This window comes from Comamonas testosteroni TK102 (assembly GCF_000739375.1).
Lineage (GTDB): Bacteria > Pseudomonadota > Gammaproteobacteria > Burkholderiales > Burkholderiaceae_C > Comamonas > Comamonas brasiliensis.
In genome coordinates, this window is record NZ_CP006704.1 from 1 (window position 1) to 57,298 (window position 57,298).

Genomic DNA, 57,298 nt, shown 5'->3' on the forward strand with positions numbered 1-57,298 from the left:
ATGACAGAGGAACCAACCAATGATGCAGGCCAGGCCCTGTGGCAGGTCTGCGTTGAGCAACTGGGTCAGGAGCTGCCGGAGCAGCAATTCAACACCTGGATCAAGCCGCTGACGGCACTCGTTGCAGAAGATTTTTCCAAGGTCACCGTCTATGTGGCCAACCGCTTCAAGCTGGACTGGATCCGTGCCCAGTATGCAGGCCGCATCTCGGCCATGCTGGAGTCGCTCTACGGCCAGCCGGTCACCCTTGAGTTAGCACTTGCTCAGCGCGAAAGCGTTGTGCGCACTTATGTGCGCCCGCCATCTGCAACGCAGCAGACAGCGGCGCAGACGCTCAATGTCGCCGTGCCCACCGTCACCAGCGAAGAGGCCAGTGCGCCGGTTTTCCGCACCCGCCTGAACCCGGCTCTCACCTTCGAGACCCTGGTCGAAGGTACGGCCAACCGCATGGCGCGCTCGGCCGCCATGCATGTGGCAGGCTCGCCCGGTCATCTCTACAACCCCCTGTTCATCTACGGCGGTGTCGGCCTCGGTAAGACCCACCTGGTGCATGCTGTGGGTAACCAGCTGCTCAAGGACAAGCCCGACGCCAAAATTCTCTACATCCACGCCGAGCAGTTCGTGTCGGATGTGGTCAAGGCCTACCAGCGCCGCACCTTTGACGAGTTCAAGGAGCGCTACCACTCGCTCGATCTGCTGCTGATCGACGATGTGCAGTTCTTCGCCAACAAGGACCGCACGCAGGAAGAGTTCTTCAACGCCTTCGAGGCCCTGCTGGCCAAGAAGAGCCATATCGTGATGACGTCCGACACCTATCCCAAGGGTCTGGCCAATATTCACGAGCGTCTGGTCTCGCGCTTCGACTCGGGCCTGACGGCGGCCATCGAGCCGCCCGAGCTGGAAATGCGCGTGGCGATTCTGATCAACAAGGCCCGCGCCGAGAACGCCGACATGCCCGAGGAAGTCGCCTTCTTCGTGGCCAAGAACGTGCGCTCCAACGTGCGTGAGCTCGAAGGCGCGCTGCGCAAGATCCTGGCCTATTCGCGCTTCAACCAGAAGGAAGTGTCGATCCAGCTGGCGCGCGAGGCGCTGCGCGACCTGCTCAGCATTCAGAACCGCCAGATCTCTGTGGAAAACATCCAGAAGACGGTGGCTGACTACTACAAGATCAAGGTGGCCGACATGTACAGCAAGAAGCGCCCGGCCAGCATTGCGCGGCCGCGCCAGATTGCCATGTACCTGGCCAAGGAGCTGACGCAGAAAAGCCTGCCCGAGATCGGCGAACTGTTCGGCGGCCGCGACCACACCACCGTGCTGCACGCGGTACGCAAGATCGCGGGCGAGCGCCAGACCAACACCGAGTTGAACCAGCAGCTGCATGTGCTGGAACAAACGCTCAAGGGTTAAGAGCGTGTTCACGATCTGCTCGCGCCGACGTAGAGATCATGACCACGCTCTAAAAAACTACCCCATGAATGTCACTCACACAGGGCAAAATGGGGAATTCACGCGGCATGAGGGAGCGTCCGCATCGCCCTGCGGGCGCCGCCGCGTCAAAACATATGCGCACTTAAATCACTGAGGTTGACATGATCGTCCTGAAAGCCACACAAGACAAAGTTCTCGCGGTCCTGCAATCGGTGGCCGGCATTGTCGAGCGCCGCCACACGCTGCCCATTCTGGCCAATGTGCTGATCAAGAAGACGGGCAATGCGCTGCAGCTGACAACCAGCGACCTGGAAATCCAGATCCGCACCACGGCCGAGCTCGGCGGCGACGCCGGCGACTTCACCACGACCATCGGTGCCCGCAAGCTGATCGACATCCTGAAGACCATGCCCGGCGACCAGACCGTGAGCCTGGAGACGCAGCAGTCCAAGATGATTCTCAAGGGCGGCAAGAGCCGCTTCACGCTGCAGACCCTGCCCGCAGAAGACTTCCCGCTGGTGCAGGAATCGGCAGCCTTCGGCCCCGCCTTCAGCGTGCCGCAGAAGGTGCTCAAGGATCTGCTGGGCCAGGTCTCCTTTGCCATGGCCGTGCAGGACATCCGCTACTACCTCAACGGCATTCTGTTCGTCGCCGAAGGCAACACCCTGAGCCTGGTGGCCACCGACGGCCACCGCCTGGCCTGGGCCAGCGCCACGCTGGATGTGGAAGTGCCCATCAAGCAGGAAGTGATTCTGCCGCGCAAGACCGTGCTGGAGCTGCAGCGCCTGCTGTCGGACGCCAGCGGCGAGAACCAGCCCGTCATCGAGATGCAGTTCGCCAACAACCAGGCCAAGTTCACCTTTGGCGGCATGGAGTTCGTGACCAAGCTGGTCGAGGGCAAGTTCCCCGACTACAACCGCGTCATCCCGCGCAACCACACCAACAGCGTGACCCTGGGCCGCGCCCCGCTGCTGGCATCGCTGCAGCGCACGGCCATCATGACCAGCGACAAGTTCAAGGGCGTGCGCCTGTCGGTCGAGCCCGGCACGCTGCGCGTGGCGTCCAACAACGCCGAGCAGGAAGAGGCCATGGACGAGCTCGACATCGACTACGGTGGCGACACCATCGAGATCGGCTTCAACGTGACCTACCTGATCGATGTGCTCACCAACATGAGCCAGGACATGGTCAAGATCGATCTGCAGGACGGCAACAGCTCGGCGCTGGTCACCATCCCCGAGAACGAAAGCTTCAAGTACGTCGTGATGCCCATGCGCATTTGAGTGGACCGAACGCAGCCAGCCATTTCATTGCCTGAAATAACAGGAGCAGCTACCGCTCGTCCTGTAATGATTTCAGGCAAGTATTCATTTGAAAGTTATGCAGGTCAGGCGCCAACAGCTCCTGACCTTGTAGCAGCAAGGTAATTTCATGACCGAAGAGAACAAGCCAGACACCCAGAGCGCCGCAGATGCAGGCGGCTATGGCGAAGGCGCAATCCAGATCCTGGAAGGCCTGGAAGCCGTGCGCAAGCGCCCGGGCATGTACATCGGTGACACCTCGGACGGCACCGGTCTGCACCACCTGGTCTTCGAGGTCGTGGACAACTCCATCGACGAAGCGCTGGCCGGCTACTGCGACGACATTCTGGTCACCATCCACGCCGATGGCTCGCTGTCCGTGATCGACAACGGCCGCGGCATTCCCACGCGCGTGAAGATGGACGACAAGCACGAGCCCAAGCGCTCGGCTGCCGAAATCGCCCTGACCGAGCTGCACGCTGGCGGCAAGTTCAACCAGAACAGCTACAAGGTCTCGGGCGGCCTGCACGGCGTGGGCGTGTCCTGCGTGAACGCGCTGTCCATCTGGCTCAAGCTCACCGTCAGCCGCGACGGCGTGCGCCATGAAATCGACTTCTCGCGCGGCTTTGTGCAAAACCGCCTGATCGAAGTCGTGGACGGCACCGAAGTCTCGCCCATGCGCGTGCTCGGCCCCAGCGACAAGCGCGGCACCAAGGTGCATTTTCTGCCCGACCAGGAAATCTTCAAGGAGAACTTCGAGTTCCGCTACGAGATTCTGGCCAAGCGCCTGCGCGAGCTGTCCTTCCTGAACAACGGCGTGCGCATCCGCCTGAAGGACGAGCGCGACGGCAAGGAAGACGACTTCTCGGGCGCCGGCGGCGTCAAGGGCTTTGTGGAATTCATCAACGGCACCAAGAAAGTCCTGCACCCCACCACCTTCTACGCCGAAGGCACACGCCCGGCAGAGACCTATGGTGGCATTCCCGGCACCGAAATCGGCGTCGAAGTCGCCATGCAGTGGAACGACAGCTATGCCGAGCAGGTGCTGTGCTTCACCAACAACATTCCCCAGCGTGACGGCGGCACCCACCTGACCGGCCTGCGCGCCGCCATGACCCGCGTCATCGGCAAGTACATCGCCGACAACGAACTGGCCAAGAAGGCCAAGGTCGAAGTCACCGGCGACGACATGCGCGAAGGCCTGTGCTGCGTGCTCAGCGTGAAGGTGCCCGAGCCCAAATTCTCCAGCCAGACCAAGGACAAGCTGGTCAGCTCCGAAGTCCGTGCGCCCGTGGAAGACATTGTCGGCAAGCTGCTCGCCGAATTCCTCGAAGAAAAGCCCAACGACGCCAAGATTCTCTGCAACAAGATTGTCGAAGCCGCCCGCGCCCGCGAAGCCGCGCGCAAGGCCCGCGAAATGACGCGCCGCAAGGGCGTGCTCGACGGCATGGGCCTGCCCGGCAAGCTGGCCGACTGCCAGGAAAAAGATCCTGCGCTGTGCGAAATCTACATCGTCGAGGGTGACTCCGCCGGCGGCTCCGCCAAGCAGGGTCGCGATCGCAAGTTCCAGGCCATCCTGCCGCTGCGCGGCAAGATCCTGAACGTGGAAAAGGCCCGCTACGAAAAGCTGCTGTCCAGCCAGGAAATCATCACCCTGATCACCGCCCTGGGCACCGGCATCGGCAAGGTCAGCGAAGACTCGGGCAAGAGCAGCAGCGACGACTACAACCCCGACAAGCTGCGCTACCACCGCATCATCATCATGACCGACGCGGACGTGGACGGCGCCCACATCCGTACCCTGCTGCTGACCTTCTTCTACCGCCAGATGCCCGACCTGGTCGAGCGCGGCCATATCTACATCGCCCAGCCGCCGCTGTACAAGGTCAAGAACGGCAAGGAAGAGCTCTACCTCAAGGACGGCCCGGCCCTCAACAAATACCTGCTCAAGATCGCGCTGAACCATGCCAGCGTGAACACCGGCGGCGACAATCCGCGCACCGTGGAAGGCGAGGAGCTGGCCAAGCTGGCCAACATGCACCTGGCCGCCGAAACCGTCATCGAGCGCCTGTCCAACTTCATGGATGCCGAAGCCCTGCGCGCCATTGCCGATGGCGTGCAGATCAAGCTCGACACCATCGAGCAAGCCCAGGAGTGCGCCCCGATTCTCGAAGCCAAGCTGCGCGAGCTGACCACCACCGGCGTGCCGGCCGATGTGACGGCCGAGATCGACCCCAACAGCGAGCACCCCATCCTGCGCATCAGCCGCCATCACCACGGCAACATCAAGAGCTCCATCCTGACCCAGGAGTTCGTGCGCAGCCATGACTACGCCGCCCTGTCCGACGAAGCGCAGAACTTCGTCGGCCTGCTGGGCGAAGGCGCCAAGGTCACGCGCGGCGAAGGCGAAAAGGCCAAGACCGAGAAGGTCGGCGACTTCCGTCAGGCCATGGCCTGGCTGATCTCCGAAGCCGAGCGCACCACGGGCCGCCAGCGCTACAAGGGTCTGGGCGAAATGAACCCCGAGCAGCTCTGGGAAACCACCATGGACCCCAATGTCCGCAGCCTGCTGCAGGTCAAGATCGGCGACGCCATCGAGGCCGACCGCGTCTTCACCATGCTCATGGGCGACGAGGTCGAGCCGCGCCGCAACTTCATCGAAGACAACGCGCTGCGGGCGGGGAATATCGACGTTTGATCCTGTAGGTTCTCAATAATCCTGCAAATTTTCTCAAATATTGCAAATGAGAAAAGCCCGGCATGGCCGGGCTTTTTATTTAACGATTAATTAACTGCCGATAATTATTAAGACGTGGCAGGGGCTGCTTCAGGCTGAAAGCGGCAGTTCACCAACGACTGCTTCTCGCAGGATCAGTGCCGGGCAGCAAATCTCCCGGGTATCCAGGAAGCAAGCACCCGGCCGATGGTGAGCATCCATGTTGCCCCTCATGCCTGAGCAGAGGCTGCCGGGATTTCTCGCTGGCCTCACTCCGTGCAATCAACGCAGCGCAGGCACTCAGTCAGACGTCTGGCTGATCAGCCCATCTTGGGAAGGCGATTTTGAGTCGTTCAACCGTGTGACGCCACTTTGGCGTCGTTGGCTGGCAAACCGTGTTCTGATTGCCGAAGAGGCCCACTTCGTTCACTGCGCTGCTCTCGGGAACTGTGTCCAGCCACCGCACCCGTACAAAATACTCCGCACGCTCTGGATCATTGGCAGAGAGGCGGTATCTTTCGGAATGCTTGAGCGCAAGCAGAGCAGATTGTTCACCGCTTTCCGTCTGCACCTTGAAATCCTTAGCTGGCTGTACTGACTCCAGTACGACTCCAACGCCGACATAGCCCTTTTTGGGGATCTTCACCCAGACTCGGTCCCCTGGCGACAGGAGTTTCAATGTCTGGCTGTACCAACTGCCCCCGCCCCCGCTGACGTAACCGAAGCGTCGGGCATCCTCCCAACTGCGAGAGGAGACGTCGCCGAAGGACACATAGAACTCACCGTTCCATGGTTCCTTGTCGCTCTTAGTCGTGTTTGTGGAAGCCACGTTGGCCTGGGTCTCGCCGGGATCAATGAGCCAGGCCCGACTCAACAGCTTGTCTGCGCCATGCTCGAAGACCTGGAAGAACACGACGTTAATCGCGATGTCCCGAGCGTTGAGATAGCCGATGATGCGCTCGGTGGAAGGGTCCAGCTCCGCCGCCACGATGATGATCTGGTGCGACTGGTTGAGAGTCTCCTCGTCCAATTCGACATCGAAGCGCTCCTGAAACGCGACGTCGAGGCTTTTGCCACCGGAAAACCGCTGAAAGATCTGCACCACGCGGTCTGGCGTCAACTGCTCGACCCACGAGGCGTAGTCCAAAGCCTGAGCAATGATCTCGCGCGGTGTACGGTCGCGCTTTAGCTCGATTAATACCAGCGACGCATCAGGCGCAATCGCCAACAGGTCGACGCGCCCACCATGCGACGTCACCTCCTGGCGACCAATGAGCATCCACTCGCTGGACAGGATACGCGGATCTCGCACGATCATGTCTTCGAGCTGCTGCTCGCTGGCCAGTCGACTGGAGACGAGTGGCGTCGGCCGTTCGCCTACGCGCCAGATGGCATGGTGGATGGGCATAGCTGGAGAATTCAGGTTCCAGAAGGGATTAGTAGATCGAAGGCCTTATCCGAAGACCTGTGCGCAGACCAGCTCCGATCCGACCTTCCGGATACAAGCCTCGGCAACCGACGAAAGCTCACTTTCGTAGGCTACACGCTTCTTCAAATCAACGACGATGAGAGCGCGTTGCAGCAGCTTCAGCGCCGGAGGTTCGCCTGAGGCGGCCGCGTAGCTTGCCAGTTTCTCTCGGCACTCTTCCCAAACATCGGCGCGCTTCCCATTGAGCCTGTCCAGGCGATTGAGTCCGATGACCTCGATCGTGGTCATGACTCGAGCACAGTCCTCCTCGTCGGCACCACCACTCGGCACGGCTCGGCAGCCGTCCTCGTCCATCTCGAAACTGATCAGCCGAGCATCATCAGTGGTCGGATCCAGAAGAGCAGGGGCTTCGAGCTTTAAGCTGCCCGGCGTTTCCGGCGTGGCGCGATGACCACAAATAAGCGGGAACACGTCGTTCTTCTTGACGTTAATAAGCTGCCCGCAGATCCGGTAATTCTGCCAATTAAAGGTAAGCCACCAATAGCCCGGCTCTGGGCTGGTGCGACCCACATCAGTTACCCGACCTTTAGGGCGATAGTGGTCAACATGGTACGCAGACACAGCCTCTTGGGCCTCGCTATACCAGCACTTGCTATGAAACAAAGCGAGGAGCCAGTTGCGGATGCGGTCGTCGCGCCAAATCTTCTGCTTGGCCTCGATGATGGCCTCGCGGTCGGCATCGGTCTTCGCTTCTGCGAGCGCAGTACTTGCTGCCTCAGCCTCGGCCAGCCAATCCTCTGGTGGCAACTGATCTTTGGGAACCCGGATCTTGCGCATACCTCACGCCCTCCCATGCTTTAACTGGCGAGCAAGCTCAGCCAATTCGTCTTTGCGCTCCGATGCGACAAGCTCTTTGATGATCGCCTCAGCCAAAGCCTCTTGTTCTGCAAGCTCTGCCTGTGTCAACAGTTTGTTGATGGGCTGCGACTTGGCCTTGTACATCTTCTCGACGAAGAGCTGATACATCGGGTCCCGGTACTCACGAGAGAACCCCAACTCCTCAAGATAGCGCCGTAATCGTTCCAGCGTGGCTTCTTCTTCAGCATTCAGCCCTTCGTTAGCCTTCTTGGCTACCAGCTCGTTGCGCCGCTGCAAATCGTCCAGGGTCTGAGGATCCAAGGTAGACGGCAAACCAAATAGCTCGCTCTTCAGCAAGCCCGCGACGCCCATGCCTTGGGGATGCTCGTATGGCGTCTGAACCACGGTGCTATCGCTTTCGCGGCGCAGGATATGGACCTGCTCACGCCTTAGGCTACCTACCATCATTGGATCGTGGGTGGTGATGAGAATCTGCGACTGTCCTTGTGCAACGTCGCCAGCCTCCGCACCCAACACCCCCTCGATGTCGTCGAAGTAGCGAAGCTTCCAGACCGGGTTCAGATGCGTATCCGGCTCGTCGAGCAGGAACAGACAGTGATCTTCACGCGTGATGCGCATCAGCCCCAACACGGTCAGCATCTGCAGCTCGCCCTCGGATAACTGCGTAAAGCTTACTGCGCCGCCGTGCTCGTCACGCTTCTTCACCGTGATGCGCACCTCCTCAATCAGATCACCGATGTAGGCGCCCTCGGCATAGCGGAAGAAGCTGTCGGTGCCGCCCACCAGCTCTCCCAGCTGCTTGAGCTTGGCATGGCTGGGGACATAAAGGTAGAGCTGCTTCTGCTTCTCCGTCCGGCCCCGGAAGTCGATCTGCTGCGTAGCCTCTTGCTCAATGGGTGCCCAGGCCACCTGCCACAGCTTGTCGAGGAATTCGCTGACCACATTGCCTCGCGCATACCAAAAGCGCGGATCGCCTTCGTTCAGTTCGTTCTCGTCAAAGCGGCCACCCCGGCGCTTCTCGCGCAACCGATGCGGCTCTTTCAGCACGAACAGGGCCGACTCCAGCGCCTCGATGTGCAGGTTCTTCAGCACCTTCTGGAAGACCGGGTCATCAGACAGCAGGCAGGCCAGCAGCACCAGTTGGCTGTGACCACCACGGCAATAGAACAGTCGGCGCAGCCGGTCGTCCCCCGCCTGCTTCAGCCGTGCCTCGCGGCGCCGCCGAACTTCTTCCATCGCGCGGATGTCGGCATCACTGGCAGAGAACTGGTTCAGCAACTGCTCTGGCAGCACCTCGTCGGTGGTGATCTCCTGGCGCTGGTTGAAGCGGCGCTGGTGCTCTTGGAACAGCGCCTCGATGCGCTCGTTGCGGCCCGAGTAGTAGGCGAAGACGTGCGAGGGCAACAGCTCCCGGTTTTTCAGCAAGTGGCCTTGCGATTCGGCCTTGCCGTCCACCCACACGAAAGGCCGCCTCTGCTTGGCGGTGTCGGCCTGCAGCTTGACGGTATGGCCGCGGATCTCATACTCCAGTGTGTAGTCTAGCGCTGCGTCGCGGTCCAGGTCTACATCTCGGAAGATGGTGATCAGCGTCTCGATGAGGTTGGACTTGCCCATGCCGTTCTGGCCAATCAGGGCATGGCTACGGATGGCCCTAGCCGCCATGGCCGGCGCCGAGCCCGGCACCACCTCCAGTTGGGTGGAGAAGTCAATCGCCACACCACGCAGGTTGCGAAACTGTGGGATGGCCAGATGCCGCAACTGCATGGTCAAGCCTTTGCCGCTTCGGTGGCGGCTTTCTCGCGCACCTGCGCCACATCCGGCTCGGCGATCCAACCGTGAGCCACCTCGGTCTTGAGCTGGGCGTAGAAGGCGTCAATCTCGCCGCCGAAGCGTTGCCACAGGTCGCGCGCAGCCATCTCGCCTTGGTGGCGGGCCAATAGCGTGGCGAGCGGCGCTTGGGCCTTTACGCCAGGCGGCGTGGCCAAGCGCAACAGAGCGATCAGTTCGGTTTGTGGGGCTTTCAAGGCAGTTTCCTCTTCTTGTTCGATGCTGATGCCGGTGAGGGAAGCAACAGACGCCGCAGCAAACAGCGACGCCAGATCTCCCTTGTGCTTCAACTGCTGCCGCCATTCCTCGCATAGGTCAGTGAGCGTCGCCAGTGCATCAAGAATGCGTCGCTGCTCATCCACCGGAGGGATCGGCAGGGGGAAGCTGCGAAGCTGTGTCATGTTGATGGACGCGAGGTTGGTCGTTTGCTTCGACGCCCCGGCAAAATAGTCCCTGCCGATGCTGGAGTTGAAGACCAACTCCACCCACGCCTTCAGAAGCTTCTCGCTGGGAACGCGAGCCTTGAAGATGTGGTTCTGATGGAGACAGTTCTCTACGCCGCCTTGCCAGATGGCAGTTCGGCCAACCTTGTCCCAATCCCCCCCTCGGTGATCAAGAGGTCGCCCTTGTGGACCAGGTACTTCGGCAGCTCGTCCTCTGCAATCTCAATCGACTTCAGGCCTTCCAGCTTGAAGTACCCACGCTGAACGTTGGCGACTGCCAGGTAGGGGCACACCACCACCCTCTTGCTGCTCAGGTCTCGCCCTTTGGTGACTCCGCCGGTGACCACGGCGGCCTCATCGAAAGCGACAGTGGCCCAGTGCTCCGGGTATGTCATGTCGCTTTCAGCCATGCCTACCAGCTTTTGCCGTCGCATCAAGCCGGTCGCAATGTACTCGGAACGAAGTGCCGAACAGTCTGCTATGACCCGCGCCAGATCAGCGGCGGATCTGCTGGCTTCGACCAGCACGCCGCGCACGGCCAGGTTCTTCAGCTCGGTGATTACGTCATCCACATCCTCCGGCTCGCTGAACAAACGCCCAAAGTTGGCTTGGAGGTTTTTCCAACTCGTCTGCAGCTCATGCGGACTTTGGGCGCTGGCGAGGGCCTGCAGGGTGGCCCGGCGAAGGGCGTTCTGCAGTTTGCGGCGATCTTGCTGCTGCTGCTCCAACTGATCGCATAAGGCCATCAGCTCTTCGACTTTTGCGACGATGCGGGACTGCTCTTCAGCGGGGGGCAGCGGTATCGGAATAGAGATTAACCGCTGCTGATTCAGCTTTGGAACAGTCATGCCGCTGATGAAGCCGACCAAGTCCATCTCTCTGAGAACCACGATTAGATAGTCATCTGTTAATAGCTTTCGATTGGGCCTGAGTACGTGCGCATGGTTGTTCACCCAAGCCTTGCCTGAGATCTTGAATGCAGTCGACTCGCCCCTACCCCAACGGGCACCATCCTCGCCAACCAAAACAAGGTCCTCATCGAAAATGTGTTCAGCAACATAGTCGACGACACCGGACGCCCCGTAATAAGGAACTTGGCCAGGCTTTCGATGGCTCTTCGTGATCGGCTTTCGAAGGCCATCAAGAACTTCAACCAGCTCACCAAGCCGCGCCCACATCCATCCATCGGGTACACGATATGGCGCGTCAGCGGCAGTTACGGGTTCTAGGACCCTAAACCGTGTTCGTCTGTCAGAGGTCTTCTGATGCTCAAGGCCTAAGCGAACCCTCTCCATACGTGCGTAATCGGCCTGATTGCAGTCAACAAGCTCGCCACGGACAGCAAAGAAGAGCACTAGTTCACGAAGCCGCGTCACACCTCCCGGTGCATTGGCAATGTGCCCAAACTCCGCCAAAAACTGCTGCGCATCCATCAGGAGTCCTCGCCAACGAAGTGGTGCGCCAGCGCCGCAGCGAGTTCGCTCTTTAGGCGGTTCTCGGTCTCCTCGATCTGGCCCAGCAACGCCTTGTACTTGTCCAGCAGCACGTCGGGGTCGTGGCTCTCATCCTCGGGCGCGTTGGGGTTCTTCAGGTCCAGGTTAAAGATCGGCCAGTAGAGCCGGTCCCCGGCAACTTGGGCGTCACGGGCCTGCAGGCGCAGGTTGTCAGCCTGGACGCGTAGCGCGTCGATCTCTGTCTCTACAGGCTGGCGTTGCTTGGCATCGCTCACACCCTTAATGGATTCGCGCAGGTCGCGGATGCTGTTGTCCAGCGCGCTAGCCTCGTTGCTCAACTTTTGGGCACGGTCCCAATGCGGCTTCGCTAGACTTTCAGCCTGCTCTCGCTTGGTCTTGAAGTCCACCTTCCAGGCGAGTTCATTCTCCGCCCGGTCGGCAAAGTCGTTGGCCTCGCTGCCCCACCAATCCTGCTCAGGCTTGAACTCCTCAAAACGGATCGGCTTGGTCTTGCTGTAGCTCTTGTAACCGGGCGGGTACGGGTGCTCGTAGTACCAGATGGTGTCGGTGTGAAAGTGCTCGGTGCCATCGTCCACCACCGCGCCCTTGGTGAAGAACAGCAAATTCGTCTTGATGGTGGTGTACGGGGCGAATACGCCCCTGGGCAGGCGCACGATGGTGTGGAGCTTGCAGTCCCTCAGCAGCAACTTCTTTAGAGTGGCCTTGATGCCTTCGCCGAACAAAAAACCGTCGGGCAGCACCACGGCGGCACGGCCGTTCTCCTTCAGTAGCTTCTTGACAATCAGCGCCATGAACATGTCGGCGGTCTCGCGCGTGCGCAGGTCGGCCGGGTAGTCGCCGCCTACGCCGTCGTCTTCGTAGCCGCCGAAAGGCGGGTTGGTGATGATGCAGTCCACCTTGTCGTTAGCGCTCCACTCGTTCCAGCCCACGCCCAGGGTGTTGCGGTGCTCGATCTGGCTGGGCACATCGATGCCGTGCAGTAGCATGTTGGTGGTGCACAGCAGGTGCGGTAGCTGCTTCTTCTCGATGCCACGGATCAGGCCCTCAATGGCGGCCTTGTCGGCCGGGCTGGACTTGGCCGTCAGCTGGTTACGCAGGTGATCGATGGCGGCCGTTAGAAACCCCCCGGTACCGCAGGCCGGGTCCATTACCGTCTCGCGCTTGGCCAGGCTAGGGTTCAACCGGTCGGCCATGAACTGGGTGATGGCACGCGGGGTGTAGAACTCGCCCGCGTTACCAGCTCCGCGCAGATCGTTTAGCATTTGTTCGTACACATCTCCCAGATTTGCGCGGGTCTTGAAGTCATGAAAATTGATGGCTTCTTCCAGCTTCTCTATTACCGCCAACATCTGGGTACCAGACTTCATGAAATTGTTAGCATCCTCAAAGATACTGCGCAATACCTTGTGCTGAAGGCTGGCGTTAGCATCCAAGTCTTTTAGGGTTGGAAACAACTCATTGTTGACGAAGCTGATGATCGCGCTACCAGCAATCTGAGGCTTCTTCTTACCATCAGGACCTGCCACATAGGCGGCCCAGTTGCGCCAACGCATGGCCTCGGGCAACGGAGACTTGTATTTTTTGTTGTCGTCTTCCCACTCTTCCTCTCGCTGGTCGAAAACCTTGAGGAAAAGCATCCAGGTGAGCTGTCCAAGGCGCTGGGCATCGCCATCGACACCGTCGTCTTTACGCATGATGTCCTGGATGGACTTGATCGTACTGCTGAGATTCATCTCGTTGTTCTTGAATCGTGCCGCCCGACGCTAGGTCAGGCTTGCTTCTTGTCGCTCTCTGCGTAGAGGGCTTGTTCCAGAGCCTCAACGGCTTGGGTGAATTGTTGGACGCCGCCAAAGATATCGCGCCGAATATGAGTTTTGCTGCCAAACTGGTCGAAAGGCGGCAACTCCAGCACTTTGGCGTCCTCTATATTGTGCACTCCGTGGTCAGCAAATTTTTCCAGCAAGGCCTCTAGCACGGCCCGCGCTTGGTCACCATATTTTCCGAACACATCGCGCTTCTTGACATTGTTGGCTCGCTCGCGACGGGTGAGCGGCTTCTGATCAAAGGCAACATGCGCCACCAAGTCAAAGACGTCTAACTCAGCGCCATTTGATACTGCTTGCTGCAAAACTTCCAGTGATACGCCGTGTCCGGCCAGTTCATCCAGGACCACTTGTTTGCGCTCAGCGCCTTTCCACCTACGTAGGAATTCGTTCAAGCTGCCAAACTCGGACATCAGCACCTTTTTGATGTCATCTCTGAGCAGGACACGGTAGTCCTCAGTGATCAGCTTGCCGTTGGCATCGAGGTACTGTGAACGTTCAACTGCGACGCGAACGTTCACGTCGTCGACGACGTACTTGACGCGGCCCTCTACACTGATACCGGTTGTAGTTTTAAGCGGGAAGACTTCCTCGTCAACCTCAGCAGAAAGAAGGACGGGAGGGTCGGTATCGCCCGATAGAACATCGGGCGGTACCACCGATTCATCGTCCTCAGGCTCGTAGATCACGACAGGCTCTCCGTCGAAGTCTGGATCGGAAAACAGACGTGTGGCGCCCTTGAAGTCCATAATTGTGAAATACAGCTTCTGGTAGTCCTCGCGCAGGCGCGTACCGCGGCCGATGATCTGCTTGAACTCGCTCATTGAATTGATGTTCTGGTCCAGAACAATCAGCTTGCAGGTCTTTGCATCCACTCCAGTGGTCAACAACTTTGAGGTGGTCGCGATGACTGGGTATGGCTCGTCGTTGTCGATAAAGTACGACAGCTGGGCCTTGCCCTCATTGTCATCACCGGTGATACGCATAACGTAACGGCGATTACTAGCCGCAGCTGGAATGAGTCTGACCAGCTCTTGCCTCATCCGTTCAGCATGGTCTTGGTCATCGCAGAACACGATAGTCTTCGCCATCGGATCCGTGGCCTTGAGATATTCCCACACCTTATTTGCCACCAAGCGGGTGCGCCTCTCCAGCACCAAACTGCGGTCAAAGTCCTTGGTGCTGTACAGCCGCTGCTCCACACTCTGGCCGAGCTTGTCGACCTTACCTTGTTCCGGTGTATAGCCAATGGCATCCATATCCGTCGCGATGCGAATCACTTTGTAGGGCGCGAGGAATCCATCCTCAATGCCTTGCTTGAGCGAGTAGGTGTAGATAGGTTCCCCAAAGTACTTGTAGTTGTACTCGGGGTCCTCAATTACGCGCATCCCCTTCTTCTTGTCGAGGCGACTCTTCTCTCTCGGAGTCGCTGTCAGGCCGATGTGCGTCGCAGACGCGAAGTAATTGAGCACCTCTCGCCAAGCTGAATCGTCAGTTGCGCTACCTCGATGGCACTCGTCTATCACAACTAAGTCAAAAAAATCAGCCGGGAAGTTCCGGTAGATCTGCTTCCATTCTTCACGGCCTGTCACCGCCTGGTAAAGAGCCAAGTAGATTTCATAGTTTTTTTTAACTTTGCGGTTGGTGACTTTGTGCATCACCTCGCCGAATGGGGCGAAGTCTTGTTGCATCGTCTGATCGACCAGAATATTCCGGTCCGCCAAAAACAGGATTCGCTTCTTGGCCTTGGCCTTCCAAAGGCGCCATATGATCTGGAAGGCGGTGTATGTCTTGCCCGTTCCCGTGGCCATCACCAACAGAACCCGTTGCTGCCCCTTTGCTATGGCCTCTATCGCACGGTTGATCGCAACGCGCTGATAGTAGCGAGGCTCCTTGCCGCTACCATCGGTGTAGAAAGGCTGCTCAATGAGCGCTACCGTAGTAGGTTCATTCAAGCCCTTCCATCTCAAAAAGATGGCCCAAAGTTCAGCATACGTTGGAAAAGCATCAAGAAGAACTTCGCGCTCAGTGCAGTTGGACAAACCAGTTCGGTCGTGAATCAGGAATCCAGAACCGTTACTGCTGATCGCGAAAGGCGCGTCTAGCATCTCAGCGTAGGCCAGCGCCTGCTGCATACCGTGCCCTATAGAGAATCGGGCGTGCTTTGCCTCAACAACCGCCAAGGGTAAATTTGGCCGCGCGTAAAGCACGTAGTCAGCCCGCTTTGGCCCTCCCTTAGCCTCTGGATTGCGCACACGGGCAGCCAATTTACCGCGCACCAAGACCCGACCGGCGGTGAGATTGACTTCCTCTCGGAACTGAGACTGCAGCCATCCAGCGCTTTGCAGGGCGGGCGTGATGAACTTTGTACAGATGTCTCGTTCGCTGAGTTGGTGCATGTCCACGTAGTGCTCCCAATAATTTCTTCAGGGCCAGTCTAGAGAGCAAGAAAGGCGCACGAACCAAGCTGTCTCTCCTGTAAGGATAGCCAGTACAGTTGCGACAAACAGCGATCCAGAAGTAACCCGTATTAAAACCGGCCCTTTCTCTTCTTTTACAACATTCGGTCAATTAACTAAAGACGAACTCCCGCTGGGCCGACTTACTTGAATTTAACAAACCACATAAAAATGATCTGATACATGCTCAATAGCGACTTAAAAAGGATTAACTGCTACTTAACGTTAAACACTAAGATGACATCTCACAAGGAAGTCTTTAGCTCCTTGTTGTTACCTAAGCCAGTAAGGCTAAATACGTGAAGTGGCTTGTCGGGGCCCTAAAAGCATGCGAAGACTATAAGAAATGCCACCCAACCTAGGCGCAAGAAAAATTCTGTCTTTATCTACAGCATCCACTTGACCCGTCACCCCGTACCGATCGCCGATCAGTGCGAGTAGATCATCCTTGACAGTTAGCAACGTCACATCTCTACGGCACGCCCAGTTAAGCAGATGGAGCACATAGTTTTCCGCAGTAAACGACAGCGGCGAGATGCCGATAACCGGTGGGCAATGACACAACAGTAGTCCTAGAGCATCGCGATGCCACAGACGACTAACTCGTCGAACCCCATAGAGACTGAGAGCCCCAGGACGTGAACGCCCAGCATGCATTGCAGGCAGTGCCTGAAAATGATGCGCAAACAATCGTATTTGAGCCTCGGGGGCGACGTCTTGGCATGAGTCAAGCCAAGCATTGGGCTCAGCAAGCGCCCGCCAAAGAATTGAGTTGTAAGCGGCGATAGCACCAGGCACCAGTGCCTCCGCATTTCGAACTACATCTGGTATCCCCTCCAAAGACGCGCTCAAACCGCGTTTACCAGCAGCGACCTTCGATAACGATCCTGGCTGAGAAAAACCTTCTCCGTGCTCACGCTTGCTGATCCTTAGATGCGGAAAAAGCTTGCGCTCAATGCTCGCATACGAGTCCTCGGGCAGCCGTCTTTTCAGGTAAAGCACCCAATAAAGATCTCGCAGGGCGAGTGCCGCATCCTTGGACGGTCGTCCTTGCTTCGCGGGGATTCTTTGCTTTTCCATGCAGACCTCCGTACATCCCACACAGTCACGAAATTATTGACTATTGAGACTGCTGGACGAAACCACAGCTGGCCTGAAGAATTCGTGGTGACGCATCAACTGCGTCAAATTCGTCAACGTGAATCTCAGATGCCCCAGATCCCTCAAACCTCACCGCTGAAATGCCCTACATGCGCAGCAACATTGCTTGCGCCAGAGCAGGCCAAGAGCACTAGTGAGGTTTGGGAGGATTTGCGTCAGCATGGCCAGTCTGCGCGTGACTGGGCCCTGGAACATGGCTTTGAGCCCACGTTGGTCTACAGCGTCTTGTCTGGAAATCGGAAGTGCCTGCGCGGCAAGTCCCATGAAGTAGCTAAAGCACTAGGCCTCAAATGACCCACTCAGCTTCGCCCCAAGGACCGTAAAAAAGTGGAGCCCGTGATGGCTGCAACCGTCACGGGCTCCTGTCCAACCCGCCGGGAGTTGTCCAGCAGGAGTCGACAGCCATAGCTTATCCGCGTCTTGGATGCGGGTGCAACTCCCTCTTTGCCTAACTTTGCCAACCGGAACTTCCGGCCGGCAGGAAGAGCTGCACCCCAATGAAATTTCTCACCCATGGCCTGCACAGGTCATCGTCATACTTTTTGCGACGTACGCAGACGAATTGCTACAGACCTCTGCGTTCATCCGAACATTTACGCGGACGGTGTAAAGCCCAACGCCCCCAAACAAACTCACCATCGCATCACGGCATTGAACAACTCTGGGGGCGCATATGAGCATCACCCCAGTACGTCGCGTAGTGACGCGTAGTGGTCTTCACATCAGAGGCAAATTTCCGAGCCGCAAGATGAGTCGCATGGTCGAGTGGGAATCCCCCTTTGAAGCGGACGCCATTCGACTATTTGAGTTCAACCCTGGCGTGCGCGCCTTCTACAGCCAACCTAGCGTTGAGCACTACCACGATGCCTTCGGCACCGCACGAAGCTTTATTCCGGACTTTCGCGTTGACTGGCTACATGGAGGATCGCTGCTAGTCGAAGTGAAGTCAGATGCCGACGCGGCCTATCCACCCACCCAGCATTTGCTTGGCCTCAAAGCAATGGCGATGCAACTCCAAGGCAAGCCCTACCGGGTGCTCACGCCAACACAAATCAAAAGCCAAGTCACATTCGCATGGTTCGACGCGCACCGCGATGTACTGCTGCGTGCGACAAATCGCCTAACGCCTGAAGGCTATCTGATGAGCACGTTGGGGCGAAGCAGCATCGACAAGGACATCCGTTCCGAGCTTTTATCCATGATTCCCAGCCTTTGGCCCGACGTGTGGGCCGAGGCAGTAGCAATCGGCGTGCAGTCGACAACCTCACTGAGCGGTGCACCTATCGCAGAGTACCTGCCCGAAAGACTAGTCTCCGGTCCTTTGGCCATTGTGGGCGACGCCGCTCACGTGGTTTCACCGATGACCGGCAGCGGCTTTGCCACAGGGGTAGATGACGCAGCCTTGCTTTCCCGCGCGCTAGCGGAGCGCCGCCACGATGAGTCAATGGCGGCAGCGTTGCTGCGCTATGAGAATGCACGCCTGCCCTACACTCGAGCTCTGGTTGCTCATTCGCGCCAGCTGAGTGCGCGGTATGTCAACCACGCATCCGGGGTCGACCTCGTGCAAGAAGACTATCATTCACCGCGGACGACGCCATAGGTTTAGCTTTTGATGGGTATAGCTTCCCACACCGTTGCTAGGAGCAAGAGCGAAAAAATCAGTGAAGTTTTATCCCGCCTTTTGCATGCAATTTGTCCCACGAATTGGTGACAAAAACGGGCAAGTCATTGATTTCAAAGACTCTGAAATCCCTTTTATTCCAATCACTTACACCCCCTGCAGGTGAATTCAAGAAACAAAGAGAAGGCCGGCGGACGCTGGCCTTTTTTTATTTCAGCCTCTGCACCGAAGCCCTGGCCTTCACGCGCTCGAAATGGGCCGCCACGCGCGGGAACTCGGCGATGTCCACGCCGTCGCCCTTGAGCCAGCCGGCCACGGTGTAGAGATAGCCGTCGGCCACGGTGAACTGCTCACCCATCACCCAGGTCTTGTCACCCAGATAGTGCTGTTCGATCACGGCAAAGCATTCGCGCATGTTCTGCGGCACCTTGGCGCGCATGGCGGCCTGGGCGGCCTCGTCGTCGGCCCAGCGCGAGGCGCGCGGACGGTGGGCGTGGGCGATGTGCGCGGTCGATGCCAGATAGGCATTGAACTCCTGCATCTGCGCCAGCGCGAAGGGATCATTGAGCGGCGCCAGTCTTGCCTGCGGATGGGTCTGCGCCACGTACAGCAGCAGCGCGGGAGTCTCGGTCAGCACACCGTGTTCCGTGGCCAGCGCGGGCACTCTGCCCTTGGGATTGATGCTCAGGTATTCGGGGCTGCGCTGCTCGTTGTCGGCAAAGCTCAGCGTCTTGAGCGTGAACTGGGCATCCGCCTCATAAAGCGCAATCAGTACGGCCTGCGCGCAGGTGCCAGCTGCGTAGTAAAGCGTGGTTTGGCTTGCCAAAATCGTTCTCCCGTGGATGGTGATATGCCTGTGCAGTGTAGGCTGCTGCGCAGCCGGCTCAATCCCATGAACCGGGTCTGCTCATAGCAATGGCGCAAGGCAGACATCGACATCTCATGGCAGCATCGCGCTTCTGCCAGAAGTGCCCCACCCGAAATGAAATCCTCCATCCGCATTGTTGACGTCGACCGCCTGGAAACCTGGAGCAAGTACAAGGCCGGCATGTGTGACAGCTGCGCGGCCAATTGCTGCACCATGCCGCTGGAGGTGCGCCTGCCGGATCTGGTGCGCCTGGAGCTGGTGGACCCGTTCGAGGTCGAGAACATCGAGCCCAAGCTGATCGCCAAGCGGCTGCTGAAGATGCGCATGATCGACCACTTCAACCCCAAGCACGAGATCTTCACCATGGCCCGCCGGGCGGGTGGCGACTGCAATTTCCTGGACAAGAACACGCGCCGCTGCACGGTCTATGAAAAGCGCCCCGAAACCTGCAGATTGCACCCCAAGAAAGGCCCCAAACCAGGGTTCTGTGCCTATGGCAACAAGGCGCTTTCATAGCAGCAAGCAGTGCGTTTAATCCCTGGCAAGATCGGGACATGGAGACATCACAAAAAGGCAAGCCTTGGAGCGCAACAGAAGTTCGGGCAACCATCCAAAGTTATCTGAACATGCTGCAGCAAGAACTGGCCGGGCAACGCTGCAACAAGGCGGCTTGCCGACAGCTTCTATTCCAGCAACTGAACGGTATCCGATCGCCTGCATCCATTGAATTCAAGCACTGCAATATCAGTGCAGTCATGCGTCTTCTTGGCTACCCTCACATCAAGGGTTATCAGCCACGGTTCAACTTCCAGTCGCTGCTGATAGAGGAAGTCGAATCCCAGCTGCAGCAATGCCAGGCGTTGGAAGCCATCGTGCAATTTGCCGTGACTCAGCCGGCAGTTGAGTACCTCGCTCCGACATTCGACACTGTGCAGCAAGAGCCCCCGAAGCGCACGCCCAAAGCGGCTGAGCCCACCGCGACTTATGCCCTGCACAGTGCCGCTAAACGTGACTATCTGGCTCAGGAAGCACGCAATCGTTCACTGGGTTTGGCCGGCGAAAAATTTGTGCTGGCTTATGAGCAATGGCAGCTTGAAAAGCAAGGACTGCACAAGTTGGCAAGCAGGGTCGAGCATGTTGCCGAGTCGCTGGGGGATGGACTCGGTTTTGATGTGCGATCCTTCGACCTGCATGGCAAGGAAAAGCTGATCGAAGTAAAGACCACCAGCTTTGCCAAAGAAACGCCATTTTTTGTCACACGCAATGAGCTGCAGGTGTCACAGCAAGAATCTTCTCGCTTTCATCTATACCGACTTTACGACTTCAGAAAGCGCCCTCAGTTGTTTGATCTGCCAGGAGCGATCGACAGCCATTGCCAGTTGGATGCACAAAGCTATCGCGCCAGCTTCTAACGACGAGACTCCGATCTCGCCCCTACGCCACGGCAGGCAGCCAGATGCGCGCCACCAGGCCTGGATGGGCGTTGTGAAAACTGAGCTTGCCGCCATGCAGCTGGACAATGGCCAGCACACTGGCCAGACCCAGTCCATAGCCCGGGCGATCCGATTCCGCGCGGTAGAAACGGGTGGTCATTTTCTCCAGGGTCTGAGGATCTGCACCCGGCCCCTGGTCCTGCACGGTGATCTCCACACCCCAGACGCCATCGCTGACGTGCTCCTGCGCTGGCGCGGCACGCAGCAGCACGTCAGCCCCGTGGATATCGTCGGGTGACGCTCCGTATTTAATAGCATTATCGACAAGATTGGAGACAGCGCTGGCCAGCAGGTCGCCATCGCCCAGGGCCTGCACACCTTCCTGCACATCCAGCCTGAGAATGCCGCCGGCGTCTTCCACCAACGGTTCGTAGAAGTCCACCACGTCGACCAGCAAGGCCTGCAGATCAACCGATGCAAAGCTCTTGCGACTGGCTCCGCTTTCCACTTCGGCAATCTGCAGCAGCTTCTCGAACACCACGCCCAGCTCAGCCACTTCTTCGGCCACCAGCGCCAGCGTGGCGGACTGCATTTCGGGGCTGGCCTGCTGCGCGTTGCGCAGGCGCAGCAGGATGCGCGTCAGCGGCGTTCTGAGGTTGTGCGCAATGCTGTTGGAGACGTGGCGTATGCCTTCCATCAGCTGCTCCAGCCTGTCGAGCATGGTGTTGATATCGCGGTTGAGCAACGTGAATTCATCCTCGCGCTGATCGACCGGTATGCGCTGGCGCAGCTCGCCTGCCGCCACACGCGACATGGTGCTGCGAATGGCGGCCGCGCGCTCGTCCACCACGCGTCGGAAGACCATGGCGCCTATCACGGCCATGATGCAGGCCGCCACGGCCGCCAGCAGGCTGGCCTGGCCAAACAGCTCTTCCATATCGCGCTGCAGCTGCATGTCGCTGCCCACGGCCAGCAGATTGCCATTGGGCATTTCCACGACGGCCACCCGGCCTACCATCAGCCGCCCGTTGCGCTTCACGGTCAGCTCGCGCACGCCCATGATGCTGAGCTTGCGCGGAGGATAGACCTCGGCATTGCTGACAATGGTCTCACCTTGCGGGTTCATGAGAATGACGATTTCCGTGTCGGTGTTCACACCGTCACGAATGGTCTGCAGAATCTCGTTTTCCAGCGCCCCCGGGCCGTATTTCGCCGAGTGCTCGGTCAGTCTGCGCACATGGTTTTCGGCCTGCTTGTCGAGCCGTACCCGCACCACGCCCACAGTCTGCACATAGAAGACGGCCAGCACAATGGCCATGGTCAGGACCATGAGGCCGCCATAGCTGAGAGCCAGCCTGAAGGCCAGCGAACTCCAGGGTCTGGAGCGCATCATCAGACCACCTCGGGCAGGTCTTGCGGCTGGTCCGAGAGGCTGTAACCCACACCGCGCACGGTGTGGATCAGAGGCGTGGCAAAGCCTTTGTCCACCTTGCTGCGCAAGCGGCTGATGTGCACATCGATCACATTGGTCTGCGGATCGAAGCGGTAATCCCAGACCGACTCCAGCAGCATGGTGCGCGTGACGATCTGGTGCGCATGCTGCATGAGAAACGCCAGCAGACGAAATTCGCGCGGCTGCAGCGACAACGGCTGGCCGGCACGCTCGGCGCTGCGCGAAATCAGGTTGACGCGCAGATCGGCCACCTGCATCTCGCGCGTGGGAGCCGGGATCTGGGCACGGCGCACCAGGGCTTCAAGCCTGGCCGATAGTTCGGAAAAGGCAAAGGGCTTGGTCAGATAGTCATCGCAGCCGGCCTTGAGCCCGCGCACCCTCTCGTCCGTGGCAGACAGGGCGCTGAGCACCAGCACCGGCGTCTGCTTTCCCATGGAGCGCAACGCCTGCAGGATCTGCAGCCCGTCGAAGCCATTGGGCAGCATGCGGTCGAGGATGATGACATCCCAGTTCTCGCCCACGGCCTGCGCAATGCCTTGCACACCGTCAGCGCAGACGCTGACATGCGCGCCTTGCTGGCGCAACCCTTCAGCGATGTAACGCGCGTTGAGCGCATCGTCTTCGATGATGAGGTAGCGGTACATGCGGAGTCTGTCTCTGGCCGTTGGTGGACAGACACTATAAGCCGTCGCCTCGTCCTTCGCAGCGGGCAGCAGGGATGCATCAGGAGGTGGTACAGGGGTTTGTGCCATCTCCCTTGCCTCGCTCAAGGCTGCACCTGTGGCAGATCGCCGCTGGCCAGACGCACTTCCCATTCGGCGTCCAGCATGTCCTTGACCAGCTCCAGATGCTCCAGCCGATGCTCGGTGATCGAGCCCAGTGCATCGATCAGCTCAAGAATCGTGCCCTTGCCCAGCTTGTAGGCGTCCTGAGCCATCTGGTGCAGCGGCGCAATCTGGGCCAGCCCTTCCTTCTCGTAGTCGCGCACGGCCGTGCGGCGCAGCGACAGCTGCTGCAACGCGCGCTGCAGTTCGGACTGAGCGGCCAACAAGGCCGCATCGCGGCGCAGCTCAGCCTGGTCGGCCTCGACCTTGGCGCGCTCGATGGGACCCTGGCGGCGGTCGAACAGCGGGATCTCCACGCTCACGCCCACCTGATTGAAACTTCCGTCCACGCTGTTGCGGATGCGGGCCAGACCAAAGGATGGCGTGGGCAGGGCTTCACGCTGCTCCAGCTGGATCTTCTGGCGCGCTCTGTCCAGCTCGGCCTGCGCGGCACGCAGGCTCGGCAACTGGATCTGCGCCTGGTTCCACAGCAGCTCGTAGCCAGGGGCCTTGCGCAGGTCGGAAGCCTGCAGGCTGCCTTCGACACGCACCTGCCATTGAGGCAGGGCCGCAATGGCGGCCACGCGCGATGCGGCATCCCGCAAGGCGGCCTGAGCCTTGCTGACCTGCATGCTCATCTGGGCCTGCTGCAGGTTCAGCCGCGCGCCGTCATAGCGGCTGCGCGTACCGGCTTCGATCTGGCCCTTGACGATGTTGCCCGCCCTCTCCAGCTCGTCGCGTGCAGCCAGCCACACCTGATAGCGCTGCTGCGCCACCAGCAGCTCGTTGAAGGCATGGGCGGCATCGCTCATGGTGACGGCGACCGCCACGTCTGCATTGGCCGCCGCGGCCTTCTCGCCCAGCCTGGCGTTCTCGATGCGCATGCCGCGCTGGCCGAAGATGGGAATGGCCTGCTCCACACCCCATTCCTTTTCGCCGCGCTTGCTGGAGTAATGCATGGCGGGATTGGAGATGGTGGCCGCCGTCTTGCTGTCGGCCCTGGCCAGATCCAGCTGCATGCGATCGGCCGCCAGATTGGGCTGGTTCTGCACGACGATGCGCAGATATTCCTGCAGGGTCACAGGCTGCACAGGGGCCGCCATACGGCCCGCTGCTGCACTGTTCTGCGCAGGTGCGTCCATCGCATCGGCAGCATGAGCGAGGCCGCTGAAAGCACCGCAGCACAGTGCTGCAGCCATGGCCAGCGAGTGCCATTTATTCATCTTGAGCGCTTTCATCACGTTCTTCCTGCGTCAACATGTTCTTGGGGCCCAGCAAGGCATACAGCACGGGCAGCAGCACCAGTGCCACCAGAGGCAGCACCACCATGCCGCCGACGATGACCGAGGCAAACGGACGCTGGGTTTCGCTACCCACGCCAGTGGACAGTGCCATGGGCAGCAGGCCCAGCAGCGCCAACAACGCCACCAGAATGATGGAGCGCATGCGCTCGGCCGCACCTTCGATCAAGGCCTGCATCAAGGGCATGCCCTGACGGCGCAAGTCCTCGACCGCAGAGACCACCAGCAGCCCCGCCAGGGCCACCTGGCCCAGCAAGGCAATAAAACCGATGGCCGCGCTGATGGAGAGCTCGATATGCGCCAGATGCAGGGCCGCAATGCCGCCCACCATGGCAAACGGCGCACACAGCAGGATGATGCCGGCGCTGCGGGCCTGGCCCAGCGCACCGAACAGCAGGGCGTAGACGATGACCAGCGACAGCGGAACCACCACCTTCAGGCGTGCAGCCGCACGCTGCTGGTTCTCCCATTCACCGCCCCAGACGGCCTGGTAGCCTTCAGGCAGTTTCACGTTCTGCTTGAAGGTGGCCAGCGTGTCCTTCACCACCGAGCCGATGTCACGGCCTTCCACGTTGAACTTGAGCGCCATGTAGCGCGCATTGCCTTCGCGGAAGATGGAGGAGTTGCCGACCTTCATGCTGACCGTACCGACCGAGCCCAGAGGCACCGAGCCACCATCGGGCAGCGGTATGGCGATGTTGCGAATGCGCTCTTCGTCCATGCGGTCCACGTAGGGAAGGCGCACGCGCACCGGCACGGGGAATTCGCCTTCCCACAAAGTGGTGGCCACATTGCCGGCCAGGGCCACTTCCAGGGTCTTTTGCGCGTCCTCCATGGCAATGCCCTGGCGTGCCAGGGCCTGGCGGTCGAACTGCACATGCACCTGGGGTGCCGGGGCATCGCGGTACAGATCCAGATCGACCACGCCATCGATGTCCCTCACCAGCGATTTGGTCTGCTGAAGAATGCTGCGCAGCGTGGGAATATCAGGCCCGAACAGCTTGAGCACGACCTGGCCGCGCGCGCCCGAGGTGGACTCTTCCACGCTGTCGCGAATGGGCTGCGCGAAGTTGAAGGCCACGCCGGGAATCTCGCCCAGCGTCGCCCGCATTTCCTCGATCAGTGCGGGCTTGGTCAGGCCCTTGCGCCATTCGCCATGGGGCTTGAGGCGCACCAGCACCTTGGCCAGATTCAGCGTCTCGTTGTCGGTGCCCGATTCGGGGCGTCCCTGCTCCGTGGTGACGGTGATCACTTCGGGGAAGACCTTGAGACGCAGACGCACATCGCGCAGCACTTCCTGGCCTTTTTCCAGCGAGATGGAAGCCGGCATCTGCACCAGCACATAGGCATCGCCCTCATCGAGCTCCGGCAGGAACTCGGTGCCCAGCCATTTGGCAGAAACCCCGGCCACCACCAGAACGCTCACGAACACGGCGATCACCGCAGTGCGGCGCTTGGCTGCGCCCAGCACCTTGGCGATCCAGTGCTGGTAGCCGTGGTGCGCACGGTCAAAGATCTTGGGCTCTTCCACCATCACATGCTTGGGCTTGAGCAGCAAGGCGCACAGCGCCGGCACCAGACCCATGGCAAACACCAGCGCACCCAGCAGGGCAAAGCTGTAGGTCATGGCCAGCGGGCGGAAGATGCGACCTTCGATGCTCTGCAGCGAGAACACGGGAATCAGCGCCGCAATCACGATGGCCATGGCGAACAGCGTGGGCTTGGCCACGGCAACGGCCGAATCCACAATGATGTGGCGCATGTCGTTGGCCGTCTGCGGCTTGCGCTGCCGTGCGTTGCGGATGATGTTCTCGGCCAGCACCACGGCACCATCCACCATGATGCCGAAGTCGATGGCACCCATGGAGATCAGATTGGCAGGCATGCCCAGCCAGTGCAGGCCGATGAAGGCCACCAGCAGCGACAGCGGAATCACCGTGGCCACGATCAGCGAGCCACGCAGGCTGCGCAGGAACAGCCACAGCACGGCAATGATCAGCGTGGCACCGAACAGCAGGTTGTGCTGCACGGTCTTGAGCGTGTGGCCCACCAGATCGGAGCGGTCATAGTTGGTGACCATGTGCATGCCTTCGGGCAGGCCGCCGCTGTTGAGCTCATCGACCTTGGCATGAATGTCATCGAGCACGATGGAGGGGTTGGCGCCGCGCTTGAGCAGCACAATGCCCTGCACCACATCGTTCTGGTCGTCCATACCCACCGAGCCCTGGCGCGGCGTATGCGACTGCGCGACACGCGCCACGTCGCCGATGGTCACGGGAGCCTTGCCACGCATGGCAACGACCACATCCTGAATCTCCTGCGGATTGCGCAGCAGGCCGATACCGCGAATGATGAAGGACTGCTCGCCACGGCGCATCAGGCCGCCACCCACGTTGCGGTTGGACTTGGAGAGCGCATCGCTCACATCGTCCAGCGACAGGCCCAGGCTGTAGAGCTTTTCGGGGTCGACTTCAACGTGGAACTCCTTGACGAAGCCGCCAATGCTCACCACGTCGGCCACGCCCTGCACCTGCTTGAGCACGCGCACCACATGCCATTCCTGCTCGGTGCGCAGCTGCGCCAGATTGTGTCTGTCGCTCTGCAGGCGGTAGTAGAAGATCTTGCCCAGCGGCGTGTAATCAGGCGCCATTTCAGGCGTCACGCCATTGGGCAGATCCGCCTGCGGCAGACGCTGCGACACCTCGGCGCGCGCCGTAAAGCTTTTCGCGTCGTCGTTGAAGACCAGATTGATCATGGAGAGGCCGAAATAGCTCTCCGAGCGCAGCGATATCAGACCCGGCGTTCCGTTGAGCTCACGCTCCAGCGGCTGGGTGATCTGGCGCTCCACCTCTTCGGGAGCCAGGCCCGGTGCCTGGGTGATCACCCCGACCTGCACATTGGTCACGTCGGGATAGGCTTCGATGGCGGTCTGCAGATAGGCGTAGACGCCGTAGACGGCAATCGCCAGCGTGGCGCACACCGCCAGCAGCCGACGATGCACCACAAATGAAATAAATGAACTCAGCATGGTTCAGGCTCCTGCCGGACTAGAGCAGTTGACTGGCCGCGCCGTCGAGCAGCAGACCACCACGCACCACAATCTTCTCACCGACCTTGAGGCCGCTGATCACCGGCACCATGCCTCGCGATGGGCGCCCCAGCGTCACCACGCGCGCCTCGAACTGGTTGTTCTCATGCTGCACATAGACCACGCTGTGGCTTTCATCCTTGATGAGCACGGCGGTGACCGGAATCAGCATCTCCTGCTGATTCGACAGCTGCACGCCCACCTTGGCCTGCATGCCGGGACGCAGCACCGGGTTCTGTTCGCTCAGCTCCACCACCACGGCAGCGCGGCGCGACTCCTTGTCCAGCGTGGCTCCAAGATGGCGCACCGTACCCCTGATCGGCTTGGGCAACTGCGGCACCTCGACCTGCACGGCACTGCCCAGGCGAATGCCGGGCAGATCGGACTCGAACACCTCTGCAACCACATTCATGGCCTGGGGATCGCCAATCATGAACAGCGCGGCTCCCGGTTCAGCGGCAGTCCCCACCACGGCCTTGCGCTCGGCCACGATGCCGGCACGCGGTGCGCGCAGCTCGAGGCGATCGCCACCGCCCGAGCCCAGCAGCGCAGCCGTACCCTGTGCGCGGCCCAGCTCCTGCGAGGTCTCGCGCAGCTTGGCCTGCGCGGCGCGCAGATCGACTTCCACACCCACGCCCTTGTCCACCATGGTCTGCTGGCGCTGGGCTTCTACCACGGCCACATCATGTGCGGTCTTGGCCGCAGCCACGTCATAGCGGGTGCGCAGCGCATCGGGACTGACCAGAGTCGCCAGCAGATCGCCGGCCTTGACCATATCGCCCACATGCGCATTGACGGACAGGACACGCGCCGAAACCGGTACCGAAACGGAGGCCACGCGATCCTCGACGAAGGCCACATGCGCAGGAGCCCAGGCCATCTGCAACCCCTGCGGATTGGCTACGGGCGCGATCTCCAGCATCTTCACGGAGGCTGGCTTGACCTGGATAAAGCCCTTGGGCAGTTGCGCAACCGGCTTCTGCGCCTCCTCGGTGGCTCTGGAGGCATCACAGCCGAGCAGCAGACCCGCCACGGCAATGGCCGCAGCCATCACCGGCAGTCTTGCCAATGTCCAGTTTGGTAAATGTGCCGCTCCCGGCTGTCTCACAAGGCTCTTGTACATGTTCACTCTTTCCCAAGTCCGGCAAGTGACGGGCGCGTCCACGACTTCACCTGCAGTGATGACGCCATGCTAGGAAGAGCACCCCGCGGCGTGGATGACACACGCATTACGGTTTGGTAAGGCCGAGCACGGACTGACGGACTGAAACAGGGCCGCAGAGCAGGCCCTGCTCCGCTGATGGTCTGAAACCAGGAAATCAGCCTTCAGACAGGCTGCATTGCCCATTTTTCAGGCAACTCACGCATCCCCTCTGCCATTTGCTCAAAAAACAGGCATCTTTCATGTATTTTTTCATACATGAGTACCGAAAGTATCATTACTTCATGATCACAGGCCGAAGCATACCTGGTCCCTGAATTTCAGGGAAAACACGATCAATCCATTGATAGTCAATGGATATCTACTATCAAAAGATGAGCTTTGAAGTTATCCACGCGGTGGATAGATTTCGAACCATTCCTTCTTCGCATCCAGATTTCAACAGAAACCGGTGCTCTTGCATACAAAGCAGCGAGACGAGCATTGGCGATGGGTAATCTTCCGCCATCCGCTGCACGCTGCGGCCTTCACCAGACTTGTGGATAAATCTTCTGCTTTGCCATCTGCAAGAGTGAAGAAAGCCATGAACAACCTTACCCACAACACTTGAAAACCATGCTGTTTCTGCAAATTTGCAGCAACGCCACAATCTAGAAAAATCTTTTTGTTCATAAAAATTTAACAACCATATCCACAGGCATTTGTACATGGTTGTCTCCAGGATATGTACAGGCCAATCTTCAAGCCATTCTGTGGATAAGTTTCTTGGTAACTGCACCCTGCAAAATCCACAACTACAATGAACAAGTCATATACAAGCAGTGGAAAAGTTCTGCCTACGGACTCCCTCTGGTACAGCTGTAGAACATACAGACTTCACTGATTTGTATGCCGTATTGCATAAGAAATTCAATCTTATTTAATACATATCTCTGTACGAATACTTATAAGTCGCAAGAGCACAGCGTCTTTGCGTCTCGAAAAACGCTGAAATGCATGAAAAAAAGTGGGCTGAAGATGCCCTGAATTCCTTTGATGCCGTGGTCGGGGCCATGCCGGGATTTCGCAGTCGTGAAGGACAGCGAAAAATGGCGGCCCAGATCGCGCAAACGCTGAGCCAGGCGCAGCTCGGAAAAATCGATGAAGGCGAGCCGGAACCACGTCGCGCCATCGCCGTCGTACAGGCCGGCACCGGGGTCGGAAAATCGCTGGCCTACAGCATTCCGGCCATCCGCATGGCGCTGTCTCGCGGCACGCGGGTGCTGATCTCCACAGCCACGGTGGCCTTGCAGGAACAGCTGGTGAACAAGGATTTGCCGGCCCTGGCGCAAAAGCTGGACCAGCCTTTCAAATTCGCCCTGGCCAAGGGGCGTGGCCGCTTTGTCTGCAAGCTCAAGCTGGAGCGTCTGGCAAGCACGGGGGAAGCACAGGACGAAATGGACGATCTGTTTGGCGAGGAGCAGGGCCAGACCAAGTTCAGCCGCCCTCAGCACGAGCTGCAGGCCCGCATGCAGTTCTACAAATCCATGGCCGATGCACTGGCCACGGAGGCCTGGAACGGCGACCGTGACTCGCTGGAGACCCCGCCTGAGGCCGAGGCCTGGAGCCCCGTGGCAGCCGAGTCCTCTTCATGCACCGGAAAGCACTGCCCGGCCTTCGGCAGCTGCGTCTATTACGAGCGCCGAAAGGACCTGGTGGCGGCGCAAGTCATTGTCGCCAATCATGATTTACTGCTTTCCTCACTGGGCTCCAAGCTGCTGCCCGAGCTGGATAACTGTCTGCTGGTGCTCGATGAAGCCCACCACCTGCCCTCCACGGCTCTGGACCAGTTTGCCGGCGAGATGGATCTGAGCCGCCTGGGCTGGATCGACAAGCTGGCCAGCCGTGCGCTGCGCGTGAACCAGGTCGCCGAAGTCGAGGAACTGGCCGACGTGCCCAAGCATGCGGGTCAGCTGCGCCAGCAGATGCAGGAGCTGGCGCGACTGGTCATGGAGCACTATGGAGAGACGCTCAAATCGCAGAAAGACAGCTATGGGCCAGCCAGGGTACGGGCACCCCGCGGAATGCTGCCAGAGGCGCTTCTGGAGCCTCTGGGACAGATTGCGCACCATGCCGACGGCTTTCTGGATGCGCTGCGCGCCGTCTCCAAGGCCCTGCGCGCCGAAATCAAGGAACAACCCGAGGAAGCACAGCGCCTGTCCACCGTCTATGCGCAGGTCGGCGCCCTGGCGCCCAGGCTGGAAGCCATTTTCAACACCACGCAATTGCTGCTGCAGAACAACGAGAGCGATGGCGACGGCAAGATGGTGCCCCATGCCAAATGGTTCACGCTGGAGATGGACGGCGAGTTCATCGTGGTCAAGGCCCATGCCAGCCCGATACAGCCCGGCTCCACCCTGCGCCAGCATCTGTGGTCGCAGGTGCGTGGCGCGGTGCTGACATCCGCCACGCTGACCAGTTGCGGCCATTTCGACTTCTTTCTGCGCGAAGCGGGACTGGCCAATGACGACTCCGTCACCACGCTGGAAGTGCCAAGTCCCTTCGACTATGCCCGCCAGGGCACGCTGGTGGCCCGTGAAACGGCCTCAGACCCGCGCGAAGCCGCACGCTTTACCGAGGAGATGGTCGAGGCCCTGTTGAACGATCTGAGCCGCATCCAGGCCGGCGCACTGGTGCTGTTCACATCCCGTGAGCAGATGCGGCAGGCCGTTGACGCGCTGTCCACCAGCATGCGCAACCAGGTGCTGGTGCAGACCGCCCTGCCCCGCCAGACCCTGCTGGCCCGCCACCGCGAGGCCGTGGCGATGGGCGAGCCCTCCATCATCTTCGGCATGCAGTCCTTTGGCGAAGGACTGGACCTGCCGGGAGCCCTCTGCGAGTCGCTGTTCATCACCAAGCTGCCTTTTGCGCCGCCCGACGACCCCGTTGGCGAAGCCAGAGCCGAATGGCTGCGCAGCAGCGGCCGCAACCCTTTCAACGAACTGGTGGTGCCGGCCACGGCCATCCGCCTGGCCCAGTGGGTCGGCCGCGCCATCCGGACCGAGGAAGACCAGGCCCATGTGTACTGCTATGACCGCCGTCTGACGGGCACCAGCTACGGCCAGCTGCTCATCAAGGGCCTGCCGCCTTTTACGCTGCAGCGGCGCCCGGTCCGAGGGTCTTGAGTTCCGGTGCGAAACACGGCCTTGCCCAGGTGATTCAAGGCCGCATCCCGCTGTTTCGTGCCATTCCAGAGACCGTTTTCGCTGTTCTCAAGTGCGCGGCAAGGTGGTTTTCTGCCCTGCCGCTGCACCCTCTTCGCGCCTCTCGAACCTGCTGCGGCGCACTCCGCGCATTTGTAATTTTTCTAACAGTTGCCTGGCACTGCGAGCAGCATCCAGCCTTTCCTGGCTGCCGACGCGCAAGGTCTTGCCCGAAGCAACACCGCCAGGCTTGTGCACCAGTGACTACCGTGACTGGTGGGCAACTGCCGGCGTTCCTGGTTTCCGTTCCACCGACGGATGGCTGCAGTTTCCCAGAGCTTGCGCATCTGCTCCGGGTTCTGCTCCATGCAGAGGTGAAAAATTCTTTGAAAACAATGACCTATGGATCATTGAATTTTTTTGAATGAAGAAAGCGCAATGCTGGCTGATATCACTGGCCTGCATTCCTCGAGAGTTTCCCCCAGCTGTTCATAACATTCTGTGGATAACAGGGACTTCAAAGACTCTTCGATGGGAATTTATCCCCACCTCCTGTCACTGAGGAGGCGCATCTTACGCCAATTTTTCGAGATCTGGCGCGTCAATCTTTCCCAAGCCGTTTTTTTCTGCACTTCCGTCTGAAGCAAAGGGATTGGCCCACCTGATCAGCCGCGATCGTGCGTGTTTCCGGATCTTGCTTGCGACTTCTGCTTCAGTTGTTCTTTAGAAGCTTTATAAAAATATAGTCGTAGTAGTAAGACTTGGCATCTGCTGTTGATAACTTACAAAAACCAAGGCAAATCAAGCATCTTCAGGGATGACAAACATGGAGACAAATGACGGTTGCTGCTGTCCTCGATTCATGAACAACTTTGCCTTCTTGCGCATTTTTGTGGAAAACATGGAAGTTGATATTGGCTTATCCACAGAAATTCATTTCCTCATTAATTCTTTATAAATTGCCTGTATTCATTGATATATAAGCGTTATTTGCTATGTTTTTCATAGTGAATAACTGTGAAAAACAGGATTGGGCACATTGGATTCCAAGGGTGTGATGTCGCAAGAACTGCTTGCCCGCTGATCTGATCGACATTTTTTTATCCAGACCATCCCCGATTGCTGTGTAAACTTCGACCGCAGTTGTTATTTCTAGTCTTATCTTTTTAATTAGTAGTAATAGTAAGTGGCTCACTTAATTGTTGATAAGTAATTAATTTCCTTAAAAATCAACAACTTGAACTTTGCCAAAAGCTGTGCCCCTACATGGGCTGCCGATGTCCTGGATTTGGGAACAACTTTCCAGAAGCTTTCCTCGCTGTGGAAAACTGAAAAATTCACTGCGTTTTATCACCAGGTTTATTCACAGCTTGCGCGGTCGCTGAAAACCATGAAAAAAGCCGCCCGTTGGGCGGCCTGCTCGGTCCCGATATCGCGGGCTCAAAAATTCAGAAGTGGCGTGCGTATCGCAGCTGAAGAAAGTTCTCTCCCGGGTTGGGGCGTTTGATGCCTGCGTTGGACTGGTGCTCGAAGCGCAGACTGATTTCGTTTTTCAGTTGCTCGCCAAACAGGTAGCCGATGCCGATATGGCTGGCAAAGTTGTAGCGGGTCGAGAATTCCTTGTGGTCGCTGATGTAGCGGTGGTTGGTGGCATAGCTCAGGCCCAGTCCGGCTTGCAGGAACCAGGGCGACAGGCCTTGTGCGGGACGCCAGCGCAATGTGGGTTGTGCTCCCAGAACCCAGGTCGAGCGATTGCCGCCCTGGTAGTCGGAGGACCAGCGGCTGAGCGAGAGATCCCAGTAACCCGTCATCCGTCCCGGGCCCAGGGCGTAGCTCCAGTTCCAGGGGAGCATGATGCCGCCGGCCCAGCTATCGGTGCCGTGCTCTGCCGAGCCGTATTGCAGATAGAGGGCAGTGGTCGAGGATTGCACAGGCTGTGCATGAAGCATGGGGCTTGCCAGGCTGATCAGCGTAGGGATTACAAGATTTGTTGCTAATTGCAGTTTTTTCATGTCAATTGCCCTCTAAATGCTTGAAATCTGGTTGCGATATCGATGCTCAGCCAATGCCTTGATTTCGCTCCCTCTGTGGATATGAATCTAGAAGCTTGTGAATAGATGCGCTGTCGGCAAGCGCTTGCGTTGGTAGTCAGCCAACTGACATCGCAATGTAAAAAAGCCCCCGGTCATGACGACCGGGGGCTTAGATGGGATGGTGATGGAAGCCGGCTTACTTGGCTGCCGGGGCAGGCGCTGCAGGGCGCTCCTGACCGGGTTTGCCGCCATGGTGGCCATGATGGTGGCCGCCACGCTGGTGATGCATGCGCAGGGTGGCCGTATCGAAGGTCTTTTTCTGCTCGGCATTGAGCTGGGCGTAGAAGGCCTTGGTGGCTTCGGCATGGCGGTCCATCTCGGCCATGCGCTTGCCGCGCATTTCACGCATCTTGTCGATGCGCTCGGGTGTGGTCAGCTTGGCAAAGGCTTCGCGGTCGCCGGGGGCAGGGCGTTCGCCGGGCTTCATGGCCTGGGTGTAGGTGGTCCAGGCAGTTTCCTGCGCAGGCGTCAGCTTCAGGTCGGCCTTGAGTTTCTCCATGCGCTGCTTCATATGCTCCATGCGGTCGCCGCGCTTGTCACCACGCTGGTGCTTGTGCGGCTCGGGCGCTTTCTGGGCGGCTGCAGGCTGCTCTGCGGGGGCTGTCTGGGCAAAGCTGGGCAGGCTCAGCGAGGCGAGCAGGGCGGTTGCAACAGCGGCTCCGGTCAGTGTCTGGCGAAAGCGGGTCATGTCTGTTTCCTTTTCTGTGGAAGTGGAAGAAGTGGCCGCCTGGTCTTGCTCCTGAATGGGCATTCGGTAGCGGATGACTGAAGTGTGGACCCCCCATGTTTCTAAGACGTGAGGTTTTGCAGCCGCTCTGTAAAGTATTGATAAGTTTGAGTGGCTGCGACTGCGCAACAATGGATGCATGGGCTGCGTTGGCGGCCGATTTTTTTCCGCGGGATCCAGCTGCAGGAGCTGGCGACGATTGAAGGTTTAGCAAAGGTTTTTGATGTTCAAGAACATGATTGTTTATCGCATTGCCGAGAGCTGGCAGGGCGATCTGCAGCTGCTGGAAGATGCGCTGCAAAAGACGGTGTTTGAGGAGTGCGGCGCGACCCAGGAGCGTTCCGTAGGCTGGGTGCCGCCGCGCGGCGAGCCCCATGGCCCGCTGGTGGAAAGCGTGGCCGGTCAATGGGTGATGCGCTTCATGAGCGAGTCCAAGATGCTGCCGGCCAGCGTGCTCAACCGCAAGGTCAACGAGAAGGCCGAGCACATCGAAAAGACCGAGGGCCGCAAGCCCGGCAAGAAGGAGAAGAAGGAGCTCAAGGACGAGGCCAAGCTGGACCTGCTGCCCATGGCCTTCACCAAGCAGGGCAGCATGTGGGTCTGGATCGATGCGCAGGCGCGCACGCTGGTGCTCGATACCAGTGCACAAGGCCGTGCCGACGAGATCGTGACGTTGCTGGTCGAAGGCCTGCCGGGCTTTGCGGTGGCGCTGCTGGATACGCAGACCAGTCCGCAGGCCGCCATGGCGCACTGGCTGATGACGCAGGAGCCGCCCGCCGGTTTTTCCATCGACCGCGAGTGCGAGCTCAAGGCCGCCGACGAGTCCAAGGCCGTGGTGCGTTATGCACGCCATCCGCTCGATATCGACGAGGTGCGCCAGCATATCGAGCATGGCAAGCTGCCGACCAAGCTGGCCATGACCTGGGATGACCGCGTGAGCTTTGTGCTCAGCGAAGGTCTGCAGATCAAGAAGATCGCGCTGCTCGATGCGGTGATGGATGGCCAATCCCAGGATGACGGCGGTTTCGATACCGATGTGACAATTGCCACGGGCGAGCTGTCGCGCCTGATTCCCGATCTGATCGAGGCACTTGGCGGGGAGGGGCGCACGGGTCTGGGCGACGGCCTGCCGGCATCGCTGTCGTCGGCGCCTGCGGCAGAGACTCTGCCCGTGCGTCTGGCACAGGGACGCGGCCAGGGCACGTTCACCGGCCCGGCCACAGCGCCCGCCGATAGCGCCCCGGAAGAGGCGCCCTTCTGACGCTATGGATGATGTAGCTGCTTGCGCTTTTCAATCAAGGATTTCAGTATTTATTGATGCTGAAATCGAGTGACAGCAAGCGCTAGGAGCTATCAAAAAAGGCCTGCCAGATCATTCCGGCAGGCCTTTTGCATGGGAGCTTCACGTGCCCGGAAACGCGGTATCAGACGCGCTCGAAAATCGCCGCGATACCCTGGCCGCCGCCGATGCACATGGTCACCAGCGCATAGCGGCCGCCGGTGCGCTGCAGCTCGTACAAGGCCTTGGTGGTGATGATGGCGCCGGTGGCACCCACGGGGTGGCCCAGGGAGATGCCGGAGCCGTTGGGGTTGACCTTGGCCGGGTCCAGAGCGAGCTCCTGAATCACGGCGCAGGCCTGGGCGGCAAAGGCTTCGTTGGCTTCGATCACGTCCATCTGCTCGATCTTCAGACCGGTGCGTGCCAGCACCTTCTGCGTGGCGGGGACCGGGCCGATGCCCATGTATGCGGGATCGACGCCGGCGTGGGCGTAGCCGACCAGGCGGGCAATGGGCTTGGCGCCCGAAGACTTCAGCGCCTGCTCGCTCATCATCAGCACGGCAGCCGCGCCGTCGTTGATGCCGGAGGCGTTGCCGGCGGTGACCGTGCCGCCTTCCTTCTTGAACGCGGGCTTCATGCCGGCCAGGGTGTCCAGCGTGGTGGCGGCGCGCACATGTTCGTCGGTGTCGAACAGCACCACGCCCTTGCGGCTGGCAATTTCCACGGGAACGATCTGTTCCTTGAAGCGGCCGGACTCGATGGCGGCAGCGGCACGCTGCTGGCTGATGACGGCCAGCTCGTCCTGCATCACTCGGCTGATCTTGTAGCGCTCGGCCACGTTTTCAGCGGTGATGCCCATATGCATTTTTTGCCAGGGATCGTGCAGGATGCCCAGCATGTAGTCGATGCTTTTCGCGTCGCCCATGCGTGCGCCCCAGCGCGAGGCCATGTCGAAGTAGGGGCCGCGGCTCATGGATTCGGAGCCGGCACCGATTGCCACTTCGCAGTCGCCCAGCGCAATGGATTGCGCCGCCGAGACGATGGCCTGCAGGCCCGAGCCGCACAGGCGGTTGACGTTGTAGGCAGGGGTTTCGATGGAACAGCCAGCGTCCACGGCCGCCACGCGGGACAGGTAGGCGTCGCGCGTGTCGGTGGGGATGACGTTGCCCATCACCACATGGCCCACGGTGTCGGCGGCGATGCCGGCACGCGCAATGGCTGCCTTGACCACGGTGGTGGCCAGCTGGGCGTTGGGAACGTCCTTGAGGCTGCCGCCAAAAGTGCCGATGGCCGTGCGCGCGGCGCTGACCACGAAGATGTCTCTGGTGCTCATGGTTTGTCTCCTGCATTGATGGGCAATGCTTGTGCTTGAATGATTTGAAAGGATGAATGAGAGCAACCGCATTCATCGCACAGAGTATTCTGCAGTATTTGCTGCAGTGCAACATGTCTCGTTGTTGACGCCGCCCAGCGCGGGCCACGAGGGTTTCACGTGAAACCCGCAAGCCGTCTCAGGCGGCTGTCCTGCGCCGGGGCGCCGTGGGTTCATGGTGCGCCGGCGTCAGGTCGGTGTCGGCGCTGGCCAGGTCGTCGAGGATGGGGCAGTCCGGCCTGTCGTCGCCGTGGCAGCAATGCACCAGCGTCTGCAGCGTGCGCTGCATGGATTGCATGGCGGCAATGCGCTCTGTCAGCGTGGCGATGTGCTTTTGCGCAATGGCCTTGACCTGGCTGCTGGCGCGGCCCTGGTCCTGCCACAGGCCGAGCAGGGTGGCGATCTCGTCCATGGAAAAGCCCAGGTCGCGCCCGCGGCGAATGAAGCGCAGTGCGTGCACATCGGCTTCGGTGTATTGGCGATAGCCGCTGTCGGTGCGGTGCACGGGCGGCAGCAGGCCCAGCGCTTCGTAGTGACGCACCATGCGCGCAGATACCCCGGCGCGGCGCGCGGCCTCGCTGATGACGACAGGCCAGTTCTGAGCGATTTTTGGTGTCGGTGGGTGCTTGGGCATGGCTAGTCCTGAAAAAACGCGCCAGCGGCCTTCTGATGCCTTGCGTGAGGTGCTGGCGCGGTGGGTGGGTAGCGTTCAGGCGACCTTGTAGCCTTCTTCGGCAATGGCCGCTGCCACGGCTTCGCGGCTGGCGCCGGTTTCGACTTCCACGCGGTTGGCGGCGCGGTCGATCTTGATCTGTGCCTGGGCATCGACGCCCTGGATGGCGTTGCTGACGGCACGCTCGCAGTGGCCGCAGGTCATGCCTTGAACTTCAAAAACTTGTTGCATGGATGGCTCCTTCAGAAAGTGAGTCGACCGGGCTGGCGGACTCGATGCCTTGAATGGTCAACCCTAACATCATGACAAGGTCAAGCCTTTGACAAGACTTGGGTCCGGGCAGGGTTGAAAAGCCGCAAAGTCTGCCGATAAGACGTTGTCATCTTGCAGATCGCCATGGCTTGGGCATCGCAGTCGCGGGTTTTTCTCGGCGTCGGTGACAATCTGAAACAATTTGCAAGTTCTGGCCCGACAATGCCAGTCGTTCAAAGTGGAGAGAGATTCATGAGTCTGTTGGAAATGATGCGGGGCTTCACCATCCGCACGCGCATGATGGGCGCCATTGGTGTGGTGATGGTGCTGCTGGGTTTGCTGGGGGGCGCCGGGATGCTGGGCATGTTCCGCATCCAGGACATGAGCCAGGAGTTTCTGAGCAACGCCTTTGTCAAATCGGGCCACATGGCGCAGCTGCGCACCGAGCTGGGCGGCATCCGCTCCAGCGAGAAGGACATGGTCATCCAGTACGAAAAGCCTGAAGAGGTGCGCAAGGCCTATCAGCAATGGGTCATGAACATCGACAAGTCCAAGGCAACGCTGGGCAAGTTCGTGACCGACCAGAACGCGCAGGATGCGCAGCTGACCAAGAGCATCATTGGCCACCTCGACAGCTATCGAAAGCTGTTCGAGCCCGTTGCGCGGCAGCTGGAAGCCGGCGGCTATGACTCGGCGACCACGGCCAACCGCATGAGCGGCAAGGCCCTGGCCGAAGTCATGGAGGCCGACAAGCTGCTGGCGCAGCTGGACAAGCTGCTGCGCGAGCAGGCCGACGCGCTGGCTGCGGCCGAGCGCGACGTGGCCGACCAGACTCGCTGGATGTTTGTGGTGGCCGTGATCCTGGCGCTGGTGGTGGTGATTCCGCTGACCTTGCTCAATATGCTGTCCATCTGCCGCCCGCTTGAAGTGGCCCGCCAGATGGCACTGACGATTGCCGGTGGCGATCTGTCGCTCAAGGCCGAGGTCAGTGGCAAGGATGAGCTGACGGATCTGCAGCGCGCGCTGGACCAGATGCAGCAGTCGCTGGGCACCACGGTGGCCCAGGTGCGCGATGCCAGCGGCAATATCGCCACGGCCAGCCAGGAAATTGCCACGGGCAATCAGGATCTGTCGGCCCGCACCGAACAGACGGCCAGCAATCTGCAGGAAACCGTCGCCTCGCTGGCCCAGCTGACGGCCACGGTGCAGCAGACCGCATCGTCTTCGCAGCTGGCCAACCAGCTGGCTGCCTCGGCCTCTTCGACGGCTGTGCAGGGCGGCCAGATCGTCGGCCAGGCCGTCAACAGCATGCAGGAGATCTCGGCCTCCAGCCGCAAGATCGGCGACATCATCGGCCTGATCGATTCCATCGCTTTTCAGACCAATATCCTGGCGCTGAATGCGGCCGTGGAAGCCGCCCGTGCGGGCGAGCAGGGACGTGGTTTTGCCGTGGTGGCGGCCGAGGTGCGCAGCCTCGCCCAGCGCTCGGCCCAGGCCGCCAACGAGATCAAGTCGCTGATCAGCACCAGCGTGCAGACCGTGGACGTGGGCGCGCGCCAGGTGGAGAGCGCCGGCAAGGCCATGCAGGAGACCGTGGACAGCGCTCAGCGCGTGGGCGACATCATTGGCGAGATCACGGCAGCGTCCAGCGAGCAGTCGCTGGGCATCAGCCAGGTCAACCAGGCCGTGGGCGACATCGACCGCATGACCCAGCAGAACGCGGCCCTGGTGGAAGAGTCGGCTGCCGCCGCAGAGTCGCTGCGCGAGCAGGCGGCGCGACTGGCCCAGCTGGTCAGCCAGTTCAAGCTGGCCGGCGGCGCGGTGCATGCCGCCCAGCGCAGCCCCAGAGCTGCGGCTCATCCCGGCATGGCGCCGGCGGCACTGGCTTCCGCCCAGGCGGCCTTGCCCGGCCAGAAGCAGCAGTTGCTCGAACAGGCCTGAGCCTTTAGAGCTCAAGCGCGTTCTAAGCGGCTTGCTCCGTCAAAAAGCCCGGTTGCAGCGATGCACCGGGCTTTTGTTTTTTACGCCATGGCTGCAGGCGCGATCGAAAAAAGGGTTGCAGCCGGATGGACGGTGCTTACTGGCTGGCGAGTGCAGGGTAGTCGGTATAGCCATCGGCGCCGCCCCCGTAGAAGCGTTCGCTGTTCCAGGCATTGAGCGGCAGGTCATCGTGCAGGCGGTGCACCAGGTCGGGGTTGGAGATATAGGCCTTGCCAAAGGCCACGACATCGGCATAGCCGCTTTCCACGGCGCGCATGGCCAGCTCGCGGTCATAGCCGTTGTTGACCATCCAGGCGCCCTTGCCGCCCGCAGAGCGATAGGCCTGCTTGAGTGCCTGATAGTCGAAGGGGCGATCTGCGAGCTCGCGCGGACCGCCTGTAGCGCCTTCGATCACGTGGATATAGGACAGGGCCAGCGGCGCGAGCTGGCGCACCAGATACTCGAACAGCGCCTGCGGCTGCGCGTCCACGATGTCGTTGGCCGGCGTGACCGGAGAGATGCGGATGCCGACCTTGCCGGCACCGATGGCATCGGCCACGGAGCGCACGCATTCCAGCACCAGGCGAGCCCGGTTTTCGATGCTGCCGCCGTAGTCGTCGCTGCGCTGGTTGGTGCCGGTCTTGAGGAACTGGTCGAGCAGATAGCCGTTGGCTGCATGCAGTTCCACGCCATCGAAGCCAGCCGACTGCACGGCCTCGCGTGCGGCGGTGGCGAAGCTGTGAACTATCTCCGGCAGCTCCTGCTGCTCGAGCGCACGTGGCGCCGAGGTGGCGACGAACTGGCCTTGTCCCGTCTCGCGGTCGATCACAAAGGTCTTGGAGCGGGCCGTCAGCGCCGAGGGCGCGACCGGCGCCTGCAGGTCGGGTTGCAGCACGGTATGGGAAATGCGGCCCACATGCCAGAGCTGGGTGACGATGCGCCCTCCCTTGGCATGCACAGCATCGGTGACTTTCTTCCAGGCCTGCAGCTGCTCCTGACCATAGAGACCGGGTACATCGGCATAGCCCTGTCCCTGATGGCTGATGGCCGTGCCTTCGCTGATCAGCAGCCCGGCAGAGGCGCGCTGGACATAGTAGGTCTGCATCAGCGGCGTGGGGACTGCGTCGGGAGCGCGGTTGCGCGTCAGCGGGGCCATGGCAATGCGGTTGGGCAGATGCAGGCTGCCCGCTTCAATCGGGTCGAACAATGAGGTCATGCAGAACTCCAGATGAAAAAAAGCTCGGTGGGTACCGAGCTTAGAACGTGTTGACGATCTCCTCGCGCCGCGACAGAGGTTTTGCGGGATGGTATGCAAGGCGCGATACCGCAGCAATAGCCGTGCTATTGCGAGGATTCGCAACGCCGCAGACCGCCCGCAAAGCCCCTGTCCCGAAGGGTTGGAGCGCAATCGGGCGATTTCTGTGCGCTGACTCTTGCTTGCACCCCGGTGCAAGCAGCGAGCCATCGCTTCGAACTCATCCCGATTGCGCTCCAACGCGGCTGCGTAGAGATCGTCAACACGTTCTCAGTGTGCATGGGTGTCAAAAAACTTACTTCAGCAAGCCTTCTGCCTTCATGGCGGCCTGTACGGCGGGACGCGCCAGAATGCGTTCGCGGTAGGCCTGAATGTTCTCGAGCTCGGAGATGTCCAGGCCCACGAACTGGGCCCAGCCCGTGATCGTGAAAAAGTAGGCATCGGCCACGGTGAACTGATCGCCCATCAGATAGCTCTTGTTGGCGAGCTGCTCGTTGACCCAGGCCAGGCGCTTGAGCACGCTGGCGCGCGCCAGGGGCTTGTAGTCCTCTGGCGTTGCCGGATTGAACAAGGGGCCGAAGCCCTTGTGCACCTCGGTGCTGATGAAGTTCAGCCATTCCTGCAGGTGGTAGCGGGCCACGGTGCCGTTGGCGGGCGCCAGGTTTTTCTCGGGAGCCAGGTCGGCCAGGTACTGAACAATGGCCGGACCTTCGCGCAGGGTGTCGCCGCTGTCCAGCACCAGAAAGGGCACATAGCCCAGCGGATTGATGCCGTAGTAATCCGTTCCGTCCTGGAGCTTGTGGCTCTTGGTGCTGACCATCACGGTTTCATGCTGCAGCTCTGCTTCGTGCAGCACGATATGCGGAGACAGGGAGCAGGCGCCGGGGCTGTAGTAAAGCTTCATGGTGAGTGGCTCTCTATGCAAAGAAAAGACAAGCGCCCATGCTAAACCGGTTGCATGTCATATGCATATCCAGCCGACAGCAAGTAGTCCGTATCCGTGGGGGATTGCTCAGCCCAGGCGCCCCGCAGCCCACAGCACCTGCTGTACCAGTGCCTCCATACCTTGCTGGTTCTGTGCGCGCAGCAGATGACCCTGCTCATCGAAGGCCTCGGCCGCCTGGCTCACGGCATGGCTGCGCGGTGCCACCCAGCATTCCAGATTCAATAGCAGCGCAGCGAGGTGAGACTGGGCTCTGAGGCCTCCAAGCCCTCCGGGCGAGGCGCTGGCCATGCCGACGACCTTGTTGCGAAACGGCAGGACGCCATCGGACCACTGTGCGTCGCCCTTGACCGGGCTGGAGGCCCAGTCGATCGCATTCTTGAGCAGGGCAGGGTAGCTGCCGTTGTATTCGGGGCTGCAGACAATCCAGGCCGCATGGCTGTGCATGGCCTGCTTGAGGCGAATGACATCGGCAGGTGTGCCCTGCGCTTCGAGGTCGGCGTTGTAGAGCGGAATGTCGTAGTCCGACAACTCCAGCAGGCTGGGCTCTGCACCTTGCTGCCGGGCGATGGAGGCGGCCACCTTGGCCAGCTTGCGGTTGTACGAGTCTTGGCGGGTACTGCCCGCAAAAATGAGGATTTGCATGCAGTCATTGCAGCACAGAGCGATTGCATTTTTCATGCGTAGGCAGGGCCATCAGGGCAAACATCTAGGCCGTGGCTCTGGTGGCCATGTTTCACGTGAAACCCCCCTGCCAAGGCATTGTTGCGCCAATGGTGGGAAAATTGCAGGTTCCCCGCAGGGCTGGACATGGCGCGAAAACATGTCCGCCTGCCATGAGAGCCGAGGCATGGTTGCCTCGTGCAGGGGCAAGGGCCGGGCTTGGCCCGGAGCAGAAATATGTTGTACCCACAGGAATTTGACGTGATCGTGGTCGGTGGCGGCCACGCCGGCACCGAGGCCGCGTTGGCCGCTGCACGCATGGGCAGCAAGACATTGCTGCTGACCCACAATATCGAAACCCTGGGGCAGATGAGCTGCAATCCCAGCATCGGCGGCATCGGCAAGGGGCACCTGGTCAAGGAGGTCGATGCCCTGGGCGGTGCCATGGCCCTGGCGACCGACAAGGGCGGTATCCAGTTCCGCATCCTGAACAGCTCCAAGGGCCCGGCCGTGCGTGCCACGCGTGCCCAGGCCGACCGCATTCTGTACAAGGCGGCGATTCGCGAGATGCTGGAAAACCAGCCCAATCTCTGGCTCTTCCAGCAGGCCGTGGATGATCTGATGGTGGAGGGCGACCGCGTGGTCGGTGCCGTCACCCAGGTGGGCCTCAAGTTCCGCAGCCGCACCGTGGTGCTGACCGCGGGCACCTTCCTCGACGGCAAGATCCATGTGGGCCTGAACAACTATGCCGCAGGCCGTGCGGGCGATCCACCGGCCGTGAGCCTGTCGGCACGCCTGAAGGAGCTCCAGCTGCCTCAGGGCCGCCTGAAGACCGGCACGCCGCCGCGCATCGACGGCCGCAGCATCGACTTCAGCCAGTGCGAGGAACAACCCGGCGACGGCATGCCTGGCGGCGTGAACGAGGGCGAAGTGCCCGTGTTCAGTTTCATGGGCAATCGTGCGATGCACCCCCGGCAAATGCCTTGCTGGATCACGCACACCAATGCGCGCACGCACGAGATCATCCGCAGCGGCTTTGATCGCAGCCCCATGTTCACAGGCAAGATCGAAGGCGTGGGTCCACGTTACTGCCCCAGCGTGGAAGACAAGATCAACCGTTTTGCGGACAAGGAAAGCCATCAGATCTTCCTTGAGCCCGAAGGCCTGACCACGCACGAGTTCTACCCCAACGGGATCTCCACCAGCCTGCCGTTCGACATTCAGTACGAACTGGTGCGCAGCATGAAGGGGCTGGAGAACGCCCATATCCTGCGCCCTGGCTATGCCATCGAGTACGACTACTTCGATCCGCGCTCGCTCAAGAGCAGCTTCGAGACCAAGCAGATCCAGGGCCTGTTCTTTGCGGGTCAGATCAATGGCACGACCGGCTACGAAGAGGCTGCCGCCCAGGGCCTGTTCGCTGGCCTGAACGCAGCACTGCAGTGCCGTGGCGAAAGCCCCTGGATGCCGCGCCGTGACGAGGCCTATCTGGGCGTGCTGGTCGACGATCTGATCACCAAGGGCGTGACCGAGCCCTACCGCATGTTCACCAGCCGCGCCGAGTTCCGCCTGCAGCTGCGTGAAGACAATGCCGATATGCGCCTGACCGAAGCGGGTCGCCAGATGGGACTGGTCGACGATGTGCGCTGGGATTCCTTCAGCCGCAAGCGCGATGCTGTTTCACGTGAAACAGAGCGCCTCAAGTCGACCTGGGTGAACCCGCGTGTCGTTGCAGCAGAAGAGTCAGAGCGCGTGCTGGGCAAGGCCATGGAGCGCGAATACAACCTGTTCGACCTGCTGCGTCGCCCCGGTGTGGATTACGACAAGCTCATGGGCATGAACCAGGGCAAGTACGCCAGTGCTGATGTGCAGCCCGAGGCTCTGGGTGAGCTCAGTGACCCGGTGATCGAGCAGGTGGAGATCGCCGCCAAGTATTCTGGCTATATCGACCGCCAGAAGGATGAAGTCGAACGCGCTGCCCATTTCGAGCGTCTGCGTCTGCCGCTGGACTTCGACTATATGCAGGTGGCAGCGCTGTCCTTCGAGGTGCGCCAGAAGCTGCAAAAGCACAGGCCCGAAACCCTGGGTCAGGCTTCGCGTATTTCGGGGGTGACGCCGGCAGCGATCTCGTTGCTCATGGTGCATCTGAAAAAAGGCGGCTTCAAAGGCTTTGCCACTCAGAACGAAGAGGCTTCCGCATGAGCCAGGTTTTGCGTACCCAGCTGGAGCAGGGCGTTCAGGCACTGAAGCTGGATCTGGCCCCGGCCCAGATCGATCTGCTGATGTCCTTCATGGATCTGCTGCAGAAGTGGAACAAGGTCTACAACCTGACGTCGGTGCGTGATCCCCAGGAGATGCTGACGCATCACCTGCTCGACAGCCTGGCTGCCGTGCCCGCCTTGCTGCGACATGTGAGCAGCCTGCGGGTGGAGGAGGGCAAGCGTCTGCCGCTGCTGGACGTGGGCTCGGGCGGTGGTCTGCCTGGTGTGGTGTTTGCCATCTGCTGCCCGCAGATCGATGTGAACTGTGTGGATACCGTGGGCAAGAAAGCCGCTTTCATCCAGCAGGTGGCTGCCTCCTTGCGCCTGCCCAATCTGCGCGGCATTCATGACCGGGTGGAAAACCTCAAGACCCAGTACCCGGTCATCAGCTGCCGCGCCTTTGCGTCCCTGGTGGATTTCACCACCTGGTCACGCAAGGCTCTGGCCGAGGACGGCATCTGGTTTGCCATGAAGGGCAAGCACCCCGATGAGGAAATTGCTGCGCTGCCTGCCGACGTGAAGGTGTTTCACGTGGAACCATTGCAGGTTCCCGGCCTGGATGCGGAGCGCTGCGTGATCTGGTTGAAAATTAAGTAACCGCCCTGAGCGGCGCGTTGCCGCTTCCCCCTGGAAGGGGGACGACGCCTGCGCCGCAGGGCGGCGGAGCCGCCTAGGCCTTTGTTCGGCGTCTTCGACCTTGGCTGGCAAATGTCGAAGCCGCTGGCCACGGTGAAAACCGTTTTTTTTACACACCGTATCGGACAACATCTGCGCAATGCAGATGCGCCGGTCATGGCCCTCGCATAAACTTGCTGTTTTCCATCGCGCAGGGTTTGAATGTTTGGCATCTCTGATTACGGCGCTTTTGCAGCCGCCGTTACCGTTTTCTTGCTGATCCCTGGACCAGGCAATCTGGCCTTGATTACCTCTACGGGCAAGGGCGGATGGAGAGCGGGCCTTGCATGCTGCCTGGGTGTGATGGCTGCCGACCAGGTGCTGATGTGGCTGGCCGTGGCCGGTGTGGCGGCGGTGCTGGCCGCGTATCCGGCGGCCTTTCACGCCGTGCAATGGGTGGGTGCGGCCTATCTGGCCTGGCTGGGCTACAAGCTGCTTACGGCCAGGCCCGGCGATGCGCCGGCCATCGAAATCCAGCCGCGCCAGTATTTCCGCCAGGGTGCTCTGATCACCCTGATGAACCCCAAGGCCATTGTGTTCTACATGGCGTTCTTTCCCATGTTCGTGGACCCGGCCCGGCATCAGGGCGCCATCACCTTTGGCGTGATGGCTGCCACGGTGGCGGCAATTACCTTTATCTACAGCGTCATCGTGGTGACGCTGACCACGGTGCTGGCAGAGCGTCTGCGTGCCAGTCCGGCCGTGGTGAAGTGGCTGGAAAAAACAGCCGGTGTGTTTCTGATCGGTTTTGGCCTCAAGCTGGCCGCCAACTAAAAGAGAAGTTCAATGGCCAAAATTTTCTGCGTTGCCAATCAAAAGGGTGGAGTGGGCAAGACAACGACCACGGTCAATCTTGCCGCCGGTCTGGCCAAGGTCGGCCAGCGCGTGCTGCTGATCGACCTGGACCCACAGGGCAATGCCACCATGGGCTCCGGCGTGGACAAGCGCGCGCTGGAGTTGACGGTCTACGACGTGCTGCTGGAAAACGCCAGCGTCAAGGAAGTAGCCCAGAAGTCCGAGCAGGTCGGCTATGACGTGCTGGGTGCCAACCGCGAGCTGTCGGGTGCCGAGATCGAGCTGGTCTCGCTGGAGCGCCGCAACGAGCGCCTCAAGACGGCGCTGCAGGCCGTGGCTGCCGACTATGACTTCGTGCTGATCGACTGCCCGCCTTCGCTGTCCATGCTGACCCTGAACGGTCTGTGCTCGGCGCATGGCGTGATCGTGCCCATGCAGTGCGAGTACTTTGCACTGGAAGGCCTGACCGATCTGGTCAACACCATCAAGCAGGTGCATGCCAATATGAACCCCGACCTGCAGATCATCGGTCTGCTGCGCGTGATGTTCGATCCGCGCACCACGCTGCAGCAGCAGGTCAGCGACCAGCTCAAGGAGCATTTCGGCGACAAGGTGTTCGATACCGTGATCCCGCGCAATGTGCGCCTGGCCGAGGCCCCCAGCTACGGCCTGCCCGGCGTGGTGTTCGACGCCTCGGCCAAGGGCAGCAAGGCCTTTGTCGAGTTTGCCGAAGAGATGGTGCGACGCATCAAGAAAATGTGAGTGTTTCACGTGAAACAGCTCCCCGTCCCCCATCCAGCCATCGCCAACGACCATGACCTCTGAAGCACTGAACCCGCAGCATGTCTGGCTGCTGCCCGGCTGGCAGAATTCCGACCCCGGCCACTGGCAGAGTCTGTGGCAGGACCGGTACGGCTACCAGCGGCTGGAGCAGCATAGCTGGCAGCATCCGCTGCGCGGAGACTGGAGCATTCGCCTGCAGGAAACCGTGCTCGACGCTCCCGCCCCCGTGACGCTGGTGGCGCACAGCCTGGGCTGTATTCTGGTGGCATGGTGGGCGGCGCATTCTCAGGTCGCGAAGACCAAGGTGCGTGGCGCTCTGCTGGTTGCCCCCGGCGATACGGAGCAGGAGAGTCTGCGCGGCGTGCTGCCGGGCTGGTCGCCTGTGCTGCTGCAAAAGCTGCCCTTCCCGTCGATACTGGTGGGCAGCGAGAACGACCCCAACTGCTCTGTGGCACGCGCACAGACCATGGCACAGGGCTGGGGCAGCCGTTTTGTGAATGCGGGTGCCGCAGGCCATGTCAACACGGCCAGCGGACTGGGACTGTGGGAAGCCGGGCATGAGCTGCTGCTCTCCCTTTAAAGAAAGAATTCAGCAATGGTGACTAAGAAACCCAAGGGCCTGGGACGTGGTCTGGAAGCCCTGCTGGGCCCCAAGGTCAGCGAAGCAGAGCAGGTCGCGGCGAGCGGGTCTCAGGCCAATCTGCCGAGCACGCTGGCACTCAATGTGATGGTGGCCGGCCAGTACCAGCCACGCACCCGCATGGACGAAGGCGCCTTGTACGAACTGGCCGAGAGCATCAAGGCCCAGGGCATCATGCAGCCGATTCTGGTGCGCCAGCTCTCCCGGGGCGACAACGCCGGCAAGTACGAGATCATTGCCGGCGAACGGCGCTTCCGTGCCGCGCATATCGCGGGTCTGTCGGAGGTTCCGGTGCTGGTGCGTGAGGTGCCCGACGAGGCAGCGGCGGCCATGGCACTGATCGAGAACATTCAGCGCGAAGACCTCAATCCGCTGGAAGAGGCGCAGGGTCTGGCCCGCCTGGTCAAGGAATTCGGCCTGACCCACGAGCAGACCGCGCAGGCCGTGGGCCGCTCGCGCAGTGCTGCCACCAATCTGCTGCGCCTGCTGAATCTGGCCGAGCCCGTGCAGACCATGCTGATGGCCGGCGATATCGACATGGGCCATGCGCGGGCGCTGCTGACGCTGGACCGTGCCACCCAGATCACGGCCGGCAACCAGATCGCGGCCAGGAAGATGTCGGTGCGCGAGGCCGAGTCGCTGGTCAAGAAGATCGGTGCCGAGTTCAATCTGACGCGCCAGAAGGCCAAGAAAGATGGCAAGTCGCGCGACGTGAAACGCATCGAGGAAGAGCTGTCCGACCTGCTCACCGCCGATGTCGAGGTGCGCATCAAGAAGACCGTGCGCCGCCACGGCAAGCAGCAGGAAATGGGCGAGATCGCCATCCAGTTCGGCTCGCTTGACGAGCTCAACGGCCTCATCGAAAAGCTGCGCGGCGAAGTCTGATTCTTGGGCCCAAGCAAGCGAAAAGAGCATCCACAGGATGCTCTTTTTCTGTGTGCGCGCAGCAGCTCAGCTGCGGTAGCCGGGGTCGATTCGTTCGAGCTTGCGCAGCAGGGCAGGCCAGGCAAACTGGCCGCCCATTCCGCCGGTCTGCACCTTCATGGCCTGGGCGATGCCTTGCAGGATCTGCGGGTCGACCTCGGTCAGTTCGGTGCCGCCGGACTGGGCCGCGATCTGGATCTGGCAGGCGGACTCGAAGACGTACATGGACAGAAAGGCATCGGCAATCGTGGCGCCGCAGGTCAGCAGACCGTGGTTGCGCAGCATGAGAAAGTTGGCCTCGCCCATGTCGGCCAGCAGACGCGGCTTCTCGTCCTCGCGAAAGGCCACGCCCTCGTAGACGTGGTAGGCCAGGGACCCCAGGACAAAAGTGCTTTGCTGGCTGATGGGCAGTAGCCCCTGCTTCTGGGCCGCCACGGCCACTCCGGCGCGCGTGTGGGTATGGATCACGCATTGCGCATCAGCGCGGGCCTCATGCACGGCGCTGTGGATGACGAAGCCGGCCGGGTTCACGGGGAAGGGCGACTCCATGAGCTTGTTGCAGCCCAGATCCACCTTGATCAGCGAGGAGGCCGTGATCTCGTCAAACATCAGCCCGTAGGGGTTGATGAGAAAGTGATGCCCGGGGCCCGGCAACCGCGCGCTGATGTGGGTGAAGACCAGATCGCTCCAGCCGTACAGCGCCACCAGCCGGTAGCAGGCGGCCAGGTCCACGCGCAACTGCCATTCCTCGGGGCTGACCAGATGCCGGACGCTGGGGATGTTCAAAGGCTCTTGGCTCACGGCGACTCTCCTTCATCGTTGATCCGATGAATGTAGACACTCGTGCGCCGGCGGTCTGTTGGCTAGGCGACAGAGCCATGGAAACTCGGGTGAGGCCGGCGGTGGCAATGCCCGTGGCAGGTGCTGGCCCGAGCCCGGAAGAATAAAAAAACAGGAGCTTGCAACGCAAGCTCCTGTTGATTTTCAGATCGCTTCTATACTTAAACCGAAGCAGATGATACGAAAGCAGCTATCAAAAGCGCTTACTTGATCTGGCCGCGCGACAGGTCCTGGATCATGCGGGCGGCCAGATACAGGCGCGGTACGATGGTGTTGATCTGCACGTATTCGGCATCGTTGGAATGTGCGCCATAGCCCGACAGGCCGAAGCCCTCGATCACGCCGCCCTTGGCCTTGAGGGCCGCAAAAGCCGCATCCGTGCCGCCGCCCGTGGCCTTGTCCATGACCTTCATGGGCAGCTTCAGCTCCTGCTCATAAATGCCCTGGGCATGGGCCGCCAGCTTGCGCGCCGTGGCATTGGCTTCCAGCGGCGGGCGGCGCACCTCGAACTTCAGCTCCACCTTGCTGGCGGGGAGCAGCTTGCTGCCGATCTTGTCCTGCATGGCTTTTTCCAGCGCCGTGAAGTCGGCCACGCGCAGCGCGCGGGCATCGGCCTGGGCCGTTGCTTCGGCGGGAACCACATTGCGGTTGGTGCCGGCCTTGGACACCGTCCAGTTGAGCTTGAGGCCGTCCTGTGGCTGGGACAGATCCTTCATCTGCAGCAGCTGATGCGACAGCTCGTACAGCGCATTCACGCCGTCCTCGGGCTTGGCGCCCGCATGCGATGCCTTGCCCGTGACCTTGAGGTAGGCGGCGCCGATGCCGCTGGTGGCCAGGCGCAGGCTGCCGTCGGTGCCGCCGCCCTCAAAGCTGAACACGGCATCCTGCTCGGCCCCCAGGCGGGTGATGGTGCTGCGCGCGCCGGGCGAGCTGATTTCCTCGTCGCCGTTGATCAGCACCGTGAGCGTGCCGTAGTCCTCGATGCCCAGCTTCTTGAGCAGGGGCATGATATGCATGATCAGGGCCACGCCCTGTTTGTCGTCGGCAATGCCCAGGCCATAGGCCTTGTCGCCGTCGACGCGGAAGGGCTGGTCCTTGAGCATGCCGGGCAGATAGACGGTGTCCATATGCGCGATCATCATGATGCGGCTGCTGCCCTTGCCCTTGAATTCGGCATGCACCATGGGGCCGACCTTCTCGGGCGTGTCATCGAGGCGGTAGATGTCGCTGGGCTCGATGATCTCGACCTTGCCGCCTTGGGCGCGCAGCTTGCCGGCAATGTATTCGGCAATCTTCTTCACGCCCGCCACATCCTTGCTGCCGGACTCGATATGCACCAGATCGCGCAGCGTATCCAGGTAGGGCTGCTGCTCCTTTTTCGCATGCTCCAGCCATTCGGCCTGAGGGGCAGCCTGGGCAGAGCCGAAGGCCAGCACCAGGGCCAGGGGCAGGGCGCGCAGCAAAGGGGCAGAGGGCGTGTTCCAACGCATAGAAGTTCTCCTTGAGGGGGGCGGGCCGCTCCCGGATAGGGCAACGGCAGGAAAGGCGGCGTGATGCACCGCTCAGGGAATTCAGCTTAGCAGCCGCGTTTGCGGCCTCAGCGCTGATGGACTAGGGATAAATACCAGGGTAACTTGATTTCTCGCGGCGACAAAAAAGCCCTGCTGCTTGCGCAGGCAGGGCTTGGTCGGTTGCGCCTGCTGCTCAGGCCGCGGCCAGATGGGCCTTGGTCTTCTTGCTCACACCGTCGCCGACGATGACGGCCGAAACCACGGACAGCACCAGCGCAATCGCCGAGCCGTAGAACACGGCATTTGTCATCTGGTGGTCCAGCATGTAGCCGAAGACCGGCGCGGCCAGGCAAAAGCCCAGATCCAGGCCGGAATACACCGTGCCGTAGACACGGCCCGTGGCGCCGGGGGGCGCTGCACGCTTGATCAGCATGTCGCGCGAGGGGCCGGCCAGGCCCGTGCCCAGACCGGCGATGGACGCCACGATCACGGCCGCCATGCCGGGCAGCCAGCCCGTGCCGACGACAAACAGCAGCAGGCCCGAGCCCAGCATGCAGATGGAGATCACCTTCTCCAGCCGCTGCACGCGGCCGACCAGAAAGCCGCCCACCACCATGCCTGCAGCGCCGCACAGCATATAGCCGGTGACGATCAGCGCCGTCACGGACAGCGGCAGGCCATACATGGATTGCAGGGCCGGGCTGGCAAAGCTCTGGATGGCGCTGAGTGCGCAGGTGCTCCAGAAGAAGAAGGAAAAGCACAGCCATACCGATGGCAGCTTCATGAAGGCCATAGGGTGTTCCTGCGGGGCGGCAACGGCACCGGCGGCGGGCTTGGCGGCCGCGCCGGCGGCTTCGGCACGGTCGTCGAGTGCGTCGCGGTTGAAGACCATGATGGCCAGCACCACGGCGGCACAGATGGCGCCGCACAGGCAGGCCAGACGCCAGGAGCCCGTGGCCGTGGTGATGCCGGCCATGAACAGCGGCGCCAGCGCCCAGCCGATATTGCCCGACAGGCCGTGCACCGAGAACGCATGGCCTATGCGCTGCTGCGACACGCGCTTGTTGAGGATGGTGAAGTCCACGGGGTGGAAAGGCGCATTGCCCAGGCCCGCAAAAAAGGCTGCGGCCAGCAGCATGCTGTAGCCCTGCGCGGTGCTCGCAATCAGGCCGGCCACGACAAAGCTGCCGAGGGCGGCAAACAGGATGGGACGGGCACCAAAGCGGTCTACGGCAAAGCCGGCCAGGGCCTGGCCGGTGCCGGAGACGATGAAGAACAGCGAGACCATGACGCTGAGCTCGGCATAGCTGTAGCCGAATTCCTGGATCAGCCAGGGGAACAGCGGCGGCAGCAGCAGGTGGAAGAAGTGCGACGAGCCATGGGCCAGGCCGATGAGGCCGATGGTGCGCGCATCACTGCGCAGTGTCTCTGGCGCCTGGTTTTGGGGTGTTGTGGAGGCAGGGCGGTTCATATATCGCATCTTAGGCAGAGCGGTCTCGTCTTGTATGCGATAGTCTGCCAATTGCTATCGCAAACCAGCCAATCCCGTATGCCCAGCCTCCAAGACCCCGGACCCCTGCGTGCAGGCAAGGCCTCCGCCTATGTGGAGACGCTGACGCCTCATCTCTACATACCCACGGCACAGCGCCCGGTACGCGCCAAATGTCGCTGGCTGGAGGCCGACACCCAGGTCAGGCCCCACCGTCATCCCTGGGGGCAGCTGGCGATCTCCACCACGGGCACCATTCGTCTGACGGTGGCGCAGGGCACCTATATCGTGCCGCCGTCGCGTGCGCTGTGGGTGCCGCCCGGCATGGAGCATGCGGTGACCATGGTGGAAAGCGCCGATCTGCGCACGCTTTACTTCTTCCAGTCCCATGGGCATTGCGGCCCCGATGTCGGGCCAGGGCAGGAGGCGATCTGGCGTCAATGTCGGGTGCTCAATGCTTCGGACCTGCTGCGTGCCGTGGTGCGAGAGCTGCCCACCCTGCCCGATGACAGCCTGCAGCTGTCCGAGCAGGACAGGGCGCGCGAGCACCATCTGAGCGAGCTGCTGCTTGACGAGCTGCGCCGCGCCAGCGCTGTGCAGCTCGGCGTGAACCTGCCCCAGGACAAGCGCCTGCGCCTGCTGTGCGAGGCCGTGCTGGCCGACCCCACGCGCAACGAGACGCTGGAGGACTGGGCGCGCGATACCGGGGCCAGCCCGCGCACCGTGGCGCGGCTGTTTCGCCAGCAGCTGGAATGCAGTTTTACCCAGTGGCGTCAGCAGGTGGTGCTGGCCCATGCCGTCAGTCTGGCGGCGCGCAACTGGCCGATTCAGCGCATTGCGGCCGAGCTGGATTACAGCCCTAGCGCCTTCAGCGCGATGGTGCGCCGCACCGTGGGCATGCCGCCGGCGCAGTTCTTCGGCATGCACACCAAGGTCACGGCTGCCAGCGATTGATTTGACAGCGCTGCAGGTCTTCTCTTCCCGTTTCCGGGGGCCTGCGGAAAATATTTGCGGCGGCATGGAATGAAAGCAGCAGGCCTGCGCTCTTTATCACCATGATCTTCTCTGCCGAGTCGCGCTACAACCAGTGGGTGCGCGAGCATTACCGCTTCTTGCTGCGCAGTGCCTGGGCACTGACGGGCTCGCGCGCCACGGCCGAGGATGTGGTGCAGGACTGCTTCACCAGCGCCTGGCGCTTTCGCCACCAATTGCGCGACCAGAGCATGGCCCGGGCATGGCTGTTCCAGATCATGCGCCGCCATGCCTTCAGGCATTTCGATCCCGGGCAGCTGCAGGCTCAGCCGCTGGACGAATCCTGCGAGCAGGGCGTGAATCACCATGAGGCACTCGATGCGCAACTGGACGTGGTCAAGGCGCTGAGCCGCATCGCCCCCATCCATCGCGAAGTGCTGGTGCTGTACTACTTTGACGACATGCCCACGGCCCAGATGGCCGAGGCGCTGGATATTGCACCGGGCACCGTGCTCTCGCGCCTGGCGCGGGCCCGTGAAGCGCTCAAGACGGTGCTGCAGGAGCCGGCGCGCCATCCCGCCGGGGCCGCCATCGAATCTTGCACTGCTGCCAGCGTGATACCGCTGAGAAAGCGCGCACCATGAAACACCAAGACCGACCCGAAGACACCGATTTCGACCTGCGCGCCCGTGCCGAGCTGGCGCTGGCCTTCGAGCCCGGCGAGCCGCCGGCCCATTTGCTGCGCCACACGCCCTGGTATGCCCGCCGTGGGCTGCAGGCGTTGTGTGCGGCAGCGATCCTCGGCAGCGCTGCATGGGGCAGCGTGCTCGGCCTGCGCCCGCCGCAGATGGTGCGTTCGGCCATCGAGCATGAGTACTACGAACGAACGCTGCGCGGCCAGTTCATCGCCGAGGCCGAGATGGCCCGGCACATGGACTGGCCCGCCGACCGCAAGCTGCCCGGCTACACCCAGCTCATGCGGCCCTGCGACATCGACGGCAGCCGCGCCTATCACCTCACCACCTTTTTCGAGAAAGGCGGCATCGTCACCGTGCTGGCCTTCGAGCAGCACCAGCGGATTGCCGACGGCCAGGGCTGGTGGGCCAACAGCTACTGGCAGGTGGTGCGCTCGCGCGAAGGCCGCCCGCTGGTGCTGATCGCGCAGAAGAAACAGGCTCTGGCCGTGGCATCACGCGCCCTCGGAGCCCCCGAGAAAGTCGATGGCTGAACCGGATCTCTCGCCCTGCTCATTCACCACAATCAACGAGGAGACATCATGCAACAACCCACATCCCTGCCGCGTCGTCGCCTGCTCGCCGGTAGCGCCAGTGCACTGGCGGCGGCCGGTCTGGCCAGCTTCCAGGGCCAGGCCATGGCACAGGCAGCTGCGCCCGCCGCCAAGCCTCTGCCCGGCTATGCCGGCTTCAAGAATGCCGATGCCGTGATCGTGCACAGTTCCACCACCATCGAGACCCGGCGCAGCGCGTTTGGCTCCAGCGTGGTCACTCCCACCAGCCAGCTCTATGTGCGCAACAACCTGCCGACGCCGCCTGAGAGCATTGTGGCCGACCGCGATGCTTGGGCGGTACAGATCGATGGCGTGAACCGGCCTCGTCAACTGAGCCTGCGTGAACTCAAGACCATGGGACTGGAGACAGTGACCATGGTGCTGCAATGCTCGGGCAACGGTCGTGGCTTCTTCCCCTCCAAGCCCAGCGGCACGCAATGGACCGTGGGCGCCGCAGGCTGCGTGGTCTGGAGCGGTGTGCCGGTGCGCGATGTGGTCAAGGCCCTGGGGGGCGTGGCCGGCGGCATGCTCTACATGACGGGTACGGGCGGCGAGGTACTGCCTGCAGGCCTGGACCCCAAGAGCGTGCTGGTGGAGCGCTCCGTGCCCCTGTCGGCCATGGAGGATGCGCTGCTGGCCTGGGAGATGAACGGTGAGCCCGTGCCCCTGGCCCACGGCGGACCGCTGCGCCTGATCGTGCCGGGCTACACCGGTGTGAACAACATCAAGTACATCAAGCAGCTGGCCTTTACCGCCAAGGAAAGCGAAGCGCACATCATGTCGCACGGCTACCGCATCTCGCCTCCGGGCAGCAAGGGCGATCCCAGCCAGCCCTCGGTGCAGGAGATGAGCGTCAAGTCCTGGATCAACAGCCCCATTCCCGAAGACGGCAACCGGGCCGCCGGCCTGGTGCAGATTCAGGGCGTGGCCTTCGGCGGCATGCATGCCATCAAGGGGGTGGAGGTCTCCATCGACGGCGGCAAGAGCTGGAAGCAGGCCCGTCTGGTGGGCCCCGATATGGGCCGCTATGCCTGGCGTCAGTTCGTGCTTGCAGCCCAGCTGCCCAAGGGCACCTACCAGCTGGCCAGTCGCGCAACCGACGTCAGGGGCAATGTGCAGCCCGAGACGCGCGGTGAAAACCAGAGCGGCTACAACAACACCAGCTGGGCTGACCACGCGGTCACCGTCACCGTGGCCTGAGCGCCGCACTCGCTGTCCATGCCGGGCGCCGAAGAAGGGGAGCCCGGCCATGGCTATCCAAACCACGATGCATCGCATTTCCCCAAGAAAAATGATGAAGACAAAACCCACCCTCGCCGCCCTCTTGCTGACCATCCTGGCAGGCACTGCCGCCCATGCCGATCAGGCCGCCCAGATGGCGCGCGGCAAAGAGCTGTTCACCACGGCTGCCGTTCCTGCCTGCGCGGTGTGCCATACCCTCAAGGATGCCGGAGCCGAAGGTGCCATCGGTCCCGTGCTGGACGAGCTGCAGCCCGATGCGGCCCGCGTGGCCCGTGCCCTGAAGGATGGCATCGGTGCCATGCCCTCCTTCAAGGCCACGATGAGCGAAGCCGACATCGCTGCTGTTGCTCTCTATGTGAGCAAGGCCAGCGGCGCAGCCAAATAAAGCGGCTCAACCGCGTTCTGCGCCATCCAGCGGCATGGCGTAAATCCAGACCTTGTGGCGGCTATTGCCTTGCAGGCAGGCCGTCGCTTCCACGCCGGGCAGCTGGAAGTCCAGGCTGACCAGCCAGCTGCCGGGCTGCATCTCGGTGGCGGCCTTGACGGCGGCGCGGCCCATGCTCTCGGGCCGCTGGAACAGATAGACCAGCTGATAGCCGCTCCAGTCGGCCAGCCAGATATCGCCACGCCGCACGCGTGCCCAGGGGCAGCGCAGGGCACTGGCAATCACCAGCGGCCAGCTCCACTCCAGGCCCTGGAGACGGGCCTGCGGCAGCTCGCTGCGCAGCGCGCGCAGGCCGTCGCCCATGCCGCAGCCGGCATCCAGCA

Annotated in this window: 48 protein-coding genes (1 of these 48 cut by a window edge); 21 read left to right on the forward strand and 27 right to left on the reverse strand. The window is 61.0% G+C overall.

The window, feature by feature from the left end:
- The 3 genes from dnaA (at nt 1) to gyrB (ending at nt 5,427) form a co-directional block, all read left to right on the forward strand.
- A complete protein-coding gene (gene dnaA, locus O987_RS00005; protein WP_043370351.1) occupies nt 1-1,407 on the forward strand; it encodes a chromosomal replication initiator protein DnaA in 1,407 nt (468 codons plus the stop codon).
- A gap of 182 nt (nt 1,408-1,589) precedes the next feature.
- Nucleotides 1,590-2,711, forward strand: a complete 1,122-nt coding sequence (dnaN, locus tag O987_RS00010) for a DNA polymerase III subunit beta (protein ID WP_003064798.1) — start codon at nt 1,590-1,592, stop codon at nt 2,709-2,711.
- Between the two features lie 148 nt (nt 2,712-2,859).
- Entirely contained in the window at nt 2,860-5,427 is a 2,568-nt protein-coding gene (gyrB, locus tag O987_RS00015) for a DNA topoisomerase (ATP-hydrolyzing) subunit B (protein WP_003060005.1), read from the forward strand.
- 322 nt (nt 5,428-5,749) lie between these two features.
- On the opposite strand, the gene O987_RS00020 is transcribed toward gyrB, so the two are convergent.
- From O987_RS00020 to O987_RS28575, 8 genes are all read right to left on the reverse strand, one after another.
- On the reverse strand, nt 5,750-6,853 hold the full coding sequence (locus tag O987_RS00020; RefSeq protein WP_043370354.1) for an endonuclease NucS domain-containing protein: 1,104 nt from the start codon (nt 6,851-6,853) through the stop codon (nt 5,750-5,752).
- 45 nt (nt 6,854-6,898) lie between these two features.
- Nucleotides 6,899-7,711: a hypothetical protein gene (locus O987_RS00025; RefSeq protein WP_043370356.1), complete on the reverse strand. Its 813-nt coding sequence runs from the start codon at nt 7,709-7,711 to the stop codon at nt 6,899-6,901.
- A 3-nt stretch (nt 7,712-7,714) separates the two neighbouring features.
- Nucleotides 7,715-9,517 carry an AAA family ATPase gene (locus O987_RS00030; RefSeq protein ID WP_043370357.1) on the reverse strand — a complete coding sequence of 601 codons (1,803 nt, stop codon included), beginning with the start codon at nt 9,515-9,517 and terminating at the stop codon, nt 7,715-7,717.
- A 2-nt stretch (nt 9,518-9,519) separates the two neighbouring features.
- Complete coding sequence (locus O987_RS29165) at nt 9,520-10,059, reverse strand: restriction endonuclease subunit S (protein ID WP_200879582.1); 540 nt, start codon at nt 10,057-10,059, stop codon at nt 9,520-9,522.
- A 74-nt stretch (nt 10,060-10,133) separates the two neighbouring features.
- Nucleotides 10,134-11,456 carry a restriction endonuclease subunit S gene (locus tag O987_RS27485; protein WP_200879583.1) on the reverse strand — a complete coding sequence of 441 codons (1,323 nt, stop codon included), beginning with the start codon at nt 11,454-11,456 and terminating at the stop codon, nt 10,134-10,136.
- Nucleotides 11,456-13,231, reverse strand: coding sequence for an N-6 DNA methylase (locus O987_RS00045; protein WP_043370360.1), 1,776 nt, complete (start codon nt 13,229-13,231; stop codon nt 11,456-11,458). Before O987_RS00045 ends, O987_RS27485 begins: the two co-directional genes overlap by 1 nt.
- 35 nt (nt 13,232-13,266) lie before the next feature.
- Nucleotides 13,267-15,726, reverse strand: a complete 2,460-nt coding sequence (hsdR, locus tag O987_RS00050) for an EcoAI/FtnUII family type I restriction enzme subunit R (protein WP_043370361.1) — start codon at nt 15,724-15,726, stop codon at nt 13,267-13,269.
- Nucleotides 15,727-16,071: 345 nt separating this feature from the next.
- Nucleotides 16,072-16,860: a hypothetical protein gene (locus tag O987_RS28575; RefSeq protein WP_144244877.1), complete on the reverse strand. Its 789-nt coding sequence runs from the start codon at nt 16,858-16,860 to the stop codon at nt 16,072-16,074.
- A 129-nt stretch (nt 16,861-16,989) separates the two neighbouring features.
- On the opposite strand from O987_RS28575, the gene O987_RS27675 reads away from it, so the two are divergent.
- Together O987_RS27675 and O987_RS27490 are read left to right on the forward strand one after the other, a co-directional pair.
- Complete coding sequence (locus O987_RS27675) at nt 16,990-17,235, forward strand: DNA-binding protein (protein ID WP_080731415.1); 246 nt, start codon at nt 16,990-16,992, stop codon at nt 17,233-17,235.
- A 463-nt stretch (nt 17,236-17,698) separates the two neighbouring features.
- Nucleotides 17,699-18,541, forward strand: a complete 843-nt coding sequence (locus tag O987_RS27490; protein ID WP_051962097.1) for an FAD-dependent oxidoreductase — start codon at nt 17,699-17,701, stop codon at nt 18,539-18,541.
- Nucleotides 18,542-18,770: 229 nt separating this feature from the next.
- Here the strand turns inward: O987_RS27490 and O987_RS00065 are convergent, their stop codons facing one another.
- The gene (locus tag O987_RS00065) at nt 18,771-19,388 is read right to left on the reverse strand and encodes a glutathione S-transferase family protein (RefSeq protein ID WP_043370364.1); all 618 of its coding nucleotides are present in this window, start codon (nt 19,386-19,388) and stop codon (nt 18,771-18,773) included.
- 156 nt (nt 19,389-19,544) lie between these two features.
- On the opposite strand from O987_RS00065, the gene O987_RS00070 reads away from it, so the two are divergent.
- A complete protein-coding gene (locus O987_RS00070; protein ID WP_043370366.1) occupies nt 19,545-19,946 on the forward strand; it encodes a YkgJ family cysteine cluster protein in 402 nt (133 codons plus the stop codon).
- Between the two features lie 38 nt (nt 19,947-19,984).
- A complete protein-coding gene (locus O987_RS00075; RefSeq protein WP_235214230.1) occupies nt 19,985-20,842 on the forward strand; it encodes a DUF3883 domain-containing protein in 858 nt (285 codons plus the stop codon).
- Nucleotides 20,843-20,864: 22 nt separating this feature from the next.
- On the opposite strand, the gene O987_RS00080 is transcribed toward O987_RS00075, so the two are convergent.
- From O987_RS00080 to O987_RS28580, 6 genes are all read right to left on the reverse strand, one after another.
- Nucleotides 20,865-22,256: a sensor histidine kinase gene (locus tag O987_RS00080; RefSeq protein ID WP_043370370.1), complete on the reverse strand. Its 1,392-nt coding sequence runs from the start codon at nt 22,254-22,256 to the stop codon at nt 20,865-20,867.
- Nucleotides 22,256-22,960, reverse strand: coding sequence for a response regulator transcription factor (locus O987_RS00085; protein ID WP_019042907.1), 705 nt, complete (start codon nt 22,958-22,960; stop codon nt 22,256-22,258). The genes O987_RS00080 and O987_RS00085 overlap by 1 nt, the downstream gene beginning before the upstream one ends.
- A 122-nt stretch (nt 22,961-23,082) precedes the next feature.
- A complete protein-coding gene (locus tag O987_RS00090) occupies nt 23,083-24,378 on the reverse strand; it encodes a TolC family protein (protein ID WP_019042908.1) in 1,296 nt (431 codons plus the stop codon).
- The gene (locus O987_RS00095; RefSeq protein WP_003059994.1) at nt 24,356-27,469 is read right to left on the reverse strand and encodes an efflux RND transporter permease subunit; all 3,114 of its coding nucleotides are present in this window, start codon (nt 27,467-27,469) and stop codon (nt 24,356-24,358) included. The genes O987_RS00090 and O987_RS00095 overlap by 23 nt, the downstream gene beginning before the upstream one ends.
- 19 nt (nt 27,470-27,488) lie before the next feature.
- Nucleotides 27,489-28,652 (reverse strand): efflux RND transporter periplasmic adaptor subunit, encoded by a 1,164-nt coding sequence (locus O987_RS00100; RefSeq protein WP_003059992.1) that lies wholly within the window; start codon nt 28,650-28,652, stop codon nt 27,489-27,491.
- A 406-nt stretch (nt 28,653-29,058) separates the two neighbouring features.
- Nucleotides 29,059-29,400, reverse strand: a complete 342-nt coding sequence (locus O987_RS28580) for a hypothetical protein (RefSeq protein ID WP_144244878.1) — start codon at nt 29,398-29,400, stop codon at nt 29,059-29,061.
- A 283-nt stretch (nt 29,401-29,683) separates the two neighbouring features.
- Between O987_RS28580 and dinG the strand changes: the two genes are divergently transcribed.
- Nucleotides 29,684-31,855: an ATP-dependent DNA helicase DinG gene (gene dinG / locus O987_RS00105; protein ID WP_080731417.1), complete on the forward strand. Its 2,172-nt coding sequence runs from the start codon at nt 29,684-29,686 to the stop codon at nt 31,853-31,855.
- Nucleotides 31,856-33,321: 1,466 nt separating this feature from the next.
- On the opposite strand, the gene O987_RS00110 is transcribed toward dinG, so the two are convergent.
- Nucleotides 33,322-33,885, reverse strand: a complete 564-nt coding sequence (locus O987_RS00110; protein ID WP_003059988.1) for an acyloxyacyl hydrolase — start codon at nt 33,883-33,885, stop codon at nt 33,322-33,324.
- Between the two features lie 217 nt (nt 33,886-34,102).
- Nucleotides 34,103-34,654 carry a Spy/CpxP family protein refolding chaperone gene (locus O987_RS00115; protein ID WP_043375967.1) on the reverse strand — a complete coding sequence of 184 codons (552 nt, stop codon included), beginning with the start codon at nt 34,652-34,654 and terminating at the stop codon, nt 34,103-34,105.
- 262 nt (nt 34,655-34,916) lie between these two features.
- On the opposite strand from O987_RS00115, the gene O987_RS00120 reads away from it, so the two are divergent.
- A complete protein-coding gene (locus O987_RS00120) occupies nt 34,917-35,954 on the forward strand; it encodes a recombination-associated protein RdgC (RefSeq protein WP_043370372.1) in 1,038 nt (345 codons plus the stop codon).
- 163 nt (nt 35,955-36,117) lie between these two features.
- Here O987_RS00120 and O987_RS00125 read toward each other — a convergent pair whose 3' ends face one another.
- The 3 genes from O987_RS00125 to O987_RS00135 form a co-directional block, all read right to left on the reverse strand.
- A complete protein-coding gene (locus tag O987_RS00125) occupies nt 36,118-37,305 on the reverse strand; it encodes an acetyl-CoA C-acyltransferase family protein (protein WP_003059983.1) in 1,188 nt (395 codons plus the stop codon).
- A 178-nt stretch (nt 37,306-37,483) separates the two neighbouring features.
- Complete coding sequence (gene cueR, locus O987_RS00130; RefSeq protein ID WP_043370373.1) at nt 37,484-37,978, reverse strand: Cu(I)-responsive transcriptional regulator; 495 nt, start codon at nt 37,976-37,978, stop codon at nt 37,484-37,486.
- Nucleotides 37,979-38,053: 75 nt separating this feature from the next.
- Nucleotides 38,054-38,248, reverse strand: coding sequence for a heavy-metal-associated domain-containing protein (locus tag O987_RS00135; RefSeq protein ID WP_003059978.1), 195 nt, complete (start codon nt 38,246-38,248; stop codon nt 38,054-38,056).
- A 273-nt stretch (nt 38,249-38,521) separates the two neighbouring features.
- Here O987_RS00135 and O987_RS00140 point away from each other — a divergent pair, with 273 nt between their 5' ends.
- The gene (locus tag O987_RS00140) at nt 38,522-40,210 is read left to right on the forward strand and encodes a methyl-accepting chemotaxis protein (protein ID WP_043370375.1); all 1,689 of its coding nucleotides are present in this window, start codon (nt 38,522-38,524) and stop codon (nt 40,208-40,210) included.
- A gap of 136 nt (nt 40,211-40,346) precedes the next feature.
- On the opposite strand, the gene O987_RS00145 is transcribed toward O987_RS00140, so the two are convergent.
- The 3 genes from O987_RS00145 to O987_RS00155 all read right to left on the reverse strand — a co-directional run bounded on the left by O987_RS00145 (nt 40,347) and on the right by O987_RS00155 (nt 43,092).
- On the reverse strand, nt 40,347-41,465 hold the full coding sequence (locus O987_RS00145; RefSeq protein ID WP_043370376.1) for an alkene reductase: 1,119 nt from the start codon (nt 41,463-41,465) through the stop codon (nt 40,347-40,349).
- A gap of 334 nt (nt 41,466-41,799) precedes the next feature.
- Nucleotides 41,800-42,408, reverse strand: coding sequence for a glutathione transferase GstA (gene gstA, locus O987_RS00150; RefSeq protein ID WP_003059972.1), 609 nt, complete (start codon nt 42,406-42,408; stop codon nt 41,800-41,802).
- A 108-nt stretch (nt 42,409-42,516) separates the two neighbouring features.
- Nucleotides 42,517-43,092: an NADPH-dependent FMN reductase gene (locus O987_RS00155; protein WP_034400823.1), complete on the reverse strand. Its 576-nt coding sequence runs from the start codon at nt 43,090-43,092 to the stop codon at nt 42,517-42,519.
- Between the two features lie 255 nt (nt 43,093-43,347).
- Here O987_RS00155 and mnmG point away from each other — a divergent pair, with 255 nt between their 5' ends.
- The 6 genes from mnmG to O987_RS00185 all read left to right on the forward strand — a co-directional run bounded on the left by mnmG (nt 43,348) and on the right by O987_RS00185 (nt 49,149).
- On the forward strand, nt 43,348-45,312 hold the full coding sequence (gene mnmG, locus O987_RS00160; RefSeq protein WP_043370378.1) for a tRNA uridine-5-carboxymethylaminomethyl(34) synthesis enzyme MnmG: 1,965 nt from the start codon (nt 43,348-43,350) through the stop codon (nt 45,310-45,312).
- Nucleotides 45,309-45,968: a 16S rRNA (guanine(527)-N(7))-methyltransferase RsmG gene (gene rsmG / locus O987_RS00165; protein WP_043370379.1), complete on the forward strand. Its 660-nt coding sequence runs from the start codon at nt 45,309-45,311 to the stop codon at nt 45,966-45,968. Before mnmG ends, rsmG begins: the two co-directional genes overlap by 4 nt.
- A gap of 240 nt (nt 45,969-46,208) precedes the next feature.
- On the forward strand, nt 46,209-46,820 hold the full coding sequence (locus O987_RS00170) for a LysE family translocator (protein ID WP_043370380.1): 612 nt from the start codon (nt 46,209-46,211) through the stop codon (nt 46,818-46,820).
- A gap of 12 nt (nt 46,821-46,832) precedes the next feature.
- Nucleotides 46,833-47,603 carry a ParA family protein gene (locus tag O987_RS00175; protein ID WP_003059963.1) on the forward strand — a complete coding sequence of 257 codons (771 nt, stop codon included), beginning with the start codon at nt 46,833-46,835 and terminating at the stop codon, nt 47,601-47,603.
- 52 nt (nt 47,604-47,655) lie between these two features.
- A complete protein-coding gene (locus O987_RS00180; protein ID WP_043370381.1) occupies nt 47,656-48,204 on the forward strand; it encodes an RBBP9/YdeN family alpha/beta hydrolase in 549 nt (182 codons plus the stop codon).
- A gap of 15 nt (nt 48,205-48,219) precedes the next feature.
- Complete coding sequence (locus tag O987_RS00185; RefSeq protein ID WP_003059960.1) at nt 48,220-49,149, forward strand: ParB/RepB/Spo0J family partition protein; 930 nt, start codon at nt 48,220-48,222, stop codon at nt 49,147-49,149.
- Nucleotides 49,150-49,215: 66 nt separating this feature from the next.
- Here O987_RS00185 and O987_RS00190 read toward each other — a convergent pair whose 3' ends face one another.
- The 3 genes from O987_RS00190 to O987_RS00200 all read right to left on the reverse strand — a co-directional run bounded on the left by O987_RS00190 (nt 49,216) and on the right by O987_RS00200 (nt 53,010).
- Nucleotides 49,216-49,989, reverse strand: a complete 774-nt coding sequence (locus O987_RS00190; RefSeq protein ID WP_003059958.1) for a class II aldolase/adducin family protein — start codon at nt 49,987-49,989, stop codon at nt 49,216-49,218.
- 242 nt (nt 49,990-50,231) lie between these two features.
- Nucleotides 50,232-51,518 carry a M20/M25/M40 family metallo-hydrolase gene (locus tag O987_RS00195; RefSeq protein ID WP_003059957.1) on the reverse strand — a complete coding sequence of 429 codons (1,287 nt, stop codon included), beginning with the start codon at nt 51,516-51,518 and terminating at the stop codon, nt 50,232-50,234.
- A 214-nt stretch (nt 51,519-51,732) separates the two neighbouring features.
- Entirely contained in the window at nt 51,733-53,010 is a 1,278-nt protein-coding gene (locus O987_RS00200; RefSeq protein ID WP_003059955.1) for an MFS transporter, read from the reverse strand.
- 78 nt (nt 53,011-53,088) lie between these two features.
- Here O987_RS00200 and O987_RS00205 point away from each other — a divergent pair, with 78 nt between their 5' ends.
- The 5 genes from O987_RS00205 (at nt 53,089) to O987_RS00225 (ending at nt 56,915) form a co-directional block, all read left to right on the forward strand.
- Nucleotides 53,089-53,982: an AraC family transcriptional regulator gene (locus O987_RS00205; protein WP_043370383.1), complete on the forward strand. Its 894-nt coding sequence runs from the start codon at nt 53,089-53,091 to the stop codon at nt 53,980-53,982.
- Nucleotides 53,983-54,083: 101 nt separating this feature from the next.
- Nucleotides 54,084-54,644 carry an RNA polymerase sigma factor gene (locus tag O987_RS00210; RefSeq protein WP_043370384.1) on the forward strand — a complete coding sequence of 187 codons (561 nt, stop codon included), beginning with the start codon at nt 54,084-54,086 and terminating at the stop codon, nt 54,642-54,644.
- Nucleotides 54,641-55,228, forward strand: coding sequence for a hypothetical protein (locus O987_RS00215; protein ID WP_043370387.1), 588 nt, complete (start codon nt 54,641-54,643; stop codon nt 55,226-55,228). The genes O987_RS00210 and O987_RS00215 overlap by 4 nt, the downstream gene beginning before the upstream one ends.
- A 48-nt stretch (nt 55,229-55,276) precedes the next feature.
- On the forward strand, nt 55,277-56,488 hold the full coding sequence (locus O987_RS00220) for a sulfite oxidase (protein ID WP_003059949.1): 1,212 nt from the start codon (nt 55,277-55,279) through the stop codon (nt 56,486-56,488).
- A 91-nt stretch (nt 56,489-56,579) separates the two neighbouring features.
- On the forward strand, nt 56,580-56,915 hold the full coding sequence (locus O987_RS00225) for a c-type cytochrome (protein ID WP_019042914.1): 336 nt from the start codon (nt 56,580-56,582) through the stop codon (nt 56,913-56,915).
- Nucleotides 56,916-56,921: 6 nt separating this feature from the next.
- On the opposite strand, the gene O987_RS00230 is transcribed toward O987_RS00225, so the two are convergent.
- A protein-coding gene (locus O987_RS00230) for a hypothetical protein (RefSeq protein WP_043370390.1) crosses the window boundary here: on the reverse strand, nt 56,922-57,298 show its 3' portion. Its footprint extends 376 nt past the window's final position; 377 of the gene's 753 nt are visible here — the last part of the coding sequence; the start codon falls outside the window, past its right edge; its stop codon occupies nt 56,922-56,924.

What these genes read in the sequence shown, in the direction of transcription:
- mnmG (WP_043370378.1), top strand. Translation starts at nt 43,348, where the DNA reads ATGTTGTACCCACAGGAATTTGACGTGATCGTGGTCGGTGGCGGCCAC.
- O987_RS00120 (WP_043370372.1), top strand. Translation starts at nt 34,917, where the DNA reads ATGTTCAAGAACATGATTGTTTATCGCATTGCCGAGAGCTGGCAGGGC.
- O987_RS00025 (WP_043370356.1), bottom strand. Translation starts at nt 7,711, where the DNA reads ATGCGCAAGATCCGGGTTCCCAAAGATCAGTTGCCACCAGAGGATTGG.
- O987_RS00090 (WP_019042908.1), bottom strand. Translation starts at nt 24,378, where the DNA reads ATGAAAGCGCTCAAGATGAATAAATGGCACTCGCTGGCCATGGCTGCA.
- O987_RS00175 (WP_003059963.1), top strand. Translation starts at nt 46,833, where the DNA reads ATGGCCAAAATTTTCTGCGTTGCCAATCAAAAGGGTGGAGTGGGCAAG.
- O987_RS27485 (WP_200879583.1), bottom strand. Translation starts at nt 11,456, where the DNA reads ATGGATGCGCAGCAGTTTTTGGCGGAGTTTGGGCACATTGCCAATGCA.
- O987_RS00205 (WP_043370383.1), top strand. Translation starts at nt 53,089, where the DNA reads ATGCCCAGCCTCCAAGACCCCGGACCCCTGCGTGCAGGCAAGGCCTCC.
- O987_RS00070 (WP_043370366.1), top strand. Translation starts at nt 19,545, where the DNA reads ATGAAATCCTCCATCCGCATTGTTGACGTCGACCGCCTGGAAACCTGG.
- O987_RS00110 (WP_003059988.1), bottom strand. Translation starts at nt 33,885, where the DNA reads ATGAAAAAACTGCAATTAGCAACAAATCTTGTAATCCCTACGCTGATC.
- O987_RS27675 (WP_080731415.1), top strand. Translation starts at nt 16,990, where the DNA reads ATGCCCCAGATCCCTCAAACCTCACCGCTGAAATGCCCTACATGCGCA.
- O987_RS00095 (WP_003059994.1), bottom strand. Translation starts at nt 27,469, where the DNA reads ATGCTGAGTTCATTTATTTCATTTGTGGTGCATCGTCGGCTGCTGGCG.
- cueR (WP_043370373.1), bottom strand. Translation starts at nt 37,978, where the DNA reads ATGCCCAAGCACCCACCGACACCAAAAATCGCTCAGAACTGGCCTGTC.
- O987_RS00045 (WP_043370360.1), bottom strand. Translation starts at nt 13,231, where the DNA reads ATGAATCTCAGCAGTACGATCAAGTCCATCCAGGACATCATGCGTAAA.
- dnaN (WP_003064798.1), top strand. Translation starts at nt 1,590, where the DNA reads ATGATCGTCCTGAAAGCCACACAAGACAAAGTTCTCGCGGTCCTGCAA.
- O987_RS00185 (WP_003059960.1), top strand. Translation starts at nt 48,220, where the DNA reads ATGGTGACTAAGAAACCCAAGGGCCTGGGACGTGGTCTGGAAGCCCTG.
- O987_RS00195 (WP_003059957.1), bottom strand. Translation starts at nt 51,518, where the DNA reads ATGCGTTGGAACACGCCCTCTGCCCCTTTGCTGCGCGCCCTGCCCCTG.
- O987_RS00125 (WP_003059983.1), bottom strand. Translation starts at nt 37,305, where the DNA reads ATGAGCACCAGAGACATCTTCGTGGTCAGCGCCGCGCGCACGGCCATC.
- gyrB (WP_003060005.1), top strand. Translation starts at nt 2,860, where the DNA reads ATGACCGAAGAGAACAAGCCAGACACCCAGAGCGCCGCAGATGCAGGC.
- O987_RS00180 (WP_043370381.1), top strand. Translation starts at nt 47,656, where the DNA reads ATGACCTCTGAAGCACTGAACCCGCAGCATGTCTGGCTGCTGCCCGGC.
- O987_RS00210 (WP_043370384.1), top strand. Translation starts at nt 54,084, where the DNA reads ATGATCTTCTCTGCCGAGTCGCGCTACAACCAGTGGGTGCGCGAGCAT.
- O987_RS00080 (WP_043370370.1), bottom strand. Translation starts at nt 22,256, where the DNA reads ATGATGCGCTCCAGACCCTGGAGTTCGCTGGCCTTCAGGCTGGCTCTC.
- dnaA (WP_043370351.1), top strand. Translation starts at nt 1, where the DNA reads ATGACAGAGGAACCAACCAATGATGCAGGCCAGGCCCTGTGGCAGGTC.
- O987_RS00135 (WP_003059978.1), bottom strand. Translation starts at nt 38,248, where the DNA reads ATGCAACAAGTTTTTGAAGTTCAAGGCATGACCTGCGGCCACTGCGAG.
- rsmG (WP_043370379.1), top strand. Translation starts at nt 45,309, where the DNA reads ATGAGCCAGGTTTTGCGTACCCAGCTGGAGCAGGGCGTTCAGGCACTG.
- O987_RS28580 (WP_144244878.1), bottom strand. Translation starts at nt 29,400, where the DNA reads ATGTACAAATGCCTGTGGATATGGTTGTTAAATTTTTATGAACAAAAA.
- O987_RS28575 (WP_144244877.1), bottom strand. Translation starts at nt 16,860, where the DNA reads ATGGAAAAGCAAAGAATCCCCGCGAAGCAAGGACGACCGTCCAAGGAT.
- O987_RS00225 (WP_019042914.1), top strand. Translation starts at nt 56,580, where the DNA reads ATGATGAAGACAAAACCCACCCTCGCCGCCCTCTTGCTGACCATCCTG.
- O987_RS00100 (WP_003059992.1), bottom strand. Translation starts at nt 28,652, where the DNA reads ATGTACAAGAGCCTTGTGAGACAGCCGGGAGCGGCACATTTACCAAAC.
- O987_RS00215 (WP_043370387.1), top strand. Translation starts at nt 54,641, where the DNA reads ATGAAACACCAAGACCGACCCGAAGACACCGATTTCGACCTGCGCGCC.
- O987_RS00030 (WP_043370357.1), bottom strand. Translation starts at nt 9,517, where the DNA reads ATGCAGTTGCGGCATCTGGCCATCCCACAGTTTCGCAACCTGCGTGGT.
- gstA (WP_003059972.1), bottom strand. Translation starts at nt 42,408, where the DNA reads ATGAAGCTTTACTACAGCCCCGGCGCCTGCTCCCTGTCTCCGCATATC.
- O987_RS00140 (WP_043370375.1), top strand. Translation starts at nt 38,522, where the DNA reads ATGAGTCTGTTGGAAATGATGCGGGGCTTCACCATCCGCACGCGCATG.
- dinG (WP_080731417.1), top strand. Translation starts at nt 29,684, where the DNA reads ATGCATGAAAAAAAGTGGGCTGAAGATGCCCTGAATTCCTTTGATGCC.
- O987_RS00115 (WP_043375967.1), bottom strand. Translation starts at nt 34,654, where the DNA reads ATGACCCGCTTTCGCCAGACACTGACCGGAGCCGCTGTTGCAACCGCC.
- O987_RS00085 (WP_019042907.1), bottom strand. Translation starts at nt 22,960, where the DNA reads ATGTACCGCTACCTCATCATCGAAGACGATGCGCTCAACGCGCGTTAC.
- O987_RS00200 (WP_003059955.1), bottom strand. Translation starts at nt 53,010, where the DNA reads ATGAACCGCCCTGCCTCCACAACACCCCAAAACCAGGCGCCAGAGACA.
- O987_RS00155 (WP_034400823.1), bottom strand. Translation starts at nt 43,092, where the DNA reads ATGCAAATCCTCATTTTTGCGGGCAGTACCCGCCAAGACTCGTACAAC.
- O987_RS00145 (WP_043370376.1), bottom strand. Translation starts at nt 41,465, where the DNA reads ATGACCTCATTGTTCGACCCGATTGAAGCGGGCAGCCTGCATCTGCCC.
- O987_RS00020 (WP_043370354.1), bottom strand. Translation starts at nt 6,853, where the DNA reads ATGCCCATCCACCATGCCATCTGGCGCGTAGGCGAACGGCCGACGCCA.
- O987_RS00075 (WP_235214230.1), top strand. Translation starts at nt 19,985, where the DNA reads ATGGAGACATCACAAAAAGGCAAGCCTTGGAGCGCAACAGAAGTTCGG.
- O987_RS00220 (WP_003059949.1), top strand. Translation starts at nt 55,277, where the DNA reads ATGCAACAACCCACATCCCTGCCGCGTCGTCGCCTGCTCGCCGGTAGC.
- O987_RS00170 (WP_043370380.1), top strand. Translation starts at nt 46,209, where the DNA reads ATGTTTGGCATCTCTGATTACGGCGCTTTTGCAGCCGCCGTTACCGTT.
- O987_RS27490 (WP_051962097.1), top strand. Translation starts at nt 17,699, where the DNA reads ATGGTCGAGTGGGAATCCCCCTTTGAAGCGGACGCCATTCGACTATTT.